The sequence below is a fragment of the Peribacillus sp. NPDC096447 genome (genome assembly GCF_044762725.1).
Classification (GTDB): Bacteria; Bacillota; Bacilli; order Bacillales; family DSM-1321; genus Peribacillus.
On sequence record NZ_JBIWEV010000007.1, the window covers coordinates 115,343 to 173,013 of the forward strand.

Sequence of the window (57,671 nt, forward strand, 5' to 3'; positions counted from 1 at the left end):
TAGAAGGCTGCTGATTGATTCTGTTGAATAACCTAAATCAAAGGCCATTTGTTTTTTGGTTATTTGATAGACTCCTATTTGAGTAGTGTTAGGATTGGTTAGTAAGTATAAATAAAAGTATTTATCCTCTGGGGTCATTTCTTCTAACACCTTTGGATCTTGCCAAAATTCAACATGAACGTGTCTGTATTTCGCCAATATATTCCACTTCCTTGCTATAAAACTTGTTCTTCATGATATAATAGTAGTAGAATTGTTTTTTATGGACCGATGTTGGTAGCATCGGTTTATTTTTGACTTCTCACAAAAGCCCGATAAATTTCCATGTACCGATCAACTTCCGCCATAGATAACCATTCCTTGGAGTTGATTTTCAACTCTTTCCACCTACCTTCATTCTTCCTGCTGTCAATGAGCTACCGCACAAACATCCACCTAAAAACACCAGTAAAGCGAACAAACCGTAAACCATGAATTCACCCAACTTATCCAACCTCCCTTTTACTATCCACCGTGATATTTCCGATCGTTAAATCTGAAAATTTCACCTCCTTTCCATATTTTCTAGAAAGGATACTTTCAATAATCGGCTTAAGTGTAAGAACCTGTTCCTTTGTTATTTTGAAATTCTCTAGCGTCATATAATTTCACCTCTCTACAGCATATGCTGTGAAAACAATAGGACAAATCTGCTTTTTTAATTACCCTTTGTTCCTATAAAGGAACGAAAACTTCAAAAAAAATAAACACTCGGAATACCTAATTTCTCAGACATTAACCTTGCTTCTTGTAACGAGAAGTCTCCTCCAGTTCCGTTAAGCTTTTGGTTTATTGCACTTTGGCTTTTCTCAAGTATTTCACCCAATTCCTTTTGCGAAATGTTGTTTTCGACTAAGAAAGCTTTAATTTTTCTATAGGGCTGATGTCGACGAGAGGTACTTTCGTTGATGCTGGCCATTATTTCACCTCACTTTACACCGTTCCTTTTGAGGAACAAACTTAGTATAGGTCATTAAAATTTAGATGTCAATAAATAATATTCCTATTAGGGAACGATTTTAGCAGATTATATTGCATTGCAGGAACGAATGATATACTATATTAGATATGAATAATATGGTAGAGGAGAAAAGCTCATGTATTCGTTTGGATCTATTCTAAAAAACTTACGTACCTCAAAAAATTTAAGTATTGATCAGTTAGCAAAACAAATTAATGCTAAGTATGAAACTAAAATTAGTAAAAGTATGATATCTAGGTACGAGAATAATTTAGCAGAACCCAAAATGGATGTAGTTCGTATTTTTGCTGATTTTTTTGATGCGTCGCCCGATTACATTATGGGATTAGAAGATGAGTCTTCTAAGGGTATCAAAAAGAATAGCAAAGCTATTGAAACTATCGCTGCACACCTCGATGAAAAAGAAATAACTGAAGATAAAATGAAAGACATCTTAAAATACATAGACTTTATATTCCAAGACGATAAATAACAGCTAGAGATAGAGAGAGAGGTGCAGCCGATGCACTATAATAAATTACTTGAGGATTATCGTGATGTAACCATTAAAGAAAAGGATCTTGAATTCGGATTTAAAGGATTGTACAGGAATGGAAATATCCTTTTAGAAAAGCGATTGTCAACTATTGAAAAAGGATGCATTCTCGCTGAGGAGTTAGGTCATCACTTCAAAACAGTAGGCAATATTTTAGATCAAGGTAAAGTTGCTAACGTCAAACAGGAAAAAATTGCAAGAAGTTGGGCACATAATAAGCTACTTCCACTTTCATGTTTTATTGAAGCATATCGTTATGGTTGCACTAATCGATACGAAGTAGCTGAATACTTAAATGTGACTGAAGAATTTTTGCAAGAAGCCTTAGATAGATATATCGAAAAATACGGCGATTTTTATTATCATGAGGAAATTATAATTCATTTAAACCCATTGAATATTATTAAAAGAGGTTTAGCGTAGATTACAAAAATGGAGGATATATTCTTATGAAATGTGTTATCTACGTCCGAGTGTCGACCGATGAACAAGCTAAACATGGATTTTCTATAGCATCCCAAATTGAAAAATTAGAAGCTTACTGTGTTTCACAAGGATGGGAAATCGTCGATATCCACATTGATGACGGCCATTCTGCGAAGGATTTGAATCGTCCTAAATTCACCTTGATGATGAATGAAATAAAAAAAGGTGGAATAGATGTCTTACTTGTATATCGATTAGACCGTCTAACTAGATCAGTACTTGACCTTTATGAAATACTAAAAGTATTAGATGAACACAATTGCATGTTTAAAAGCGCAACAGAAGTCTATGATACAACAAACGCTATGGGAAGGTTATTTATCACTCTTGTAGCTGCTATAGCTCAATGGGAAAGAGAAAACCTAGCTGAACGGGTTAGGCTGGGAATGGAAAAGAAAACGAAATTAGGTAAGTGGAAAGGCGGCATAACACCTTATGGCTATAAGGCTGTTAATAAGGAACTTGTAATAAATAAAGATGAAGAAATGATTGTTAAAACAATTTTTGAACTAAGCAAAAGTTCGGGATTTTATACAATAGCAAAAGTTCTTAGTGAACGTGGGTATAGTACAAGAAAAGGAAGCGATTGGCATGTTGATACCGTTCGAGATATCGCAAATAATCCAATCTATGCAGGATATCTCACTTTCAACGAGAACCTTAAACAATATAAGAAGCCTCCTAGAGAACAAATTCTTTACGAAGGTATTCATGAACGTATAATACCCAGAGATGATTTTTGGGCATTACAAGATATATTAGATAAAAGAAGAACTTATGGCGGGAAACGCGAAACAAGCAATTATTATTTTTCCTCCATCCTTAAATGCGGCCGATGTGGTCACTCAATGTCTGGTCATAAAAGCCCTAATGGTAAGACGTATAGATGCTCTGGGAAAAAGGCAGGGAAAAAGTGTACCAGCCACATTATCAAAGAAGAAAATTTAGTTAAAACAGTACTAAACAATCTTGATCATCTATTTCATAATATCAAGGGCAGTACCAAAATAACTGATGTCCCAGAAGCAAAGATTAGTCAGTTAGAAATAGAACTAAAGAATAATCAAAAGCTTTTAAAAAAACAAAAAGCAATGTTTGAAGCAGATGTTATTGATATAGATGAATTAATTCAGAAAACTGATTCCCTTAGAGAAATTGAAAAAAGGATTTTATCTGAACTAAAGATGTATAAAAAAACTGAGTCTACAAAAATTGATGAAATTCTTTATATTTCTGAAAACATTCATTCACTATGGGAATACGCTAATGATTTCGAAAGAAAACAAATGATGACTACCATGTTTTCACAGTTAATTATTGATACCAAAGATGAATATAAAATAGGAACTGGTAAGGCACGCGAGATTATCATTGTTTCAGCTAAATGATAAAATGTCTATCATTGGCGGAGGTACCCTGATTCCATGGGCACTGATACCAGCAGCTGCCATATGTAACGTCAGTCCCTTTGAACTCGCCCGCCGGAATCTGCTTCCTGTAACCATTGGTTTAGCAGTGACTACGGTAGTCGCGATGTTTCTCATTTAATCGATCTGCGCTGATTTAAGTGGACTTTGAAACACGGAACGGCGTCTCAATTTCCATTTTTATATTTAAAAAAGGACTGAATAAAAAAATCAGTCCTTTTTCATTTCAATCGTATAACTGTAGATTTCGCCGATATATTTTTATTTTCGGAGTTATAACTGTTGATTTCGTCGATATTTTTCCTTCATACCCAACTTATTCGTTATTGAATTTCTTTTTGGAAATCCAGATGCTCGTTACCAATATCGCTACTGCCGTCAACTCAAGTGCCGCTAATGCACCCCAAATCGCTTGTGAGTTGACTGTGCCTAAAATCAGTGCTTCCATCGCATGTTTACTCATGCTTGCTGGATTCACATTGTCTATTACGGGACTTAATCCAACTATGATTCTACACCCGAGGAGAAATACTATCGAAATTAATGCAATAATACCCTGACTATTAAAAATGGTACTGATCATCGTCGTGAATGAAACGATAAATAGGATCCACAGCAGATAGAACAGTAAAGCCACTATTAAATCCGCAAAATCAACACTCGTAAACAAAAAAACTGCATACAGATATGAAACCAAATACCCCAATGCTACACTGAAGGCAACAAACAGATAATTGGAAATGATCTTCCCGCTTATGTAAGATCCAACCGTCACGGGCCTTGTAAGAATGAAAGCCAGCATACCATTTGCTTTATCGGATTGTACGACTCCCATCATGGAAACGATGATGATCATGACCCCTAGCTGATCAAATTGAGACCCTAGGGTGCTAGCCAGAACTTCGCCGCCTTTTTGGGCTGCCATGCTTGGATCAATGGTGATCCCTTGGCTCCCGCCCAGTGCCTCTAAAATTGAAGGTAAATAATAACTTACGACTGGTTGGGTTATTCCTAAAAATATAAATACAAGCGGCAGCCAAATCACTTTATATTCACGTACCATCTGAACAAATTCCTTTTTAGCCAAAACGGCAAATTCACTCATTTCTCCACCACCAATTTTAAGAAAATCTCTTCCAATGTATCGTTATCTATTTCAAACCTTATAAGATCAACATTATGCTCCAGAGCATTCGCAAGTAACATATTCTTGTTTGAATCAATATTTTCCACTTCTATCTTCAATTTATTTCCCATTACATCTACACCTTTGACAAAGTTCAAGCTTTTAACTTGTTCAATCCATTTTTGACTTCTTGAGGTTATGTCGACATTGATTTTATTTCCGCTATTCCTGGTTAATAATTCAGACATTGTAGTGTCCTCAATTTTTTCACCACTTTTTATAATGACAAACCTCTCACATATCTCTTCTGCATCGCTTAATATATGCGTCGATAATAAAATGGTCGTATCTTTCTTTATCTCTTTTATGATATTTAACACTTCTCTCCGGCCGATCGGATCTAGTGCCGAAACCGGTTCATCCATGACAATCAAAGCTGGTTTATGTAACAGTGCCTGTGCAATTCCAAGCCTTTGTTTCATTCCGCCTGAAAAAGTCCGCACCTTTGAATTCTCTTCCCCGCTCAACCCTACTTTCGACAATATCTCTGGAATGCCGCTTAATAATTCTTCCTTTTTGATACCCGAGAGCTGCCCCATGAATGTAAGGGTTTCTTTGGCAGTCATCCATTGAAAGAAGTTAGGGTATTGTGGTAAGTAGCCTATTTCCTTTTTCATTTTTGAAATTTTCTTACCGTCAAGTAATACTTCTCCCATAGTTGGATCAATAATATCTGCAATGACTTTTATTAGTGTCGACTTACCTGCCCCATTTGGCCCTATCAATCCAACACATTCCCCAGATTGCAGTTCCATTGAAAAATTATTGACCGCTGTTTTTTCTTTGAATTTTTTTGTGACATTATTAATCTCTAATTTCATATTTTGTCACTGTCCTTTCTACCAATAACGAAGTACAGAATTGGACCGACTGTATTTGCAAAAATAATGATGAGTGTCCACAATAATACATTTTTCCGCGTCTTTCGATTTCTGTATAAATCAATTAATGCAATAAGGATTAAAATCATCCCAATAGCAATTACCGGTAAAATAATCGGCAGAATAGGCATGAAATCAATATCTTTCAATTCGTCCCATCCATAATGCAATTTCATATATACCACTCCTTAATAACAAAATTTTATTCTCATTATCAGTAATGATAACATTTAAATTGGGATTTTTCACCTATTTTTTTCTTGATAAAATATTGTTTGAGGTTTTATTGTTATTTATAATGATAATATTATCATTATAAATAACAATAAAAATATAGTCCTATTTATTAAGCTTTGTTGCATGAAGACATTAATTATTTACAATTGAAATTATTTAATTTCCAGTGTGAGGAGAATAAGATGATTAATAAAGCCGAAATTTTAATGCATCCTGTAAGAATGAAGATTACCCAAGCTTTAATGAGAAACAGGGAAAATGGTTTAACACCATTAGAAATGTTAAAAATCATTAAAGATGTACCCCAAGCAACATTATATAGACATATACAGGTTCTATTTGATTCAGGGGTCATCCGCATTGTAAAAGAGAAAAAAGTGAGATCCGTTTCCGAAAAATACTATGTTTTAAATGAAGAAGAAGCGCGACTTAGCGGGGAAGAATGGAAAAAATATTCTAATGAGAAAAAGGTGAACTACTTTTCTTATTATCAATTATCCCTTATGACTCAATATCAAAACTATCTTACTAAATTAGAAGAAAGAGATTGCGCTGAAGATGGTTCAACCTTTTCCCTTTTAGAACTAAAGCTTGATGATGAAAGTTTTATTAACTTCCAAAATGAATTGAACGATTTAATGGTAAAATACTACAACGCTACGAATCAGAGTGCTAAACAAGATTCTCCTATTCGAACAATCGGCGTTACAATCATTCCGGAATCATAAGTAAATGAAGAGGCTGTTCTCAAACCTTGGACTAAAAGAACCATGAATACTATAGATTCACCAACCAAAATGGTTGTAGTCTCCGTTTTGAAACAGCCCTTCATTATGGAAGAAACTCCAAGGTTAAAAAGGGATATGCCCGCTGTCAGCAGCTTCCCAATGCTTCCTTGATACTGCTGTATACTTCATCCCACAGGTGTTTTTCTTCAGCAAAAGCCGCAGTTATCTTCTTGATGACTGCTTTTTGCTCTGCCTCGAAACGTTCATCATCCTTGGCCGGCAGGTCTGACCTTAACTCCATTACATACTCTTGTACCTTTGGTGCACGCGGTCCCCAAACAGCTTTTTCTTCACCATTCTTATCAATGAATATAAAAATGGGAATCGAACGCGCTGTTCCATTCGTTAAGTATTGATCCATCAGTTCAAGATTTTGATCTCGTAAAACCATCCGAGTTTCAATTTTTGCCGCTTCAGCTATATTAAGCAGTATTGGAATGTTCATCATTGCGTCTCCACACCAGTCTTCAGTAATGACAATGGCTCGAAGTTCCTTCGTCTTTAATTCATCGAAAAAACCTTGGTCCTCTGCCGAAACGGAAAAACCCTCCTGAATCGATTGTAAGTTTTCTTTATGAACCTTCATCGAAGATACAAATTCTTTAGCGGGAATCCCCTTTTCAAACCATTCATTCAGTATCGTCATACTATTTCTCCTAACTGTTTTTTAAGTTAAAAGTACCATAAACCCCTTATTTTTTCATTGTTTCCACCCTGAAAAATAAAATTCCAAATTGGTAAATTAAAACCATGTTTTCTTTCCCGTGTAAAGGGAAAACTCTAAATACATTCAATAGCTTACTAACTAACTATTTTATAGTAATTAGAACATTGTTTTCTAGTTTAGGAGATGAAATTTGTGGAAGGTTTTCTCTTTGCGCTACTCCCTGCATTGACATGGGGCAGCTTAGTGCTTGTTTCCGAAAAGCTCGGAGGCAACTCTTATAATCAAACACTTGGCATTACAATCGGTTCATTACTGTTCGCCATCATGATGTCTTTCATCAATCCGCCGGAATGGAGCAGTACAGTGTGGATTGTCGGTATCATTTCCGGGATAGGCTGGGCATTCGGGCAGTTATTTCAATTCAACAGCGTCAAGGAAATAGGGGTATCGAAAACCGTTCCAATCTCAACAGGACTGCAAATACTAGGAAATACATTTTTTGCAGTTATCATTTTCAGGGAATGGAATGACAGGATTACAATCATCATCGGCATTGTTGCAATAATCTGTTTGATTACAGGTGTCTTGCTGACGAGCTACGGCGATGGTGATAACAAAAAAGCAGGTAGCATGAAAAAAGGGGTTTTATATCTTGCCATTTCAACGGTCGGTTATGTTACATATGTCATTGTCGTCAGATGGAATGAAGTTGACGGATGGTCGGCGATCCTGCCGCAAGCAATTGGCATGTTCCTGGCTGCCCTGCTCCTATCCATCAAACATAAACCGTTTAATAAATATGCCGGAAGAAATATTCTAACCGGAATGATGTGGGCAGTCGGTAATATCGGCCTCCTGCTCGCTAATCCAAAAGTGGGCGTTGCCATCGCATTCTCATTTTCCCAAATGGGGATCGTCATTTCCACTTTAGGCGGCATCTTTCTTTTAGGAGAGAAAAAATCCAAAAAGCAAATGGTCTTCGTCATCACCGGGTGTGTACTCGTAATTGCTGGCGGAATCATGATCGGCTTTACAAAAGAATAATCAAAGGAGCGATAAATGATGTATGACGATTTAGAGAAAAAAGTGGTAGTGATCACTGGGGCGGCAAAAGGGTTAGGAAAAGCCATGGCCGAAAGGTTCGGTAAAGAAAAAGCACATGTCGTTATAAATTATCACACTGAAAATGGCGACCATAATGAAATCATCAAAACGATTGAAGCGGCAGGCGGGAAAGCCGCAGCCATTCAAGGCGACGTTTCAAAGGAGGCGGATGTGAAGAAATTGCTTTCATTCGCTGTGGACACCTTTGGCACAATCGACATCATGATCAACAATGCTGGTATTGAAAATGAAGTGCCCAGCGAAAAATTGACTCATGAAGATTGGCAGAAAGTCATCGATGTAAATCTAACCGGGATGTTCCTGGCAAGCAGGGAAGCAATCAGTTATATGCTCGATCATGGCATTAAGGGGAATATCATTAACATGTCTTCCGTTCATGACCGGATCCCTTGGCCTCATTTTGTCCACTATGCAGCAAGTAAGGGCGGAGTCAAAATGATGACAGAAACCCTTGCACTTGAATATGCTCCTAAAGGGATTCGCATTAATAATATTTCACCCGGTGCGATCGACACACCCATCAATGCCGAAAAATTCAATGATCCAAAAGCTAAACAAGAAGTCATCGACCTTATACCGATGGGATACATCGGAAAACCGGAACAAATTGCGGCTTGTGCCGCTTGGCTAGCTTCCGCCGAATCGAGCTACGTAACGGGAATGACCTTATATGCTGATGGCGGAATGACCAAGTATCCAGGGTTCCAGGCAGGAAAAGGCTGAACTTAACTAATGAAAAGAACCATTTCAATGACTAAAACGAATAAAACCAATAAGAAAAAAGCATTGATGAAATGACGCGTTTGACCCAATAAAGGAAAAGGTTCTTACAACCAGAAAAAAGAGCAATCCTATAAAGGATGCTTTTTTTTCATATTCGCTTATTTCTATCTGGCAACAGTATCATTTCTGAAATTCCACTGATCACTTTTGGAATCTATCAAATTGAAACTTAGTTTATTATGGATTACTAATGACAGCTGTTAATGTAAAAAAGGGATGGATACCCAGCTAAGGATGAGGAAATGAATAATAGATTGTCCTTAGGTATTCTATTTTCGTTTTATTTCATTTTAGGATATTGTATTTTCACGGCCGCGAATAAAAATCGATCACAATTCAAGGACGAAATAAAGAAAGATGATCCCGTTTAATCTGAGATCATCTTTCTTTTACTGCTGGCTAAGTGTTAGCGAATGCCTTTCATGTAGCCTTGAATCTTTGGTGATAAGGCCATCAGGACAAGTCCAAGGACCATTGAAGCAACACCGATCACTCCAAAATAAGCCATTTCGGTTTGAGGTGTATAGAATCTGACGATTTGTGCGTTCAGTGCTTGTGCTGCTGCACTTGCCAGGAACCACAGGCTCATCGTTTGTGCCGAGAATGCGGCCGGAGCCAATTTTGTAGTAGCTGAAAGTCCTACAGGAGATAAACAAAGTTCTCCAAGTACTACAAGGAAATAGCTAAGTACAAGCCATAGCGGATTGACTAATGCGTCTGATCCACCGAAATAAACAGGAAGCAGGATCACCAGGAATGATAAACCGGCGAACAGTAAACCGATTGAGAATTTTTGAGGAATGGTCGGCTGACGCTTTCCTAGTTTAATCCATAACCATGCGAATACTGGTGCAAGGGTAATGATGAACAAAGGGTTCAAAGATTGGAACCATGCCGGGTTTATTTCTATTCCGGCAAAATTCAACTGTGTCCGTTTGTCTGCATAGCTTGCTAATATAGTTGCACCTTGCTCTTGAATCGCCCAGAACATGACGGCTGCTATAAACAAAGGAATATAGGCAATCAAGCGTGAACGTTCAACAGAAGTTGTTTTAGGGCTGCGATACATGAAAATGAAATAAAGGGTCGGAATAACGATTCCTAGGATACCTACAAGATTAATGAAGGTTTCAATCGTTAAGATGCCTGCAGAAGCCGTGATGCCGATGATGGCAGCTATGATTAGTGCAGCTATCCCCAATTTAGTGAATACTTTTTTCTTTTCATTCTGTGATAATGGGTTAGCAGGAAGAGTTCCAGCAAGGCCCAGGTTCTTTTTCTTTGTTGTAACAAAGACGATGAGTCCAATTAACATACCAATTGCCGCAAGTCCAAAACCAAGATGGAAGCTATAGTCCATTCCGACAGTACCGACAACAAACGGTGAAAGGAATGCACCCATGTTGATACCCATATAGAATATGCTGAAACCTGAATCCCTGCGTTCGTCATTTTCCGCGTAAATTTCACCGACAATGCTAGAAACATTCGGTTTTAATAAACCAGTACCCAGAACAATAAGTACCATGGAAACAAAGAACATGGAGAGACTGCCTGGTACAGCAAGGACAATATGCCCGAGCATGATCAAGATACCACCGTAAAATACGGCTTTTGAAGTCCCGAAAATCCTATCGGCGAGCCATCCGCCAATTATACCTGACATATATACTAAAGATCCGTATATGGATACAAGGGCAAGGGCTGTAGGTTCATCAAGACCTAGTCCCCCTTTAGAAACTTCGTAATACATATAGTAAACAAGAATGGCCTTCATGCCATAATAGGAGAAACGCTCCCAGAACTCAGTAAAGAAAAGGGTGAATAGTCCTTTAGGGTTTCCAAAAAAACCTTTTTGAGGTACACTATCCACAATTTTCTGTTTATTTATCGTTGCCATACCTAGCCCTCCTTTTATTATTGTATAATAACTTTTATTTTATCTGTTGTAAACAAATATTTATTATATTTAAATAATTGATTTCAAAATAAATAGGTGTGACTTTCCACCATACAAGCAAAATTTCGAATTTCGTAGTAAAAAACATTCTATATAGTCTAATAGGAAGCGGACATCAATGATATATTACCCTAACTTCATTAATAGTATTACTTTGGTTGCCATGCACATATTAACGAGAATCAAAATGGCAAATTTTGAAAGATCAAACCACAACCGTTATATACACCGTATAATAGATATAAAAACGAGGAGGCACCTTAATGTTCGGGATCATAACCGTCGTGATGATTTTTTCCATCCCTATACTCGGAATACTGACAACCCATTTCGAAAAACAGTCAAAAAACAAACACAAGATGCTGCAAGTTGAATTGGAACTTGAAAAACTTAAACATGAAAACTTCCTTATGGAGACGGAAAAAATGAGGCTGGAACTGGATCAGATGAAATTCGAACAAAAAAGAGACGAGCCAAGGTTACTGTAATCAAGTAACGTTGGTTCGTCTTTTTCGATGGGTATTGTGCCGTTTTAAAAACCTTCCGCCCGTCATAAGAATTACAATAGGCCATTTTAATGGATATATTGATCGCCAACAAGAAGGTCTGACAGCACCTTTGTCGGGATGATGAACTCGACGGCCCCCATATATCCCGGCGCAGCTTCGTAGCTGTTAAAGGCAATGACTAGCTTGCCATCTTCGTTAATATAAAAGTTTTGGTTTTCATCGATGCCTTTAAACGCAGTAAGGTCATCTTCTTCGACCCAATATATCTTTTCCGGATCTTCAGCCATCTGCCGCTTCATCTGTTCCTTGATGTTTTCGCTGATCACCTGAAGATAACGATCATCTTTAAATAAGCTATTTAGCGTTAATAGCACTTCGTTTTTTTTGTCGACTGTATCGAATTGACTTTCTATAGAACTTGAGGCCTGAATCGTATCCGTATAACGCTGTACGGATAATATCGATTCATTATCCGTCAATATCACATATCCGCTTTCCACCGAGATATTGCCCTTTTCCCCTTCCTTCAGTTTTGACATGGAGTCCGTGAATTCCTTATAAAGCTGCTTGCTTTCCGCTAAATATTTATCATTCAAGCTATCTTCGAGCTGTTTATTCTCCAGACCGGATATAGCAGGTGTTTTGATTACTGCCGAGGAATTATTCGCTTCTTCTTTCCATTCGACGAAGGTAATCACTTTGATGACCTTCTCGACTATCGGAATATCACTCATGGCTTTCGCCGCTGCCGGACTGATGTTTACGGAAGCTGTCACGATCAGAAGCGCCGCTGCCGCTGACACAAGGATATTCCTGCCAACCCTTGGCTTCTTCCTGGGCTTTTCATTTAAGGCTGCTTGGACGACATCATTCAATTCCTTTGGTATCGGTGTTTTAAGATATTCTTCCCGCAGATCTTTTAGTTTTTTTTCCATCTTTTTGTTTCCTCCCGTTCAGTCATGTTGATCCGCAATAGTTGCAGCGCTTTATATAATCTCGTTTTAACCGTGCTTACGTTCTCTTCCAGTACTTCCGCTATCTCATCCAGCTTCAGGTCCTCGAAGAAACGGAGAACGACTACCGTTTTGTACTTGACCGAAAGTCCTTCAAGGGCCTTTTGCAAATCCAGGTCAGGGTAGTGATCTTCCTCACCGCTGCGTAAGTATTCTATTGTTTCATCATCGGCGACGGTCAGTTTCTTTTTCTTCCGCAAAACATCCAATGCCGTTCGGACGATGATCTTATATAACCAGCTATCTATAGAAGCAGCGTCTTTGATTTTGCTGCTGGAGGCCAGTGCTTTCCTGATTGATTCCTGCACGATATCAAGCGCATCCTCTTGGTTTTTAACATAGTAAAAAGCAAGTCTGTACAAATTTTCTTGCCGTTCGGTTATCCGGGCCGCGATTAATTGATTCATATCTAGATTTTTCATTGCATGAAAGAGCTCCTTACATTTAAATTACGTATCCTGGGTACAAAGGATAGACGTTTGTGCAGCCATAAAAGTTTGAAAATGAACAAGGAAATATATAAATATTAAAAAAAGAAATTTTTTACAAACTTTCAAGACTTTTGACGCGTCTATATAGTAGAATGATTATCGAGGTGGAGTGCATCATGAGGAAATTAAATTATAAAAAAGTCTTTATTTTTCTATTTTGTCTAACAGCTGCTGTGGGAACATTGGGGTTAGCCATCAAAAGCCTTGCTTTTGATAAGAAAAGAACCGTTTCGGCCTATACAACCGATAAAAATTACCCAGAAGCCGATATTCAAACGTATGTGAAAGATAATACGAAAGGCGGATATTCAGCCAGCAGGCCCGTTCTGCATTTAGAAAATATCGACAAGCAGCTAGAAGCCTACATAAAGAAAGAAATTAAGGATTATGAAAAGAAATGGAAAGCATCCGACGGAAAAGCTTCCGAGCTTAACCTCACCTATACGATCCTCCATTTCAGCAAACAGACCATTACGATTTCCTTCGATAAATATGAGCAAGTGGAAGGAAAGAAGCAGTCTGGAACCCAGATCTTCACTTATGATATTCCATCTCAGCAAAAGCTCTCCATAGAAGACATCTTTGCCACGGATACTGATTATATATCCGTTTTATCCGATATTGTTTTTGAAGAGTTAACGGAGAAGGCAGAAGAAGGCATTTCAAACAGTGTCATTAAAAAGGAAAACAAACTGAAGGCAGCCAACTTCAATTCTTTTTCAATCTTGAAAAATACGCTTGTATTCTATGTTAAGACTGATGATTCAACTAAGACCCATACAATAGCCATCAAGAAGGAACTTTTTAAAGATAGTTTGCTAGATTCCTATCAAAGTCAAGATTTGAATGAGGATCGTGTAAAGGAATGGCAGCCGAAACATATCGTTGCCAAACTGCCCGTGCAAAATGAATGGATCGACCCTTCAAAAAAGGTCATTGCCTTGACGTTCGATGACGGGCCGCATCCAAGTCATACCATGTCCATTCTTGAAAACCTGAACAAGTATGACGGTCACGCGACGTTTTTCGTGCTTGGAAGCCGCGTTCAGCACTATCCGGAAGTTCTTCAAAAAATGCTGCAGCAAGGAAATGAGATCGGTAACCATTCATGGGATCATCCGCAGCTGACGCGCTTAAGCAAGAACAAAATCGAAGGGCAAATCGAAAAGACCCAAGACGCTGTAAAAAAAGCTACAGGTGTTGAGCCAAATCTCGTCCGTCCCCCATATGGAGCGATTAACAATAATGTGCGTGAATACATGGAGGATATGAAAGTCACACTTTGGGATGTCGATCCCGAAGATTGGAAAGTACGGAATGAAAAGAAAATCGTAAACAAAGTGATGAGCAAAGCCAAAGATGGCAGTATCATATTAATGCATGATATCTATCAAACTAGCGCCCTGGCTGCAGGAAAAATCATCAAACAACTGCATGACCAAGGTTATCAGCTTGTCACAATTTCGGAATTGGAAAAGGTACAGAAAGACCGTGAACTTTCCGGAATCACCATAAATGAATAATCAAAGGGAAAGAGCCTGTTTCGTGATTCGTAAACAGGCTCTTTCCCTTCAAATAAAATAAGCAGACCTTTGATTATATAGCAAAGGTCTGCTCATTTTATCATTCACCAAGATCTACATTATGATAAACTTGTTGAACATCTTCCAAATCTTCCAATGCATCAATCATTTTTTCGAATTGTGCTTGAGCATCTTCTGGAAGGGTTAGGTCATTTTGTGCAAGCATCGTTAGCTCGGCCACTGTAAAATCGCTGATTCCTGCATCTTTGAATGCTTGTTGTACAGCATGGAATTGTTCAGGTTCGGCATAAACGATGACACTTTCTTCTTCTTCAAGGATGTCACGTACATCAACATCCGCTTCCATTAACAGTTCAAGAACATCATCAGCCGTCTTACCTTCAATCCCGATGACTGCCGTTGCATCGAACATATAAGCAACAGATCCGCTGACACCCATATTCCCGCCATTTTTCCCAAATGCGGCACGTACATCAGATGCCGTCCGGTTCACGTTGTTTGTCAATGCATCCACGATGACCATTGAACCATTTGGACCGAACCCTTCATAACGAAGTTCGTCATAGTTTTCTTCCGAACCGCCTTTGGCTTTTTCGATCGCACGGTCAATGATCGCTCTTGGAACATTGTACGTTTTCGCACGCTCAAGTACGACCCTTAATGCCTGGTTGGATTCTGGATCTGGTTCACCTTGTTTTGCCACTACATATATTTCCCGTCCGAACTTAGCATAAATCCGACTAGTATTAGCATCTTTTGACGCTTTTTTTTCTTTAATGTTATTCCACTTACGACCCATTATATTCCACTCTCTTTCATCATTGATATATACGAATAGATTATTAAGATACGGCCCTATGAGAAAACCCCACAAGGGGAATTCCTATGAAGATAGGCTATACGTTTACTAGATTATATTATACATCAATTGTATAATTTTGAAAAAGTCCTGCACATCCCTCACTGGCATTTATCTGTGCTTGGCACTATTTTTTTTGAAATACTATGGAAAACATCAGCAGTGGTATAGTATGAAGTGATCGGAAAGGAGAGATGATCCATGAAGGACAACCAAATCATCATCGGGATACCCGGTAAATGGAAGGACCGGACAGAATTGGTTCAAACGGTCGCTTCCCAAAGCGAAGGGTATCTGTTAGCCGGGAATGTTTTTCATAACAGTGATAAAAACATTACTTTTCAGGCGGAGATCCATGATTATGAACCCACTTTAAAAGAGAGCTTTTCTTACGCCAGTAAAGACGCCTTTTCAGAGAATGCATTAGAGGAAATCAATGACCATACCTATACCGTTTATATAATAGCCGATGTATCCGATACCGGAACTGTTATCGATTTGATCGATGCCGGAGCAGCGATCCTAAGGGCAGGCGGAATGGCAGTGAAGATAGAAACCGCTGGAATTGCCCATTCAAAGGAAGATTGGCAGCATCTACATCATAGCCCGGATATTCTCTCGGTATATGCCCATTTTGTCACGATCATCGGAGAGGAAGACTATTATTGTTCATTCGGAATGAAAGCCTTTGGTCTTCCGGATGCCGTAACACTTAACACAATGAGTCCGAAAGAGGCGGCTGCTCTGCTTAACACATTTAATTATTACCATGTAGGTGAACGGCCTCTCTTTAAGAATGGCGAAACGTTTAGCATTCAGCAAGATGCACCCGACTTTATATTGACGGGCCTTCAGGACTTTAGATATGAAGAAGACCATCCCTTCTACAACCCGTTTGGATTATGGAATTTAGGGACAAGTAAATAGAGGAGCGATTCGCTCCCCCCAGACTGCAGGCAAATTCGAATAAATCGAGTTTGCCTGCAGTTTTTTATTTAAAAGACGTTCCAGTCGTTTTCAGAATCTGCTCCCTGTCTGCCAAGCCTCCTCGCAAATTTCTTCAAATCAGTTAGGGTTTCATAAAACAATAAAAGAAACATAAAGAGCGAGTTTGCCTACAGTTTTTTTCTTAAAAAACGTTCCGATTGATTTCAGAAATCCGCTCCCTTTCCGCCGACTGTCTGCCAAGCCTCCTCGACGCAAGCGCCTGCGGGGTCTCGGCTAGCCAGTTACTCGGCAGGAGTGTCGCAAATTTCTTCAATCCAATAAGGATTAGAGTAAAAAAACATAAAATATAATCTAGTCTTGTTTTAAAATCATGATCGGGATGAGATCGTTCCGAACTGCCATTTTTAGACAATAGCGATTCTATCCAAATATTACAACAAAGTTGATTGGAACGGTAGGTACGAGACTCCTGCGGGAAAAGAGCGCCGAGGGGGCTCCCGGACCGCCTGCGGAAAACGAGTGCCTCGAGTGGAAATCGACGTTCAAATTTTCAAACCCTCTAAAAAAAGTTCCAGTTGATTTCAGAAAATAATAAAAAACCATTGAGTATAACCTAGTCTTAATCATGTTTCGGGATGAGACACTACCGAACCCCCTTTGTCGACAAACTGAGAGGAGCGATTCGCTCCTCCATTTTTATTTTTTCAACCGAGTTTTTCACGCTTTTCTTCTTCATGTTCCTTTTTCACGAGGGACATGCCGCTCGCTTGGTATTTGAGGATCTTTTGAATGACCGTGCCAAGATGTGCCCCAGCTTCAACCGGGGGGATCCCTCCTTTATGGATGTTGGAAATGACCATCCTTTCTGCTTCAATGGTGCCCAAACGTGGTTTATAGCAAATATAAGCACTCAATGATTCAGCACTTACTAGACCAGGCCGTTCACCGATCAACAAGACAATGACCTCAGGTCCAAGGATTTCACCGATATCATCCATCACGGCAACCCGGCCCTTTTCAATATAAAAAGGTGTACCCGTATCCAGACCTGCCACCACCAAAGATTGTTTGAAAGATAAATAGACGTCCTCCACATTTTCTTCGATCGCCTTAGCACTTAAGCCATCGGAAATGATGATTTGAACCGTTGGGGCCTTTTTGCATTTGGCTTCTATCACCCGCTTTGCTTCATCCGAAAGCTTCCTGCCATAATCCGGACGCCGTAAATAGACTTCCTTATCATCGGCCTTCGTTTTCACCTTGAATAAATCCAAGCGTTTCAAAAGAATATCACTGACTTCACCATATACAGCATCGACTGCCGCCGCATGGTCAAAACGGAATTTCAGCCAAGAATCCGTTTTCGGCCGGGTCCCTGACCTGCCTACACCTATCCGCGCAGGGGTTTTCGCTATCAAGGCATCCAAATCTTCCTTATTATTCATACCCATATCATCCACTCCTAATGGTTAAATATAGTTGGATCACCGGCACGTTTCGTTAATTTTCCGTTCTCCATAATCTCCATCTTCTCCAGCCAAGCTTCATATAATGGGGCAGGCCGCTTATCCATCGTTTGCCTCAAAGTCGCTATATCGTGGTAACTCAAAGACTGATAGTTTAACATGCAGTCATCCCCCATCGGAGTTGCGATGATGAAATTCACACCAGCCGCCGTTAAAAGTACACCCAAGTCCTCGATATCATTTTGATCAGCCTTCATATGATTCGTATAGCAAATATCCACACCCATCGGCAGTCCATGCATTTTTCCCATGAAATGATCTTCTAATCCGGCTCGGATGACCTGCTTGCTGTTATATAGATATTCAGGTCCGATGAATCCGACGACCGTATTGACAATGTACGGATCAAAATAGCGGGCAAATCCATAGTTCCTGGCTTCAAGCGTCACCTGATCGATTCCGAAATGCGCTTCAGCCGATAACTCGGAGCCTTGCCCCGTTTCAAAATAAAGATGCTGCGGGCCTGTTCCGGTCCCATAGGCCTTCGCGATCTCATTAGCTTCTTCGAGCAATTGTACGTTAATTCCAAAAGAGCGATTGGCCGTTTCCGTTCCGGCTATGCTTTGAAAGATCATATCAGCAGGCGCACCTTGCTGTACGGCCTTCATTTGCGTGGTCACATGCGCAAGCACACAATTTTGGGTCGGAATGTTCCATTTCTGGATGACATCCTGTGTCGCATGAAGCAGCCGCTTTACGCTTTCGACCGAATCATCGACAGGGTTGATTCCAATGAGTGCATCCCCGATTCCATAGGAGAGGCCTTCTTTTAAAGAAGCCAGCATGCCATCCACATTGTCAGTCGGGTGGTTAGGCTGAAGGCGCGAAGCAAGCGTTCCTTTGTATCCGATCGTGCTATTATTCTTGGTGAGCACTTCGATTTTATTGGCTGCATGGATAAGGTCGAGGTTCGACATTAATTTGGCTGCCGCAGCAATCATTTCACTATTCAATCCCCTGCTTAATCGCTTTAAATCCTCGCCGGTCGTGTCGTCACTCAAAATATATTCTCGCAGCTCGGCAACGCTCCAATTCTTCACAGATTGATAGATGGTTCCATTGATGAGACCATCTATGATCCGCGACACCTCATCCTCTTCCGGGGAGAGCAGGGGATAGTTCCTGATGTCCGCCAAAGTCAATTCGCTAAGCACCGCTTTCGCCGCAATCCGTTCTTGAACAGAATCTGCTGCAATTCCCGCAAGCCTATCTCCTGATTTCTCTTCATTCGCTTTGGCCAATACTTCTTTCAACGATTTGAATTGATGGATTTCCCCAAAGTATTGAGTGGATAATTTCATCGTATAATCCTCCTTTTCCTAACTGTGAAAGGTTAGCGTTTTTACTACAACCGGAACGACCCCTGTCCGCAGCAGCCTTCCTATATCTAAATAATCACCATGTTCCACTTCTGTCTGATCAATGCAGATGACCGGCAGATCCGATTGGTTCGCTAGAATGGTTTGACCAAGTGCCTTCCCATAATCACAATCCATGACAATGATCAGAGGCTGCTGCCGAATCGGTTTTTGCTTCAGTGCCTCGGTAAAAGCGACTGCGAGCCGGTGAATGTCCCGAAATGATTGATAAGGTAAATTCGTTAAATAAAAGGCAAAATTCAGCCCCTCCTGCAAGGGATCGTATATTGTGATCGCATCCTGAACAGCTTGTGCCATTCTCGCGGTTACATCATCAAGCACGCCATGAAAATCGACCCGATAGACTGGGATATTACGAACTGGCAGATGAGAATCATTCACCTCGATGGTTGCTCCGCTGATTTCAGTTGTATGTGCTCCTGCTCCAAGTACAGTCGCCCGAACCGTTTCAACGGGCTGTTCCCACTCCCATGCAGCCAATTCTTCATTTTCCTTTATAGAGGCGGCAAGCATCATGCCGATATCCCGGAAGCTTTTGTCCTCCCGTTCTTCATGATAGATGCAATCACTGACACCACCCGAGAACATCAACACATCTATTCTTCCTGTCCAAGATGGCTCCTTCCCCACTAATAGAAGTTCATCTTCTTTTGTGAATGAACCAGCCAAAAACCTCGAAAGCACCTTCGCCATTTCATTTGCGATGATTGCCCCATCACCATTCAAAGGAGAGTGCCCTTTTGATTTCAGCCATTTTCCTATTGAAGGAGCAACCTTCACCTTCGCTCCGTCCCACTCCACCAAACGGCCTCCTATATGCAGTGTGCAAGTTCCGCAAAGCATGCCAGAACGGTATACGGCAATATTCGCCGTTCCCCCGCCAATGTCTATGTTCGCTACAGTCTTTCTTGTCTTGATGGAATGTTGATAGGCGCCAGATCCTTTGGCGGCAATGATTCCCTCCAAATCCGGACCGGCTGCCGCTACAAGGAATTCCCCCGCCGCTTTAGATAATCGGTATACCATTTCTTCTGCATTTTGTTTGGTTGCCGTTTCCCCCGTGATGATGACAGCCCCTGTTTGTATGTTTTCGATCGTGATTCCGGCTTTTTGGTATTCACTTTCCACCATTCTTTGAACAGCAGGTATATCTATTACCGTCTCGGATAAAAGCGGGGTCCTGAAAATGGGACTTCGATACAGAATTTCTTTATCGGTAATTTCGATTTTTGGCACCTGTCCGCCACCCGCCACATTCCTAAGCGAAAGCTCGCTGATCACAAGTTTCGTCGTACTGGTGCCAATATCAATTCCTGCACTGATGATTCGTTCCACCTGTTCATTCATTAAAATCACACCCCAGTTTTATACCACTTGGATTTCATTGCTGTCTTCTTCCTCATTTTTCGTTTTATATTCATTTATGCCGATAACTCCTGCTGCACGATCCTTTTCCTCTAATTCCAAAGCTTTCGGAACGGACAGCCAGTAAGCAAGAGCGATTCCAATCACTCCGGCAGATAGCTTTCCGACAATGATCGGTAATATTAAGGAAGGCTGAAAGTTAGCTGTGAATGATAAATGATCGCCTAATAGGAAGGCCGCACACACAGCGAAGGAAATGTTTATGACCTTATCCTTCGGCGGCATATCTTTAACAAGCTTGAACATTGCTAATATATTGGCTACCGTGGCTAATATCCCTGCACTCCCAGCTTTGCTCAACCCAATTTTCCCGCCCATCGCTTCCAAAGGCTTGCCTGCATATTTTTGAATCAGGTAAATCATTGGAAATGCACCTGCAAGCATTATGCCGATATACCCCGCCGTTTCCAGGGCACGGAACTGGTCTGCCTTATCGGCCATGATCGGATGGAAACCCCAAGCACCAAATACATTGGAAAACAGTCCGGTGAAAATTTCCACGATCGAAAACACGAGTACAAGTTTAATTGCGGCATCCAATATTTTTCCAAACCACATGAAACCTTTGATCATCAAATCCGGCAGGAAATAAAGACCTAACGCCAGCAATACCACAAAAATAAGAAGAGGGGAAAGATTCAGGGCAATTTTCAAATAGCTCAACGCGAATTCGTAAGTAGAATCCGCATTCGTGGAAATCACTTCGCGGATTTTCGAATTCGTTGCCACCACAAGCACGCTTGAGATAAAAGCGCCAATCGGAATCGTCAGGATTCCTGACATGACACCAAGTGCCATGTATTTATGATCACGCTTCTCCAGCATCGCAAGCCCCATTGGAATCGAGAATACAATCGTTGCCCCAGACATAAAGCCGACAATCATCGCCATGATCCAGCCTTCATATGATTCCTGCAGCTCGGCCGCTAATTGGTAACCCCCCATATCCGTTGCCAAAATCGTTGTTGCGGCGAGGGCGGGATCTGCACCGATCGCAGCAAAAATCGGGCCGCATACTGTATCGATGAACCATGATAAATAAGGGATCGATGCCATGATCCCAGCTGCCGGGATAAATATATGGCCAACGGTATGCAAACCTTCCATGAACTGTTTCCCCAAGCCTTGCTCACTGTCTTTAATCGATGCAATAGCACCGACAACGGCACACACCATAATGATATAAATAACGAATTTACCTACCATCTCCATACATATTCCCCCTGAATTCGGATTTGATTTGGCCTATCGACTTTAAAAAAAGGATATAAAAAAGACGCCTCTTATAGCCCAAACTTAGGTTTTTTGGCAGAAATGCCTGCCTACAACCAATTTGGTCCATCAAAGCGCCATTGCTTCATTTATTTACTTGTTTTTGATCATTTGCAATGATTCGTCGTGCCACCGTCTCCATGGAAAGCTGCTTATCCATGCTTAGCCTTCTCAGCTTATTGTAAGCGATTTCTTCTGTTACATTCTTCCTTTTCATGATGATTCCTTTTGCCTTTTCAATGACTTTACGATTTGTGAGCGTTTCATCCAATTGAGCATTTCGTTCCTGATACTTCTTTGTATTGGCTGCTTGCAGCAAAGCTATCTCCACTGCCGGAATCAAATTCGCCTCCGTAATTGGCTTTACAAGATAGCCGACGATATTCGCCCGCTTCGCCTCGTCGATATATTCACGCTGGCTGAATGCGGTTAAAAGCAGGACCGGAATTTGAAAGGTATTGGATATCACATCGCTAGCCTTAAGCCCATTCATTTTAGGCATTTTGATATCCATCAAAACAAGATCCGGCTGTAATGCATGTGCCAATTCAATCGCCTTCTCGCCATTACGGGCATGTCCAACCACATCGAAGCCTGCATCCTTGAGCATGATCGTTATATCAAGGAGAAGTATCGATTCATCCTCCACGACCAAAATCCTCTTGACCACTTCTCCCACCTACCTCTTGTATGGAAATCTTACAGAAGCCAGGGTACCTTCTTTAATCCGATGAATCAAAAACTCCCCATCCAAATCATTTTCCACCGTCATGCGGATGATATCCAGCCCCAAAGAAGGTTTCATTGCAGGTGAATATCCAATGCCATCATCTCTAACTTGAATTTCCAATTCAGAATCATCCTTTTGCAAGCATACGGTAATCTTCCCTTCCGACCCTTCCTTGAAAGCATGCTTCACACAATTATGGATGAGCTCATTCACCACCAGCGCGACAGATATGCCAATGTCGGAATCAATGGAATGAAACTCACCACCACCATATTCAATGCTTAGGCTTTGACGGGCATGATTCTCCGTATGAACAATCATATCGCCTATTTTCCTAATAAGCTCCAGCAGATCCACATGGTCGACCTCACTGCTTGCCAAAATGATTTCGTAAACCGACGAGATGCTTAACACCCGGTTCAGACTGACCAATAAATGGGGCTTGATTTCTTCAGGGGCCCCTATCCTCATTTGCAGCCGAAGTAAACTGGCCACTGTCTGCAAATTATTCTTCACCCTATGATGAATTTCACGAATGGCTACTGATTTGCTAATCAGCTCTCTCTCTTTATCCCGCAGTTCAGTCAGGTCCCGGATGATGATGAACGTTTCATTGGAATTCTTGTTGCCCAAATGGAATTTCTTTATTTGGAAATTCTTTTTACCAATGTTCATTTCCTTCATTAAAATGTCTTCTTTTGAAGCAAGAACATCGGCAAAGTCAGGAAAATATTCGAAAATGGATTCACCTAAGACACATTCCGTCATGCATATTTCCGATACTAAATTAATGGCAGAAGGATTCGTATAGACAAGTCGGTTTTGATTATTAATCAGGAAAATGGACTCCTCGATAAATTCAGGAACTAAGGAATTTTGTTGATCTTGCCTATCAAACTGATTTGAAGTTTCAGGTTTTTCATCTATCACCTTTTCCATGATCAAAACGGCTATGACCCGATTGCATTCCCCCTTGATTGGAACTACACTTTGCTGGACCATCGCTCCCTCTTGAGTCAATGCCCGATTCACAAACATGTCTTTTCCGGTACGCAATACATAAAATACGGCCGGTTCAAAAGCCTCATAGGCAAATTTCCCGACAACCGGATGATCATAAACCGAATTCACGGAATGTCCGCATGCCTCTGCCACGACAATGGCATGCTTCCCTTCACGCACCGGACAATCAATAAACACATTCGCTTTATTCAAATTGGCTATCAACGATAAATTCGTTGATAGGTTTTCAAGAATTTGAATATCACTGTCCAGTAAATGAGTATGCAACTCACATAAATCTCGGACAGTCATTGTCCGTTCCATAGGCAAAACCCCAATAAACGTTTATTCATGGATATTATTATTGATTATTATAGATACCGACCCTATTTTTGTCAATATTCAAAATATTCTAATGTAATGTATTCTAACATAGATAACGATAAAACGATTGATCCACATTCTTATCACTTGTGGAATAAAGTTACCATTTTAAGTCCATATATTACTACCTTTACTTTTTGCAAGGTAGTCAGATCCCTTGCTTACTCATGAATTCTACCTCTTCTGGTTATAGTAAAAAAGAAAATAACGAAGGAGGTACATTCCATGAAAAGTTCAAAGGAGTTTGTTGAAAGCATTCAAGAGCAGCAAAAAAAGGAAGAAGGCAATATGCGCCGTCAAGGCAATGGGAATCCCGCTCAGAAATTACCGAATAAAAAACATTAATGAAGCCCTTCTTCAAAAGATCCCAGCCTTAAATTTCAGGCTGGGATTCCTTTCACTCCGATGCACTTTTTTTCTTCTTCATCTCTTCGATTTCTTTAGAAAATGTTTCTTCTATCTCTTTTTTATTTCCATATAAAAAGAGGTTATCCCCTAATTTAATTTTATACTCATATAACTCTTTCCTGATCTTCACTTCTCCGCTTTCAATAAATAAAATATTGATGTCGGCTCTATCTGAAATGACATCAAATGCTTTGACATCGATGAATTGGGAATCCTCATAAATATCGATCTCCATGACCACGTCTTCCTCTTCTAAAAATAGGACCTCTTCTATCGGGTGTTCCCATAATTCATAATGATTGTACATTTCACTTTTCATCTTATTCGATAATCTATTATTCAGGAATGGAGCTTTCACTAAAACGATCAGTACCACCAGTATCCCTATAATGATGCTTAACTCCATCAAGCGTAAATCATCTGTAAGCAATGTACTAATCGATGAAATGATGACAGCAAGTGAGAATGCACCAAATAAAATTAAGAACATGCTTATTTTCCTTCGAACGGGATGATCAATAATCGATTTTGACTCGTCAGTTGTAAAACCAGTACCCGTCAGCATGGAGATAACCTGAAATCTTGCCACTGTACCTTTTAATCCAGTCAATTTCATCAAGGTAACCGATATTTCAATAACAAGAATAATGATTATAAGATAAAGCAACATAAAAAGTAAATTCATCAACATGATCACTTCCTCATTTATGGTTTACCCCAATCCCGCCAAAAGAAATCGCATTCGTTGTCTTTTCAAGTCTCCACCAATATATCCACTTAATGCAAATAACTGACACCAAAACAAAAAACACAGTAAGATCCCATTGAATCTTACTGTGTTATATTCCTTCATTCTAATCAGGATTCCTTTTTCCGTTCAAATCTTGATTTTCGTAGGAAACTTGATTTCTCAAATGGTCTTCAGCAGAAGTTTTTTTAACAACGGTGTAAATTGCTCTGGCAATTCCGCTACGCTTGGAATCATTAGGCGTTCTTTGCCATAAATGTTTTTCATCGTCATTTCTTCACTTTCTTCGATACCTCCATCGGCTAAAAACAGTCCGATGACTTCTATGCCTTTTTTCCTGGCTTCCGAAACAGCAAGATGTGTATCGACAATGCCATTCTGATCATAATCGGCAGCTGCCGGCTCACCATCGGAAAACACGAGCAAGAAACGGTTTTTTTCGCGTCTTTTTTCCAATTCCATTGCGGCAACCCTGATACTGTATCCGTCCCGGTTGTCTTCCTCAGGTTCAAGCTGCATGATTTTAGCTCCTGAGTTTAGATAAAGAGAATCAGAATGGGATTGGATCACATGGAAGTAGTTTGGCTGATATCCTTCTCTCACTTCATTTGCATCTTCCCAAAATCCCACGATCGAGTGGGGGATCCTTAATTTCTTCAGTACTTCATGAAACAGGACCACCCCTCGTTTCGTTTCATCCATCTTGTTATGCATGGACGCCGAGCAATCGATAAGCAATGTGAATACGGCATCCATTTCATTTGAATCCTGGTTCTTTTTATAAAAAACCCGAGGATTCTCTTCAAATACAAGCGGCAGTAATTTCTTTGATAAACGGCCAAAAACCAAATCTTTTCTTGGAGCGTTCTTTTTATTTTCCAGTGTTTTTTCAATTGTACTGGAGAGTTTTCTCTTAAACGGTTCGATATCCGCAACAAACTCACGGTAGCGCTTCTCTTCCGTTAGTGTTGGAATTTTTGCTTCCTTGATTACCTGAACGACGTCTTTATTTTCTTCACCAAATGGATGTTCACCGCTTTTGCCCATATTGGTTTGTTTCTTCTCCAGCGTTTCCTGCTGATTGTATTCCTTTTGTTGACTTTCCCCTGATGAACCTTGGATTGAAGCCAGAGCTTGGTCGGCATCTTCCGCTTCCCGGGCACCGCCGCCCATCAGACTTGTTTTCGTTCCCTGCTCCAATTCAAATTGAAGAAATGTCGAATTACTCTCGCCGTTCTTATTCTCCCGGTGCCAAGTCGAGAATTTTTCATCAATGAACTCACTTTCTTCGTCTGCATCTTCTGTATCATCGTTCAACAGTTCATCATTTCTAGTCAGTTCATCAAATAAGGTATTTGCCTTATACTTTTCCACATTTGCAATGGGGAAGATGAAATACTCATTCATCGTATCCTCGTATCCATCGTTCACACGGAAAACGATTTGCTCGCAAATCCTAGTTATATCACTGGTTTTAGTGGCTTCATAGACGGAATGGATGAACGGTTTGAGTTTCTCCAGCTCTTCAAGCTGCCTTACATTGGCTCTTGGAAAAATAGGATCCGGCCTGTCAGATTGAAGCAGTAAATATATGAGGCAGTATAATTCATCCAGTGCAAAACTTCTTGTGACATTCGTCGCCAATTGGCTTTCAAAATATTGTTTAAGGTAAGCTCCCCTTACCGAAAACCATTTTTTCGTGCCTGGCCTTTCTTTCTTCACCAATTCTTCCAATCTTAAATCTTCCAGTAAAGCGAATAATTGGGCTGCAAACTTCGGAAGTGAACTTTCCCCGATGCTATCCTGGTACTCCTTCATGCTCTGGATTGTGGTATGATGCAGCGTACCTATCGTTCTAAGGAGCACGTCCGTTTTCAGTCCCGCTTCCTTCACTTCCTTATTTCCATTTTCCCAAAAATGGCTGGCTGTGACCTTATTCTCAATCAAATCAATGAAGGAGCCATAATTGTATTCGAATTCCAGCTCAGGAATGCCGGATAAAACAGTCGAGAGATCCTGCAGCTGTAAAAAAAGAGCCGTATCTATTATTGAATCATTGAACCGAATATACTTCATGAGGCATTCTCCTAGTTAGAATAATGTGTCAGCCAAGTTCTTTACAAACTCACGCTCACGCTCCTCGTCCAACTTATCCACAATGGAACGAAGAATTGCCCGTTTCGGAGGGATCAACACACTCAGATCGCAAGCATCAAGCAAAGCCCTGATTGATGCCGCATCTTCAGCCACCTTCCCTTGATTCACGGCATTTATCAAATCACTCGACAGTTTAACGAACAAATTGATACTTCTTGGGTCCTTCAACTTTGTATTGGATTCTATCAATTGCTTTAGCTGATCCCCTTCGATATAAGGAACTTCAATTACGACAAACCTATTTTTTAGCGCTTCATTCAGCGGCACTGTACCGACATACCCTTCGTTGATTGCAGCAATCACATTAAAGCCTTCTTTTGCCGTTATGACTTCATTCGTGAACGGATTCGTTATCGTCCTTCTGTAATCAAGCACACCGTTGATAAGCGGCAGAGTTTCCGGTTTTGCCATGTTGATTTCATCTATATATAGGAAGTGACCGTGATTCATCGAATTGGTCACAGGTCCAGGTACGAATTCTATCACCTGTTTTTCCTCTTTGTAAGCCAACGTCTTGAAGCCCAGTAAGCTCTCGGCATCCAAGTCGACTGAGCAGTTGACACTGAACATCGGCTGGTTGAATAAATTCGATAATGTCTCGGCAAACTTTGTCTTTCCAGCCCCTGTCGGACCCTTCAAAAGGATATTCTTCCCCATGCTTAAGGCCGTGATGGCATCCACCATCAACTCCATCTCGGGAGGCAGATATCCGCCGCTCCTGATCAATTCCTCAAATTGAGCTGGATTCTTTTTGCTTGCTTGTAATATATTTGCGATTTCTATTGGTAATTCATTGTTCATTGTATTCCTACACCCCTTTCTGAACATTTTAAGGCTCTTTCCCATTAAAAACAAACACTAAGAAAAGGAGCTGTCGCCAAGACAGCTCCCAGCCTGTAGTAAACTTGAAGTAAAGCGAGTTTGCCTGCAGTTTTTTTATGCAAAAGACGTTCCAGTTGATTTCAGAAATCCGCTCCCTTTCCGCCAACTGTCTGCCAAGCCTCATGTCTCGGCTAGCCAGTTATTCGGCAGGAGTGTCGCAAATTTCTTCATTCCAATAAGGATTATAGTAAAAAAACATTAAAGACTATCCCGAACCCACTTTTGTAGATAAAATAAGGAGCTGTCATCAAGACAGCTCCTTTCAAGATTGATGTATAGTGAACGATATCCCTTAATAAGCTTCCTTAGGGTCGCCTTTCAATAGGTATATCATATAGCCCAATACACCGCCGATGATGGCAGGAATCACCCATCCCACTCCTACATTATATAGTGGAAGGTATTGAGTGAATAGAACCGAAACAGCTTCCATTTTAATGCCTGATGCCACTATTCCATCCATTATGCTGATGATGGCCGTTAATAATAAGCTTCCTAAATATACCTCCGATTTCCCTTTGAATAAGGAATGGAAGAACGTAAGAACAATCAAAACGATCGCCACGGGATAAAGCGCCGTTAACACAGGCACTGTAATGGAAATGAGCTTGGTCAAACCTACATTGGCAACAGCCGCACTGAAAACGGAGAAGATGACGACATATGATTTATACGATACGGCAGGCAGTATTTTATTGAAATACGTAGCACAAGCCGTTATCAAACCGATGCTTGTCGTCAGGCAAGCAGCGATCACAATCAACCCTAACAACACGGCACCAGCCGGTCCGAAAAAATGATTCGAGGCTTGGGCCAAAACATCTCCGCCATTACCCAGTTGACCGAGCTTTTCCACACTTGTTGCCCCGACATAAGTTATGGACGCGTAAACGATCACCAACAAGGTGGCAGCTATTAAGCCGGCTTTCATACAGAAGCCTAACACTTCTTTTCTTGATGTTATCCCTTTATCCTTGATCGCGTTGATGACTATGATCCCAAATGCAAATCCGGCCAGCGTATCCATGGTCAAATATCCTTCTTTAAATCCCTTGAAGAAAGAATTATCAGAATAATCTGCCGCTGGTGACTGGATTTCACCCATTGGGTTAATAATGGCCACCACAATGAGAATCCCGATGAAAATCAATAATAGCGGTGTTAATATTTTTCCGACGATATCCAGCATTTTTGATGGATTGATGGATAATAAACAGGCAATTCCAAAGTATATGATTGTGAAGATCAGCAATGGTAAAAAACCGACATCATTAGATAGAAAAGGTTTAATCCCTATTTCATAGGATACGCTCCCCGTTCTTGGAAGCGCGAAAAGCGGTCCCAAAGATAAATAAAGAACGACTGTGAAAATGATGCCGAATAACGGGTGTGCCCTGCTTGCAAGTGATTGAACATCATTTTTTCCCGAAAAACCAAATGCCAATATTGTAATGAATGGCAGTCCAACACCAGTAATGATGAATCCTAAACTGGCCGACCATAAATTGGTTCCCGCGGATTGACCGAGCATGGCAGGAAAAATTAAGTTTCCTGCACCAAAAAATAAAGCAAAAAGCATTAATCCTGTTACAATGACAAAAGACAGCGGTGCTTTCTGTGACATATAGAGCCCTCCATTGTTTTGTAATTATCTTAACGAAGAAAAGAGTTGTCCATCAATTTCCGGTAAAAAAAGTGACATGAACTTCGAACCATTCTACTTATCTGTTAAAATGGGCCTTCATGAAACTATGAATCATCCATAACTCTTCTTACTATAAAATCCGGCGGAACGTTTGTCAAAGCTATTTCATTAATTATTCGGAAAAATCTTTCTTTTCTTACTTCTTTTCATGAAAACGAGAGAGGCATTTAGATTCAACAGAAAAGTTGAGTAAAAAGTACTGCAATTTATTTTGCAGGAAAAACATTTTAATATTTAACCAAACTATAAAAACCAAGAATATAGGAGGTAAACATGAATACTGAAAAAGAAAAGATGGTGAGCGGGAAACCTTACATGGCCGCTGATCCGGAATTAATCAGAGATAGGGAAAATGCCAGAAAGTTGACCCGGTTATACAATCAGACAACGGAAAGTGAAGGGGACGAACGAACTGCACTGCTGAAACGGCTTTTAGGTTCCACTGGGCTAAATGTATATATTGAACCCACTTTCCGTTGTGACTATGGATACAACATATCTGTCGGGGAAAACTTTTATTCTAATTTTGATTGTGTCATTTTGGATGTTTGTGAAGTGAAAATTGGCAGGGACTGCATGTTGGCTCCCGGAGTGCATATCTATACAGCCACACATCCGCTGGATCCCTTTGAACGCAGTTCTGGAGTGGAATACGGAAAACCGGTTACGATAGGGGATCATGTATGGATTGGCGGAGGGGCCATCATCAATCCGGGTGTAACTATCGGGAATCATTCCGTCGTAGCTTCAGGGGCCGTCGTAACAAAGGATGTTCCTGAAGGCGTTGTTGTCGGTGGAAACCCAGCGAAGGTCATCAAGCATATTGAAGGAATTAAATAAGCAGAGCCCACTCCCCCTGAGTGGCTCTGCCTCCTTTTTTTCGTTAAATTCTCCTCAATGCTTCCGCGATTGCAGTATCACCAGATATTAAATCAAATGAGCGCTTATAGGTATTTTCTTCGGTCAATGACGCAAGAATCGTTCGAGCCACATCTTCACGGGCAATCGAACCTCTCTCCAATTCTATGGCGGCGTTCACTTTGCCCGTCCCCGGTTCGTTCACCAGACCGCCAGGCCTAATGATCGTATAAGTTAAATCGCTTTGTAACAATGCCCTATCCGCATAGTGCTTGGCCACATAATACGGTTTGATTGCTTCACTCCAGTTTTCGCGATTATTGGCCTGAAAAGCACTCACCATGATGAATCGGTTGATTCCCAAGTTTTCTGCCGCTTCAATCGTTTTAACAGCACCATCCAGATCAATCAATAGCGTTTGATCAGCGCCGGTGCTTCCTCCGGACCCTGCTGTAAACACGATGGCATCACAGCCTTTTGCCGCATTCATAATCTCTTCCACTGATCCAGTTAAACTGACGACGACAGATTCAATTCCATTTTTCTCTAAATACTTACTTTGTTCTTCTTTACGAACCATTGCCCGTACACTATGATCCGGGCTATCTTTTAATAAATCTACAAGATGTTTACCGATCTGCCCATTTGCCCCAACTACGAATACTTTCATAAAGTCAGCTCCCATAATGGTTAGTTTGGTTTCCATTCAAATTATTTCATGGACTCAGAACATTATCAAACAATCAGCCCGTCTATTCATCTTTAACATTGGAAAAAGTTTGGCAACCACACTTATATATTTTATAATAATGACAATACGTGTTCTTCAGAAACACAAAGGGGAGGTGTAAAGATGGCAATAAGAATGTTAATGCCACCTTCTGCAGCGTCTCATGCAAAGCCTAGTATTGGAGGCGATACTTTGCATGGGGTTGAATTAAGCTAAACTTAATCGCCCGCCTTATCATTTCTAATATTCGGCTTTGCACCTTATTTCATTCTAAAATAAGAATAAGGGGCTGGCAGAAATGAAATATGTAAAAGCGACGGCCGTTTTGCCTGAAAAGCTGATCGTTGAAATTCAAAAATATGTGCAAGGTGAAACCATATATATTCCTAAACCTGAAAAGGCCCATCACAAATGGGGAACCCGTTCGGGATCAAGGGAATTGATCGATGACCGAAATGCCTCTATAAAATATGCATTCAAAGACGGTCATACCATCCACCAATTAGCCGAGGAACATTTTCTCTCCGCGGAAACCATCAAGAAAATCGTTTATTCTAAATAGAATTGCAGGATTAGCACTGATAATGATATCAGTGCTATTCGTATGCCGAGTATGTTTCTTAGTCGTTTTCCCCCTTTTAAAGCAGATGCGATTTCTGTAAAGTAAAGAGAAACGGTATCATGTGACAAGTAACGAGCAACAGAAACAGGAGTGAAGAAAATGGAACCTTTTATCAGGAGCGAGCAGTATAACTTTATAAAATCCCAAACACAGATTCTCATAAATGGACACGCGACTGCCAACGATAAGGATGTGATCAACACCCTGAAAACAGTCGCCAAAGAACGAGTATTAAGCTTATTCAGTGACTTGTGCGAAGAGCAAAAACAACTGCTGGATCCAGTAGATACCATTAAAGATCCCGCACAAGCCGAAGTTTTTCTCTCACAGGTAAAGCCATTTGTGATCCCATTTAAAGAAGTAACCGAAAAAACGATAAAAAAATTATTTCCTAAAGCAAAGAAATTAAAAACCCCTTTGTTGGAAAATATCGATTTGAGAGAGATTTCATACTTGGGTTGGGATGATGTCGGATCCGGAAAGAAATTCATCATTGCACCCCATCATAATAAACTCACCGGATTGCATGGAACCATTAAACCTGCCAACAAAAAAGGGATCTGTGCCATATGCAGCCGCTTTGAAGAAGTAGGGATGTTCATGTCTGAAACAAAAGGAACCGTCCAAGGGACATTCATAAAAAAAGGGAATTATATTTGTCTGGACAGTATGAAATGCAACCAGAACATAACCACTTTGGATAAAATGACCGATCTGATCGAGCGGCTGAAATAACACGAAAAAACAATCCTTCAATGGCGAAGGATTGCTTTTTGTTTATTGTTAAGCACCGAAGCCTTAAGTTAATAATTTCTCATTTTGCCCTGCTTATAGAATTCAAGTATAATTGAAGCGATACATGAAAGAAGGAATGATAGATTGAAAAGCAAAATGAATCAATTGTTTGAAGACCAAAAAAATGTTCATGTGCTATATTCCTATAACGAAATGGAAAATTACATTAAACAAGTTTTAAGTTATATCCAAGATGGCATCGCGGCGGGAGATTATGTCATACTTGTTGAAAATGACCGTATTTACCCCATTATCCATAAAGAACTAAGCACTCGGTTAACGAACGATCAAATGGAGCTCCTTCACTTTGTGAACAACTTCGATTTCTATTGCTCAAGCGGCAGTTATCATCCTCCTGCAATCGAAGAATACTTCAATAAAATGGTACAGCCCTATGTGGAAAATAAAATCTCTTTCCGATCATGGGCACATGTGGAATGGGCAACCCTGGAAGAGCCGCTGCACATCATAGAAGAATTTGAGAGAACAGTAGATGAAGCTGTAAATCAGCTTTCTTTCCCATTAATTTGTGCGTACAAAAGTGAGAGAATGCCAGACTATCTCAAAACCATATTGTTGGAAACACATCCTTATATCCTAAAAGACGATGATATCATCATCTGTGAACAATACTTGCCACCTAGTTTGAAATAATAATAAACAACACGCTTAGGAATCTCCTAAGCGTGTTGTTTTCCGTTGCATTATTGAAAGTTTTTGGGTTAGTTACTCTTTGAGTTTCGGCGTTTTACTCGTGAGTTTCCACCATTTACTCGTGAATTTTGTCGTTTTACTCGTGAATTCGGATCATTTACTCGTGAGTACCACATTCCTCACTACAAAAAAAGAAGCACCATAATGGCACTTCCTTTTTTTGCAATTAAGGCAATACCGATGCGCCCATCAAGTAGCGGTCCACTTCTCGCGCTACTTCACGGCCTTCATTGATTGCCCAAACGATGAGGCTTTGCCCTCTCCTTGCATCTCCGGCAGCGAAAACTCCTTCGACATTGGTTCTGTAATCGCCATAAACGGCATCAATTTTTTGATTTACTGTCTCTACGCCAAATTGAGCTAATAGCGGCATTTCCGTTCCTTCAAATCCGATTGCGATGAAAACGAATTGTGCAGGCCATACTTTTTCAGTTCCTGGAACTTCCCTGAAAATGTACATTCCGTCATCGCCTTTGATTTTTTCCATTGAGATTGTGTGCAATTCTTTAACGTTGCCATTTTCATCGGCTACAATCTTCTTTGTTTGGATTGAGTATTGACGCGGATCTGCACCGAATTTCGCTTCCGCTTCTTCATATGCATAATCAAGGGAAAACACATTCGGGTAGGCTGGCCACATATTATCAGATGTACGGGCCGTCGGAAGGATTGGATGCTTCCCGAATTGTACGACGCTCTTACATTCCTGACGAAGGGCAGTTGCGACACAGTCAGCTCCTGTATCCCCGCCGCCGATGACGATGACGTCCTTCCCCTTTGTGTCTATGAACTTGCCGTCTTCAAAATTGGAGTCCAACAGGCTTTTAGTCGAAGTCGTCAAGTAATCCATTGCAAGGTGAATGCCTTCTGCCCCGCGGCCTTCAATTACCAGGTCACGCTGCTTTTGGGCACCTGTGCAAAGGATGACTGCATCATATTGATCTTGCAGTTCTTCGGCTGTTATATCTTTGCCCACTTCTGTATTGGTAATGAAATCGATGCCTTCCTGGGTCAATAATTTGATTCGGCGTGCAACGACATCTTTTTCAAGTTTCATGTTCGGGATACCGTATGTCAACAGCCCGCCTGCACGGTCTGAGCGCTCATAAACCGTGACCGAATGACCCGCTTGATTCAACTGGTCTGCACTCGCCAATCCTGCCGGGCCTGAACCGATGATAGCAATTTTCTTGCCGGTCCTGCTTTCAGGGATGCGAGGCGTTATCCAGCCATTTTCAAATCCTTTATCGATGATGGTCCGTTCAATGTTTTTGATGGTAACGGCAGGATCGCTTATCGCCACCGTACAAGACCCTTCACAAGGAGCCGGGCAGACACGCCCGGTGAATTCAGGGAAATTATTCGTTTTCGATAAACGGTCCAATGCTTCTTTCCATCTGCCGCGGTACACCAAATCATTCCACTCCGGAATCAGATTATGAATCGGACAGCCCGTTGTGACTCGGTTCAATTCCATGCCCATATGGCAGAAAGGGGTGGCGCAGTCCATACACCGCGCTCCCTGTGTACTTAACTTTTCATCAGAGAAAGGAGCTGTATACTCTCTCCAGTCGTTTAAACGAGTGAGAGGATTCCGGTCTTTTGGTTTTTCTCGCGGATAATCCATAAATCCTGTTGCTTTTCCCATCTTTCTCTCCCCTTCCTTACTGCATCACAGCTTGTTTAGTGATTTTTTTATCTTGAACGGCATTTGCTTGAAATGCACTCATGATCGCTTCTTCATCCGTCAGCCCTGCACGCTTCTGCTCATTGATGCTTTTGATCATCCGTTTGTAATCTTTCGGAATGACTTTTACAAATTTCTTAGCGAAATCCTCCCAGTTCTCCAGTACATACGATGCTTTGGCACTTTCTGTATAATGAAGGTGGCTGTAAAGCATTTCTTTTACCTCGTTTGCATCATCCATATTATCAAGCGTCTCGAATTCTATCATTTCACCATTGCATAATGCCTTGAATTCTTCCGCATCATCAGCAAGTACATAAGCGATGCCGCCTGACATGCCTGCCGCAAAGTTTTTGCCGACGTCGCCCAGAATGACCACGCGTCCGCCTGTCATATACTCACAGCCATGGTCTCCAATTCCTTCAACGACGACATTGACTCCACTGTTCCGTACAGCAAATCGTTCTCCCGCACGGCCATTAATGTAGGCCTCGCCGCTTGTTGCACCGTATAAGGCGATATTTCCGGCAATTACATTGTCCCCGGCCTCGATTTGATTGTCAGAAGGTGCCATGACAATGATTTTTCCGCCAGATAAGCCTTTCCCAACATAGTCATTGACATCACCTGTCAAATACATCGACATCCCTTTTGGAATGAACGCACCGAAGCTCTGGCCCGCCGATCCTGTAAAACGAAGTGTGATCGTATCTTCAGGCAACCCTTCTTCACCATAGCGTTTGGATACTTCACTGCCGACAATCGTTCCGACCACACGGTTCACGTTTGTAATCGGGAAGCTGATATCCACCTGGGTTTGATCATTTAAAGCAGGCTCCACAACAGGTAAAATCTCACGGATATCCAAGGATTCTTCTATTTTATGGTTTTGAGGAAGTTGATACGTACGTATCCCCTCCGGTTGGAAAAGTAGTGTCGTCAAGTCCAGATGTTTCGCTTTCCAATGGTTTTGTGCCCGCTCGCTCACTTGTAAAACGTCAGTGCGGCCGACCATTTCTTCCAGTGTTCTAAAACCAAGCTCAGCCATCGTTTCCCGAACTTCCTCAGCGATGAAGCGCATGAAATTCACGACATGATCCGGATCTCCAGTGAATTTGCTGCGAAGCTCAGGGTTTTGAGTAGCTACCCCGACAGGACATGTATCCAAATGGCAAGCACGCATCATCACACAGCCAAGGACCACAAGCGGTGCTGTAGCAAAGCCGAATTCTTCCGCTCCAAGGATAGCTGCCATGACCACATCGCGTCCCGTCATTAATTTTCCATCCGTTTCAAGGACTACACGGCTGCGCAGGCCATTCAGCATCAATGTTTGGTGTGCTTCGGCAAGTCCCAGCTCCCAAGGAAGACCAGTATGTTTGATACTCGTTTTTGGTGATGCACCCGTACCGCCATCATACCCGCTGATAACGATGACATCTGCGGCTCCTTTGGCCACACCGGCTGCAATCGTGCCTACGCCCGCTTTTGACACAAGCTTGACGCTGATTCTGGCATCACGGTTCGCATTTTTCAAATCATGGATCAGCTGTGCCAGATCTTCAATCGAATAGATATCATGATGCGGAGGCGGTGAAATCAGGCCGACACCCGGTGTGGAACCACGGACCTCTGCGACCCAAGGGTATACTTTGTTTCCAGGCAGCTGGCCGCCTTCACCCGGCTTTGCACCTTGCGCCATTTTGATTTGAAGTTCATCGGCATTAACAAGGTAATGGCTTTTCACTCCAAAACGACCGGACGCAATTTGTTTAATTCCGCTGCGGCGGTCATCGCCGTTTTCATCCAGTTGGTAACGGCTAGGGTGCTCCCCGCCTTCACCGCTATTGCTTTTTCCCCCTAAACGGTTCATCGCAATCGCTAATGTTTCATGTGCTTCCTGACTCAAAGAACCGAATGACATCGCACCGGTTTTGAATCGGCTGACGATGGATTCCACGGATTCCACTTCATCTATTGAAATGCTTTGGCGTTTTTGATCGAACGAGAATAAATTACGTAAAAACCCGAGTCTCTCTTCATTCGCCAAGTTGGAATATTGCTTAAATAAATTATAATCGCCTTTCCGGCAGGCCCATTGCAGTATATGGATCGTTTTCGGATTGAAAGCATGATGTTCCCCTGTTTTTCTCCATTGAAAATCACTTCCGCTTTCAAGAGTTTGGTCAAGTGAATCTGCAGCAGCTTTTCTATGGCGAATCAACGCTTCATCTGCTATTGTTTTCAAATCGATCCCACTAAGCTGCGATGCCGTACCGCTGAAATAGCGTTCAATCACATCAGCACCGATTCCGACCGCTTCGAAAATTTGCGCTCCGCGATAACTTTGAATCGTTGAAATCCCCATTTTCGACATCACTTTCACGATGCCTTCCGTCAACGAGCGTACATATTTCCTCACCGTTTCTTCGTAGCTGATGGCCAAACTGCCTTCCAATACCGCCTGCTTATATGTTTCATAAGCAAGGTACGGGTAAATCGCATCCACTCCATACCCGATCAGGGACGCATAATGATGGACTTCCCTTGCTTCCCCCGATTCAACGATAATGCTCACTTTCGTACGGTTCCCATGACGAATCAGCTCTTGATGAAGGGCGCTCGCAGCCAGCAGGGAAGGAATCGCAGCCTTTTCCTTGCTCATATCCTTGTCAGATAAAATCAAAAGGCTGATACCATCAGCGATTGCTTGTTCCGCTTCACGGCAGATGCGATCAAGTCCGCTCTCTAAATCTTCTGAAAATAAAGTGTGAATGACTTTGCTCCTGAATTCAGGATAGGCGTTTTCTTTCAACTGCTGCATTTGACCTGGCGTCAAAACAGGTGAATCCAATTGAATGCGGCGGCTGTTCGTTTCATCCGGTTTCAGCAAATCTCCTTCCGCACCGAGGAATGTCATCGTTGACGTGACGATCTGTTCACGAAGCGAATCGATTGGCGGGTTGGTTACCTGTGCAAAGGATTGCTTGAAATAGTTGAATAGCGATTGCGGGCGATCTGATAAGACCGCTAACGGAATGTCATTCCCCATGCTGCCCAGTGGATCTTTTCCTTCGTTAATGACCGGCAGTAAATACTTTTGGACATCTTCATACGTGTATCCAAACGCTTTTTGCCTGAATAACAAATCACTCAATGGCTCCCCTTCGAGCACAGGTTCTTCGTCACTTAATTGTACAAGCTGTTCGTCCAGCCATTGCTGGTATGGATTTTCCTGAGCCATTTCCGACTTGATCTCTTCATCGGAAACAATACGGCCTTCCTCTAAATCTATTAAAAGCATTCTGCCTGGGCTTAAACGATCTTTATATAATACATTCTCCGGCTCCACATCGATCACGCCGACTTCAGAGGAGAAAATGATGTAATCATCTTTTGTCACATAATACCTTGCCGGCCTTAAACCATTTCGATCCAGGATGGCACCGATTTGCTTGCCATTCGTAAAGGATATGGCCGTCGGACCATCCCATGGCTCCATGAGCATGCTATGATATTCGTAAAATGCCTTCTTTTCCTTCGTCATATGCGGATTTTCCGTCCACGGTTCGGGGATGAGCATCATCGCCGCATGTGCCGGTTTACGCCCGGCAAGCACGAAGAATTCAAGTGCATTATCAAGAATCGAGGAATCACTGCCGTCTATATCCAGAATAGGCAGTACCTTTTGCAGGTCATCCCCGAATGCTTCCGAAACAAACTGCTGCTCACGCGCTTTCATCCAATTCACATTACCTCTAAGCGTATTGATTTCTCCATTATGGATCAGGTAACGGTTTGGATGTGCCCGTTCCCAACTAGGAAAAGTATTCGTGCTGAAGCGGGAATGCACTAAAGCGAATGCCGAAACGAAGGACTCCTGTTGAAGGTCAAGATAAAAAGCATCCACCTGCTCAGGCGTCAACAATCCTTTGTAAACGATCGTAGCACTTGAAAGGCTGGCAAAATAAAAACGGTTGCCGCGTTCACGAGCCCAGTTTTCAGCTTGTTTTCTGATAATGAACAATTTACGCTCAAAAGCTAAATCATCAGTCATCCCTTCGCTTGCCCCGATGAATACTTGGCGAATCGTCGGACATGTCTCCTTGCCGACCTCCCCGATTTTCGTTGCATCAACAGGAACCGTTCTCCAGCCTAATAACGTTTGGCCTTCTTGTTCGATAAATGCATTCAAACGAGCTTCGATTTCATTCCGTTCATCATCATTGTTAGAGAAAAAGAGCATGCCTACACCATAGCGTCCTTTTGCCGGCAAGTTCATTTCCGGGCATGCCAGCCTGAAATATTCATCAGGAATCTGTACCATTAATCCTGCGCCATCTCCTGTAAGGGGATCGCTGCCTTGTCCGCCGCGATGATCTAACTGGCACAGCATATTCAGTCCTTGTTTGACGATGTCATGTGTAGCAAGCCCTTTTAAATGAGCGTATAAACCGATCCCACATGCATCATGTTCAAATTCAGGATGGTAGAGCCCTTGTGCTTTTGGTATTTGATTGTATGTCATATTAATCGCCCCCATCGTATTCTTACACCGTTATGTCACTTACATTTATTCTAGGTTTTCAAATCGATATAAACAATATATAATTCTAGTAGAATCCATCTCAATTTGAGATGAATGGCAGGAGGATGAATAAATGGAACTACGACAATTACGTTATTTTGTTGAAGTCGCCGAGAGAGAACACGTCTCAGAAGCCGCAGAGCACCTGCATATCGCACAATCAGCAATCAGCCGGCAAATATCCAGATTGGAAGATGAACTTGGCGTTCTTTTATTCGAGAAAATCGGCCGGAATATCCAATTAACTCCAATTGGTAAAATTTTCTTAATTCATGCCAAAACCGCGATACAGGCGATTGAATATGCCAAATATCAAATTGAGGAGTTTTTGGACCCTGAACACGGAAGCATTAAAATCGGGTTCCCGACCAGCCTTTCCACCCATTTACTGCCTACCGTCATTTCCGCTTTTAAAGATGAGCAGCCAAATATCGGCTTCCACTTAAGACAGGGATCTTATTCCTCTTTAAAGGAAGCTGTCAAAAATCGCGAAATCGGATTAGCCTTCCTTGGACCGATTCCGACAAACGATCCAGATATCGAAGGTCATATCCTGTTCACGGAAAACATATCCGCTTTACTGCCAATAACTCACCCATTGGCTGAAAGAAAGAGTCTGCGCCTAAGTGATTTACGAAATGATCCCTTCGTCTTGTTTCCCAAAGGATACATCTTTCACACTATCGCACTCGAAGCGTGCAAAGCAGCCGGTTTCGCACCGAATATCGCCTCGGAAGGTGAAGACATGGATTCAATAAAAGGGCTCGTTTCTGCCGGAATCGGAGTCAGTCTGCTCCCTGACAGTACTTTTTATGAAGTCATTCCAAGACTGACTGTCAAGATCCCGATCGATACACCCGAAGTCAAACGGACTGTCGGCATCATCACTCCTAAAAACAGGGACTTGGCTCCATCAGAAAAACTTTTTTACCAATTTGCCAAAAAGTTCTTCTCTGTTCTCGAGCAATATCAATAAAACATGGCCTTCTAAAAATGTTAATGTGAATCGTAGATGGGACAGCTCTTCCCATAAGTATTTCACTAGACAACTTGCCTATAGCCCACTGAACGAATAATGTATCAAGATTATTCGTTCAGGAGGAATTTAATTGCAACCCACCCATTCACATCTTGCTTGGCATGAAACACTCGAGCTTCATGAGTTGGTCGCCGCCCAGTCCAATGCCCTTATGAAATTTAAAAAAGCTTATCCAAAAATAAAAGACCCAATTCTAAAAACGATTTATAAACAAACGATCGATACCCTTACCCAAAACATCATGGAGCTGCTGCAATTTTACCCATTGACGCCTAAAACGCACCGGGATGACGATGTATCAAGGGATGACGCATCGGCAGCTGCTGCCGGGGAATTGCTGGGCTTTGCCAAATTATCGATCAAAAATTACGCACTGGCGATTACGGAAACAGCCACCCCTTCCCTTCGAAAAGTATTTAAGAAACATTTAAATGGAGCCATAGATACCCATACCAAGATTTTCAACTACCTTTATGAAAGAAACCTCTATCCTGCTTACGACTTGAACCAATTGCTGCAAAATGACGTCGATGTTGCCAATAAGGCACTTTCCCAGCCATTCTAGATGCAAAAAAAGGCAAGCATACCGATTGCTTGCCTTTTTGCCTCGTTCCGATTCCGTTTTTTTATTATAATGTTATAATATATAAGAATTGGTTTAAATTAGGTGAAGATTATTCAAGAGGTGAAATTCATGAAAAAGATCTTTTTATCCATCATCCTTTCCCTGCTCTCATTTTCTTTAGTTGCCTGTAAGGCTGATGATTCAAAATCCGAGAATAACCTTTCAGTTCCTGAGCTGACAGCAAGGGAAAAGGCCATCCTCGAGAATTCAAGTGAACATTCCTTTCTTATCGATTTCAATGTTGATGATACATACAAGGAGATGTCCGTCTGGGTCGAAAAATATGAATTTGGTAAACTTGTCGAATCTGAAATGGGACGAATGACAACTGGGGTTGAAAAGAATGGGACGATCATCTTCACCACATCCAAAACGGATGATGATCAAAAACAATCGATGTTCAACATCAGCATTCAAAATGATAATGGTACGGATACAGTTACTTATCCTGAAACCATTGATGAAATGGATTCCAGCGTATGGGGCAGTGCTGGCAAACTCAAAATAAACAGCACAAACAAGCTTGCATTGGCGAGTATATGTTACTCAAGCGGAAATGAAGGCATACGTTCACTTTCCACTGATTTTTATGGTGATAGTGATGGCCATATGGACGAGTTGAAGGAATACGATGTTGTCTACCTCCTGAGAAGTGAATTCACTAAATGAGCTGACAAATGCAGAGGCAGGTTTGTTTTAGCACGATACTATGCAAAAATGAATCGTTCAACTCTATGACTTCGAGAAAATAAATGAGGCATTTGAAGAATCAAAAAATGGTATGTCATTCTAATGGGTGAAGGTGAAAAAGCCCATTAGATGACTGATTTTGCTCATTCGATAGATGGGTATGGAAGGTTTTAATAAAGTAAATTTTTCTACATCTTAAAAAGGGGTTGAAGGAAGAGGAATTTAGGTGTAATCTTTAAAAATAAAAAAACCGAAAGAAGATCATTAATTTGAAGAAAATCATCCTCCTCTTTGCAGCAGTAGTCATCGCGAGCTCTCTCGGACATCAAATAACCGGCGGATATATGGACCCTCGAAAATCCCGCCCTAGGTATATACATTTGAAATAAGGAAGTCAATAAGTATTATCATTTTTTAAGAAACGATCATCGAATTTGAATCTGTGCATAAAGACAATATTGGTTGATAGACTATCAAACTTATCACTCAATTAAGCTAGAATTAAATCCCCTTAAATTACTCACTATCCTCATTATTTCTCTCCAATACCAGATCACCAAAGGTCGCTGCCGTCGCTATGATTGAATTGGAATAATCAAAAATGAAATAATAAAGCAGGCCAATCGAGAAATAAATACACGTTAATAGTGCTAGATTAAGAAGAGATAAGTTCCAATAATTTGATGATATAAAGTGAAATCTATCGAATAAGAAAACAGCTGCGAAATTAATCAATAAAATGCTGAGCGCAAAAATAAACGAACTTATAAAAACTTGGATGGTGCGTCTCCGAAACATGTCGATTCTTGATTTTAAGCGAACGATAATGTGTGGATGCTCATCTTCAATAAAAAAGCGATAAAATAGTAACAAAGGAATAATATATGTGATCAGTAAATTTTTAATGGAGAGATAGCCATCTACACTCGCACTTACATCAATAATCAATGGATACGATGGGTCTAGTTGCTTTATTTTTAAATAATGAATATTATAGGTCATCCATAAACATCCAAATAAAAGAAAAAGCAGCAGTGATACATACACTTTTTTTTGATTAGACTTCATCACTTTTCACCTTATAAATGAACCCGACAATGATGATCGCTAAAAAAAGGATGGTAGATTTAAAAAAAATCAAAATGAAAGCTTCTAAGGTCACTTCGTTAAAAGGTTGAAAAATTAGCGCTACTGAATAATTCAATCCTAAAATTTGCGAAAACCAAATAACAAAGCTTAACGGATACGTATACTTTATATCCGGGAAACACCAACTAAGGACGGTAGCCATCCCTGCGCATAAACTAGTGAAAAATCCAAAAATGATGATATAAATCACATTACTGACAGCAGGCATTTTGTTGGCGAGTGTATATAAAAGATTTTCCGGGGATAAATCTGGTGTCAACCCAGTATCAAATTCACCATTCATGAATACAAAATATGTAATAATCATGTTTAATAGCAAGCAACCAACCATCACTAAAAAGGAAAATGACATATTTCCGATTAACATGGTCTTATAATAAGAGATTCTCCCTTTTTTGGTCGCTACGATATATCGATAGCCTGTTTTATAGTCTTGGATATAGCTGTCAGCGCACAAGATCAATAGAAAAATGGGCAAAAACCAGATTAGTAGTATTTGCATCATATGACCTAATGAACTTGCCGCTAAAAAAGTGGCTAGATGGGGCATGATCCATGAAGATGAAACATTGCCAATCAAGATAAATATGTCAATGATAACAATCGCCACAATACACAACACGATGGCCTTTGTTTTTCTATTTTTTGTTAATCTATAGTAATAACCATTCATATTATCTCCCTTTAGAAAGCCACCATGAATAGAGAATCATCCAAGGTGGCGTCACCATATTCCATCATTTTTTATTTATTATATTCTGCCGTTAATCGTACCTCGGTGGCATTGGCACCTGCATTGCCTTTAACATAATGATTGCGCCCACTATTTAAACCGCCGCTACCGGCTTTCACTTTCGCTGAAGGAGATACATTCGTGCCATTGCTTTTTTCCAATCAATAAGTCGTATAAGTATTCGTACCTTCTTGTGAATGATACATTCTCACTTTCCATGTATTCCGTTCCGTAGTCGTTTGGCGATACTTTGTACCTGTATATTCGTTGCCTTGCTCTTTCTTAATCTTAAAGGAATATCCCGAATTCTCATTCCCAGCCTCAACCGAAAGCGTCCCTAACCCAATGGAGCAAGCTAAAATAGTACCTAATGCCATTACTCTTCCTTTTTTCATCATTATAGTTCCTCCTTAAATTTGGTATTTCATCTTCTCTACATGGGGTAAAGGTCTCTAATTGTAAATTTCACCTATAATCAGCCCCAACTTTAAGCAAAGTTATGTAATTATGTAAAGCAAACGCAAAAATCAGAACTTACCAGAACACACCATTGTTATCACTGTAAGAATCGCTGCCATTGTTTTTTCTTGCATTTTCATTCTCTCCTCTCCTTTTCTCTAATAAAGATTTATAGTACAAGAAAAAAGAGTAAGTTCTATTTCAGAATTAAAACGCGAAACACCAGATCTGAAATCATGCAATGACAACGCACAAGCAAAAGACACGCTCATGGCAAAAACACCGCGCATCATCGAGCGGTGTTTTCATTCGTTTCTCACAAAAAAGGCCGTTTAACATGTAGTTAAACGACCTTCACCTCTAATTACTATTTAGATTTTTTAACGGTTACTTTTGTTGCTTTTCCTGTATTGCCCGCTTTGTCTTTTGCTGAGACGTATAATGCGGAGCCTGCTTTTTTCTTGCTGATTTTGATGGAGAAGTTACCCTTACCATCAGCTTTTGCCGTTCCGATGTTTTTATTGCTGTACTTCACGGTAACGGTTGAACCGATTTCCGCTTTACCTGTTACTTTTGTTGCTTTATCGTTTACTTCATTCACTTTCGGTGCACCTGGAGCCGTTTTATCTTTAACCGTTACTTTTGCTGTTTTTCCTGTATTGCCCGCTTTGTCTTTTGCTGAGACGTATAATGCGGACCCTGCTTTTTTCTTGCTGATTTTGATGGAGAAGTTACCCTTACTATCAGCTTTTGCCGTTCCGATGTTTTTATTGCTGTACTTCACGGTAACGGTTGAACCGATTTCCGCTTTACCTGTTACTGAAGTAGCTTTGTCGCTTACTTCATTCACTTTCGGTGCATCCGGAGCGGTTTTATCGAGAACAGTCACGGTTGCCGCCTTGCTTTCACGTTTTGCTAAGTCTGTAGCTGTGACAGAAAGTTTAGTGCCGGCCTTTTGCTTGCTGATTTTCACTTTGAAATTCCCTTTGCTGTCCGTGTTACCTGAACCAATCACTTTTTTTACGCTATTTTTGATCGTGATTTTCATGTCTGCTTGCGATTGACCCGTTACATACGTATCTTTGTCACTTAAAGCTTTAACAGTTGGCTTGTTAGGGGTTGCACCCTTATTCACGAATACTTTGATTGAAGATACTGCTAGTTTTGAAGAATCAGAGATATTCACAGTAAGCTGCTGCGCAGCTTTTTGAACCGGAATAGTAACGGTGAACGTTCCGTTAGCTGCCGCCGTTCCTTTACCGAGCGTTTTGTTTCCGCTTTTCACTTCGATTACTGAACCTTTTTTAGCTGAACCAGTAAGTTTTGTTTGCGTATCCATCACAAGATTGACTTTAGCTTGTAAATCCACTGCACTAAGTGCACTGTACGCATTCAATCTTCCGTATCCTGATACTAAATCTTTTCCGACAGGAAGTTCTTCTTCCGGTATGATGATTTCTCCATCCTCCGGTTCATAGTCCTCATAAGGGTCTACATTATCTTCTTCTTCAAAAGTGACATATTCCGATGTCTCATGAAGGATTTCCCTTACTTCATTCACTTTCAACCCAGGGTTTCCGGATAATAATAAAGCTGTAGCCGCCGCAACATGGGGAGCTGCCATTGATGTACCATCCATGTAAGTAACATTCCCATTAGGCACAAGGCTCGGGATGGCTGTTCCTGGAGCGACCATGTCTAACTTCGATCCATAATTGGAATAATCGGATACTAAATCAAGGGCATTGGTTGCACCGACTGATATGGCGTATTTTGATGATGCAGGATAAGAAAGACCTTCCATCCCATCATTACCGCTTGCTACGACAACCATTACATTCTTGGCAGCGGCATGTTTCAAGGCATATTCAATCGTCCTGCTATATTCTCCGCCCAAGCTAAGGTTTATGACCTTTGCACCATGATCCACTGCATATTTAATGCCTAGTGCAATTTTCTCATTGTCTCCATATCCTGAAGAATCCAAGACCTTCACAGGCATGATTTTAGCTACTGGATTGATTCCTTGCATGGAATAACCATTATCGGCTTTGGCAGCAATGATTCCGGATACATGTGTACCATGGCCATTGTCATCGATTGCTTTTTCTTTCTTATCGATGAAATTCTTACCTGACTCCATTTCAACGACACTCTGTAGATCCGCCAGTGAATCATCGACACCTGTGTCGATAACCGCTACCAACGTATCCTTTAAATTACGTTTCTTAATAAGGTTCTGCAGTTTTTCGTTATCGATGTCCGCTCCCTTAATGCCTTCTTCCCCGCCGGCGTTATCTAAAGACCATTGATATGGTGATTGAATGTCGGCAGAAAGTGCTTTGTACGTTTTTACCGCTTCGATATATTCCACTTCCGGAAGTTTTTCGATACCGGATAGAGCTGCTGTGCTCATTTTACCTTGGTTCTTTAACTCTACAACATACATATCATCATACAGAACCTCTTGTTGCTTAGGTGCCGATAATGTTCCATATCCTTTTCCGCTTATCTTGGATTGGACAGAGCTTAATGACTTCCCAGGTTTAAGTTTGACGATATATTTGTTCTTTACATTTTTCGAAGCAGGAAGTTCGATTCCCGCTTTGCTTGCGATATCGACGATTCTCTCACCTGCAAGCTTATCAAGATTGATTTTCTTTGCAATGGCGTCCATATCCTTTTTCAATCCGGCCGGAGCGACGTCTGCCGACTTATTGAATAAGGCCTTAATCGCCTCTTGCTGCTTGTTGCTAATGACTGCCGTACTGCTTGCTCCATTTTCATTAAGATCCTCAATAAGGGGCTTAATCTCGACTAAGTGATTATAAACGGCTTCCCTTGCCGTTTTATTACCAGCAAGATGAAGAGCCAGGAATGGCGAAGCTTTATAGTATAAAGAGGAAAGGGTGCGTCCCTCAGACGACTTCGTGAGAACTTCATCTCTAAACACCCGGAGTGTTTTCAACATGGATTCTCCCGTTTCCTTATCTTTTACACTCAGTTCAACCGGGCAAGATTCAAGCTCATCCCCTTCGTCCCCGGCAGATGGCGGCAATGTCACTGAATGAGCATTGATGGAGTATTCAGCTACATTTTCCGCATCCGGGATGGGATTTCCTTCATCATCCGTATCGCCGAAATATTCAACTTTAACATAATATGTTCCTTCCCAAGCATATGGGAAATCGACTACAGCTTTTTCATCAGGATAAGAAGAGACAATATAATTGCTCTCATCCTTTTCTGCTTTTTCTTTATCTTGATATACGGAGATATTCAAGATCTTGTCCGAATTGACTTCGAACTCAATATGGGAGAACTTTTGTACTTCTTCTGTTGTGGGACTGATTTGGTACCATTGGACATCCGGTTTTTCAAACTTTCCGTCCAGAGTGTCCCCATTTTTAATCGTTTTTAAATTTTCAATAGGCGTTGCAGCTGCAGCTTGAGAATTTAGCGGAACCATCAAGCTGAATATCAGTGCAAAAATAAGTGCACACGCCGTAATTCGACTCACATTCTTAAATTTCACGGTTTTCCCTCCAATAATTGGTTAAAAAATAACAGTACTATACCAAACTATCACACTGTAAAATTTTATCAACCAATTTTTTCCCTTTTTTATGTCAAATGCTTGATTTATTTGGCCATAGAGCTGAAAAATGATTCTCATGAACCAATTAAGCAAGATATTTTCGTTCCGATGGTCCTCTCATGACGATAGTAACCTAATTGGTAGATTGATCGCTAATAGATTTAAATCGGTGAGAATCCTAACATGACCTAATCCCTATGTTCTGCCTGCCCACGAAAAAAAGCTGCCCCAGCAGTAAAAATATGCGGGACAGCTTCCAATCGATTTATTTAGTTTGCGACGATATTGACTAATTTGCCTGGTACGGCAATCACTTTACGAATGGTTTTTCCATCAATTTGTTCTTTGATGGAATCATCACCCATCGCGATTTCTTCCAGTTTTTCTCTCGTAGTGTCAGTCGGCACCATTAATTTCGCTTTGACTTTTCCGTTGATTTGGATGACGATTTCGACTTCGTTATCCACTAACTTAGCTTCGTCGAACGCCGGCCATGTACCGTACGTGATGCTCTCGGAATGGCCCAGTTTAGACCAAAGTTCCTCAGCAATGTGAGGCGCAACTGGTGCAAGCAGCTTTACGAAGCCTTCGATATATACTTTAGGAAGCGAATCCGCTTTATAAGCATCATTAATGAATACCATCAATTGTGATATCGCCGTATTGAATTTCAATTCCTCATAGTTCTCGGTCACTTTTTTAACCGTTTGATGATAGACTTTTTCAAGCTTGCCCGTGTCATCCGTTTCGGTCATCTTATCTGTGATCGTACCGTCATCGTTGACTAATAAACGCCAGATACGGTCAAGGAATCGGCGGGAACCGTCCAATCCGTTTGTGGACCAGGCAATCGAAGCATCCAATGGCCCCATGAACATTTCGTACATACGAAGTGTATCGGCACCATGGCTTTCAACGATATCATCCGGGTTCACGACATTCCCTTTTGATTTACTCATTTTTTCATTATTCTCGCCAAGGATCATTCCTTGGTTAAATAGGTTTTGGAATGGCTCCTTCGTTGGCACGACACCGATATCGTACAGGAATTTATGCCAGAAACGAGCGTAAAGCAAGTGAAGCACCGCATGCTCAGCGCCGCCAATATAAATGTCGACCGGCATCCATTCTTTTAATTTTTCAGGATCTGCAAGTGCTTCCTTGTTGTCCGGATCGATATAACGAAGGAAGTACCAGCTGCTGCCTGCCCACTGTGGCATCGTGTTTGTCTCACGGCGCCCTTTTCGTCCATTTTCATCCGTTACATTCACCCATTCCGATATGTTTGCAAGTGGTGATTCGCCTGTACCTGAAGGCTTGATGTCCGTAGCTTTCGGTAAAATCAATGGAAGATCTTCTTCCTTCACTGCAGACATCGTGCCGTCTTCCCAATGAATGATTGGAATCGGTTCACCCCAGTAACGCTGACGGCTGAATAACCAGTCGCGAAGACGGTATGTTATTTTCTTCGTACCGATTTCTTTTTCTTCCAGCCATTTGATCATGGTTGAAATGCCTTCTTCTTTATTCAATCCATCAAGGAATTCCGAATTCACATGAAGACCATCGCCTGTATACGCTTCACTTGTCACATCTCCGCCAGCTACCACTTCCTTGATCGGCAAGTTGAACTTGACTGCAAATTCATAATCGCGCTCATCATGGGCAGGAACGGCCATGATCGCACCTGTTCCATAGCTGATCAACACGTAATCGGCAATCCAGATCGGCATTTTTTCGCCATTTACCGGGTTAATGGCATAAGCCCCCGTGAACACGCCTGATTTATCCTTGGCCAAGTCTGTTCTTTCCAAATCACTTTTATGTTTCACTTCATCTAAATATGCTTCAACCGCCGCTCTTTGATCAGCCGACGTAATCTTATCGACAAACTGATGTTCAGGTGCCAATACTGCATATGTTGCACCGAATAACGTATCCGGACGAGTCGTGAACACCGTGAATGTTTCATTAAAGCCATCGATATTGAATGTAACCTCCGCTCCCTCGGAACGGCCAATCCAGTTACGCTGCATATCCTTGATGTTTTCCGGCCAATCCACATCGTTCAAATCGTCGATCAAGCGGTCTGCATACGCCGTGATACGAAGCATCCACTGTTTCATCGGTCGGCGCTCAACCGGATGGCCACCACGCTCACTTTTACCATCAATGACTTCTTCATTAGCCAATACCGTGCCAAGTGCCGGACACCAGTTAACGGCAACTTCATCAATATATGCAAGGCCCTTTTCATATAATTTCAAGAAGATCCACTGCGTCCATTTGTAATAGTCGGGATCTGTCGTGTTTATTTCGCGATCCCAGTCATAAGAAAAACCTAGGGCTTTGATTTGGCGGCGGAACGTGTTGATGTTGTGCTCCGTGAATTCTGCTGGATCATTGCCCGTATCGATCGCATATTGCTCTGCCGGAAGTCCAAAAGCGTCCCAGCCGATCGGATGCAATACATTATACCCCTGCGCCCGTTTCATCCGTGCCAGGATATCGCTTGCCGTATAACCTTCCGGGTGCCCCACATGAAGACCTGCCCCTGAAGGATATGGGAACATATCCAGCGCGTAGAATTTGCGTTTGCCGCTTTCTTCACCCGTCTTGAATGTCTTATTGCCTTCCCAATACTTTTGCCATTTCGTTTCTATGCTCCTATGGTCAAAACTCATATGATTTCCTCCTAATTTCCGTATAAAAAAACAATAAAAAACCCCTCATCCCAAAATAGGGACGAGAGGATTATGTATATCTTCCCGCGGTACCACCCACATTGGCGATAGCTAAAATCCGCCCAGCTTAAAATATCCGTAACATGGATTAAAACGCCAGGCATTACTTTTCACCTTCACACCTGGGACTCCAAGGCGAGTTCACGACCATCCCAGGTTGACTTGCACCACCCGTCAACTCTCTTTACTGGTTTAAACCGCTACTATTCCTTTATCATAGTCTTTATGAGAATATTGGATTTTATTACATTCTAGTCAATTTCAACGATAATTGCAATAGCCGTACATAAACATTATCGACAGGTTTTTCATTATATATGCGAATTCAAGAAAAATCGTGCAAAAAAGGGAGCTATTCATTCATAGCTCCCTTGCTTCCATTTAATGTCGCAGTAAAGTCATTTCATTCCTCAATTGATTCAACTGCTGCTTCATCCGCGAAAGCATTTCCCGTTGCTGGTCATTCGAACTGGCATACAATCGTTCCATATCCGTCAAAGCCTCTTCGATATACCTTTGCGAATTTTGAAATTGCTCATCATCATAATGCTCCTGCCGTGAGGCCTCGTTATATTCAAACTCTGCAAAATGGAGAGCACCTTCACATTGCTCTAAAAAATGATCGACGGATTGTCTGGTTGCCATTTCAAACCCTCTCCTTCGCGTCTCATTTGGATGATTCGGAATCATCTTGTCTAGTTTGAGCAAATAACGGGTGGATTATCATTTTTTTTGAGCCAATCAACCTTTATCCCAAAACTTCTCACCTTGATGGGAAATGAATTGCTCGATCCATTCGGCAAAACCCATGTGGAGTTTCTCGCCTTCTTCAAAATCATCGATATGGCCTTTTACCATTAAATACTCCTTATCACCTTTAGCGACGGCTTCCCCATCAATGACGATATTATCTTGATAAATGCAGGCCACTTTATAGCATCCCTCGTAGGAATTTTCATATGTGTAATTAATGATATCATCCAGGCTGTATAAATCATTTTCCCCACCCGATTCCACATTATCGAACAGACGGCATCCATTGGTTATTTTTAAAAACTCCTTATAATCCTCGGGCAGAAGCAGTCCGGTTTTCTTTTCAAAGGAATGAATTTGTTCATCCGAAGCAGGTGAATTGAAGGTGCAAGTGGCTTTGTATATGAATCCATCTTCATTTACTTCGATCACCTGATTATTTTCGGCTAATTTCTTTTTCATTTGATTAATCGCTTCTTCAACTTGACCGGTCATGTCCATCAGCTCCCGATTGGATATAGTCATTCAAAGATATACTGGAAATAGCAGCAAAATGTTTAGCCCTCAAGTATACAGTATACGCTTATTTTTCAAAAAAAGACCTAGCTGCGAGAATGTTGTATAATATATGTTGCGATTTAATTTATTTAGGAGGTTGCTGATTTGAATCAGGCAAACCCGTTTATATATGCAACGGATAACAAACGATATCATACATGGAATTACCACCTGAGGGAACATTTTGGACATAAGGTTTTTAAAGTTGCCCTGGATGGCGGTTTTGACTGCCCGAACCGTGATGGCACCGTCGCACATGGCGGCTGTACCTTCTGCAGTGCCTCAGGCTCTGGTGACTTTGCGGGCAGCAGGGTTGAACCCCTCGACGTTCAGTTTAAGAAAATCAGCGAACGGATGCATCATAAATGGAAAGATGGAAAATATATGGCCTATTTCCAAGCGTTCACGAATACGCATGCCCCAGTGGAAGAACTTCGCGAGAAATTTGAAAGTGTATTGACCCAGGAGGGTGTCGTCGGGCTCTCCATTGCGACACGTCCGGATTGCCTCCCAGATGATGTAGTCGAGTATTTAGCGGAATTGAACGAACGGACCTACCTTTGGGTGGAGTTGGGTCTCCAGACGGTTCATGAAAAGACCGCAACGATGATCAACCGTGCCCATGACTTCGATTGCTACAAAGAAGGCGTCGATAAACTGCGGAAACACGGCATCCGCATATGCTCCCATATCATCAATGGCCTTCCTCAGGAAGATTACGGTATGATGCTGGAAACAGCCCGGGAAGTTGCCAAACTCGATGTACAGGGGATAAAGATCCATTTACTTCATTTACTAAAAGGGACACCGATGGTCAAACAATACGAAAAAGGCCTGCTCGAGTTTCTTGACCGTGACGATTATGTCAGCCTGGTATGCGACCAGCTGGAAATAATCCCTCCAGAAATGATCGTTCACCGCATTACGGGCGACGGTCCCATCGATTTGATGATCGGTCCAATGTGGAGCGTCAATAAATGGGATGTCTTGAATGCCATTGATGCCGAATTGAAACGCCGTAACAGCTGGCAAGGAAAAAATCATCATACGGAGGTACAATCATGAAGCTTGACCGAATTTTGCCATTCGCCAGGATTCTGCTGGAAAAAGCGGTCCATCCCGGGGATATAACCATTGATTGCACGATGGGCAACGGTTTTGATACGGTATTTCTTGCAGGACTTACAGGTGAAAACGGGCATGTCTATAGTTTTGATATTCAGAAAGAAGCGATCCAAACCACAGCGGCGAAACTAAAGGCCGAGAATTTACAAGAGTGCTGCACCCTCATTCACGATGGGCATCAACATTTGAGCAAATACATCAGGAAAGAGCATTCCGGAAAGGTCACGGGTGCCATATTCAACCTGGGCTACCTTCCTGGCGGTGACAAATCAATCATCACCCAAGCCGATACGACGATATCAGCCATTGAACAGCTATTCGAACTGCTGGCACCTGAAGGCATCATCATCCTCGTCATTTACCATGGTCATCCAGGGGGATCGGCAGAACGGGATGCATTGATGGATTATGTACAGAACTTCCCTCAACAGAAAGCCCATATCCTGAAATACGGGTTCATCAACCAATCAAACAATCCGCCATTCATTGTCGCGATTGAAAAGAGATGATGACTTTTGACACCGTTCGATACGAACGGTGTTTTTTCAATCCCAACTCGCAGAAGCAGAATTACCAATCACAACATTTTGAATTTTTCGTCTATAATGATTATAATGATAGAAAATAGATAAGAGGGTGCAGAAAAAATGGAACATTTGCCTACTTCATTACTGACGGATATATTGACTGAAAAAATCAAAAGGGATTCAAGTGAACAATACGGGGAGTTTGTCTGCTCGCTTAACTCGTTGACAGAAAACCAAAAAAACATGGAGGACCTCAAACAATTCGATCACCATTTTGATAGGTTCCTGCCACAGCTCGATTTAATGATTTCCACTCAAAACCATGAAGCGATCATGAATATGAAAGCGACGCTTTTGGACCTATTCGCCAATGACTTAACCTTCAAATCCATTTATCTTCTATCCACCGCATTATCCAATAAAAAAGAACTTACACATTTGAACCAATTTATGTACCCGGTTACTTTCTGGGCACCGGTGATCAAGTCAAACAAGTTGCTTAAAAACGCAGGCTGATTCAAATTAAAAAACTGCCGAAGGTCTAACCTCGGCAGTTTTTTATTTATCCTGAAGTATGTACTGATCAAACGACATACCCTAATATTTTTAAACGGTTTTCAACAAAACTCAGCGCATATTGAAATACATCATCACGTTCTGGTTCATTGAAGATTTCATGATATAGCTTCGGCCATTCCTTATATTGCTTTTCACTGGCCAAGTTATAATTAAACCACTCGCGAACCGCCTTCTTGTTCACGACTCGGTCATCTCCGCCCTGCATGACCAAAAGCGGCACATCCTGAAATTCAGGAATCTCTTCAAAAGCATCCTTCATAGCCTGTGCAAGCTCGCGATACCAGCGAACCGAAACCTTTGTGATATATAATGTATCGTTTCTATCGGATTCACGGATTTCCGCACTTCTCGTCGCCATTTCAGGTGTCAATCCAGATTCAACCCTGAACTTAGGCATCACGATGTTCAAACCATGCGAGATGGTTGTCAGGAACTTCCGCGGCTTCGTCACGAGGCCCAAGCATGGAGAAGAAAGAATCACCCCTGCAATGTCCCATTCCTCTTCCTGAAGAAGGCGTATCGAAATCAAACCGCCCATGCTGTGTCCAAGTAAAAAGACCGGCAACGAATATTCGTAAGCCTCTTCTATCCAGCTTTTCACTTCGTCCAAATACTCATCAAAGGAATCGATATGTCCCCGGTAGGCGCGAGTTGTCATACCCTGCCCAGGAAGGTCGCCCATGACGACATGGTATCCAGCTGAAAGCCACATTTGTGTTAACCACTTATAACGTCCGTGATGTTCCATTGCCCCATGAATGATGACAATGACGCCCTTTGCGTCTCCTTCTGTCTCCCATTTCCACATTCGAAATCCCCCTTTCACTTTTCACTTGTTGTGTACGATCCATGATAGTTAAATAATATATATAAATTATAACCATTTTCGTGATTTTCGACAAAAAAGAAATCTAACAAGTTGTACATTGCTATTATAAATAGCCAAGTGTATTTGCATACGGTATATTAAAATAATACATAAAAACATTCACTTCGGAAAGGAAATGATTGAAAATGATTATTTATCCGTATAAAGGCAAAGAACCTGAAATTGCCGAAAGCGCTTATATTGCTGAGAATGCTGTCGTGACAGGTGATGTCAAAATTGGCGACGAAACATCAATTTGGTTCAATTCCGTCATTCGCGGTGATGTATCCCCAACCATCATCGGGAAAAAAGTCAGTATACAGGATAACAGCGTCCTGCACCAAAGCCCAAATAATCCATTGATCATCGAGGATGAAGTAACCATTGGCCATCAGGTCATTTTACATAGCTGTAAAATCCGTAAAGGAGCTCTGATCGGCATGGGATCGATTGTACTTGATGAAGCCGAAATCGGCGAAGGAGCCTTCATCGGTGCCGGCAGTCTCGTTCCCCAAGGTAAAGTCATTCCACCGAACATGCTGGCATTCGGACGCCCAGCTAAAGTCATTCGCGAAATCAACGAAGAAGATCGACAGGATATGGAACGCATCGTTCGCGAATATGCCGAAAAAGGACAATACTATAAAACGGCGGAACGAATAAAGTGAATTGATTGAAAGTTACGAGTATTGTACTCAACTCACGAGTATTTGTTACAAATTCACGAGTAAACGTTCTAAACTCACGAGTATTTGCTACAAATTCACGAGTAAACGCTCTAAATTCATGAGTAAAAGCTCTAAACTCTCGAGTAAACGTTCGAAATTCACGAGTAACGCTTCAACCTCACGAGTAGATGATCCAAACAAACTTGTAAACGACCTTAACTCACGAGTTTTGCACATATTTTATATTTCTTTGGGATTCTTGAATTATTCCCGCTGACGGCAAAATTAATCCACAAAAAAAGGTGCCCCGCAAATTGCGGGACACCTTTTTTATATGATTTACGCTTGTGCTTTTAATGTTTCTGCTTTGTCCGTGCGTTCCCATGGAAGATCGACATCTGTACGGCCAAAGTGTCCGTAGGCAGCTGTTTGTTTGTAGATCGGGCGACGAAGGTCAAGCATTTTGATGATGCCAGCTGGACGAAGGTCGAAGTTGGCGCGAACTAGGTCAACAAGGACTTCTTCGCTAACTGTACCAGTTCCGAACGTATCAATTGAAATCGATACAGGCTCTGCCACACCAATTGCGTATGCCAATTGAACTTCCGCTTTGTCGGCAAGGCCTGCTGCCACGATGTTTTTCGCAACGTAACGAGCAGCGTATGCAGCAGAACGGTCAACTTTAGTAGCATCCTTACCAGAGAATGCACCGCCGCCATGACGAGCGTATCCGCCGTAAGTATCAACGATGATTTTACGTCCAGTAAGACCAGCATCCCCTTGAGGTCCGCCAATTACGAAACGGCCAGTAGGGTTGATGAAGTATTTAGTTTGAGCATCGATCAATTCAGCTGGAACGACTGCTTTGATCACATGTTCTTTTAGATCGGCTTGAATTTGTTCAAGCGTAATTTCTGCATCATGCTGTGTAGAGATAACGATCGTATCTACACGTACAGGACGGTTATTCTCATCATATTCAACAGTTACCTGTGTTTTACCATCAGGGCGTAGGTAAGCAAGAGTTTCATCTTTACGAACTTGAGCCAGGCGGAATGAAAGTTTATGCGCCAATGAAATCGGAAGCGGCATAAGCTCTTCTGTTTCATTACAAGCAAATCCGAACATAAGACCTTGGTCCCCTGCACCGATTGCATCGATTTCTTCCTCTGACATGTTTCCTTCACGAGCTTCCAATGCTTTATCGACTCCAGCTGCGATATCGGCAGACTGCTCATCAATGGAACTCAACACTGCACAAGTTTCAGCATCGAAACCGTATTTCGCACGTGTGTAGCCAATTCCTTTAATCGTATCACGAACGATACGCGGAATATCCACGTAAGCGGACGTTGTAATTTCACCAGCAACAAGTACAAGACCTGTTGTTACGCTAGTTTCACACGCAACACGTGCATTTGCATCCTTAGCAAGGATAGCATCTAAAATGGAATCTGAAATCTGGTCACAAATTTTGTCCGGAT

General features: G+C 41.5%; 55 protein-coding genes, 1 pseudogene and 1 other annotated feature (2 of these 57 running past the window's edge). Of the genes and pseudogenes, 22 read left to right on the forward strand and 34 right to left on the reverse strand.

Features of this window, described 5'->3' with window-relative positions:
* The 3 genes from ACIQZD_RS22190 to ACIQZD_RS22200 form a co-directional block, all read right to left on the reverse strand.
* Positions 1-150, reverse strand: partial view of a DnaD domain-containing protein gene (locus tag ACIQZD_RS22190; protein WP_402906476.1) — the 5' portion only. Its footprint begins 582 nt before the window's first position; the window shows 150 of its 732 coding nt (coding positions 1-150); it begins with the start codon at positions 148-150; its stop codon lies beyond the left edge, outside the window.
* A gap of 335 nt (positions 151-485) precedes the next feature.
* Complete coding sequence (locus ACIQZD_RS22195) at positions 486-641, reverse strand: hypothetical protein (RefSeq protein ID WP_402906478.1); 156 nt, start codon at positions 639-641, stop codon at positions 486-488.
* A 92-nt stretch (positions 642-733) separates the two neighbouring features.
* Entirely contained in the window at positions 734-958 is a 225-nt protein-coding gene (locus ACIQZD_RS22200; protein WP_342615043.1) for a helix-turn-helix domain-containing protein, read from the reverse strand.
* A 178-nt stretch (positions 959-1,136) separates the two neighbouring features.
* On the opposite strand from ACIQZD_RS22200, the gene ACIQZD_RS22205 reads away from it, so the two are divergent.
* Genes ACIQZD_RS22205 through ACIQZD_RS22220 form a run of 4 tightly spaced genes read left to right on the forward strand, consistent with a single transcriptional unit; the run spans position 1,137 to position 3,590 of the window.
* The gene (locus ACIQZD_RS22205; RefSeq protein WP_342615042.1) at positions 1,137-1,493 is read left to right on the forward strand and encodes a helix-turn-helix domain-containing protein; all 357 of its coding nucleotides are present in this window, start codon (positions 1,137-1,139) and stop codon (positions 1,491-1,493) included.
* Positions 1,494-1,523: 30 nt separating this feature from the next.
* Positions 1,524-1,979, forward strand: a complete 456-nt coding sequence (locus ACIQZD_RS22210) for an ImmA/IrrE family metallo-endopeptidase (protein ID WP_402906482.1) — start codon at positions 1,524-1,526, stop codon at positions 1,977-1,979.
* Positions 1,980-2,005: 26 nt separating this feature from the next.
* Complete coding sequence (locus ACIQZD_RS22215; protein WP_402906484.1) at positions 2,006-3,430, forward strand: recombinase family protein; 1,425 nt, start codon at positions 2,006-2,008, stop codon at positions 3,428-3,430.
* Entirely contained in the window at positions 3,414-3,590 is a 177-nt protein-coding gene (locus ACIQZD_RS22220) for a hypothetical protein (RefSeq protein WP_402906633.1), read from the forward strand. The genes ACIQZD_RS22215 and ACIQZD_RS22220 overlap by 17 nt, the downstream gene beginning before the upstream one ends.
* A 195-nt stretch (positions 3,591-3,785) precedes the next feature.
* Here the strand turns inward: ACIQZD_RS22220 and ACIQZD_RS22225 are convergent, their stop codons facing one another.
* The 3 genes from ACIQZD_RS22225 to ACIQZD_RS22235 are packed head-to-tail and all read right to left on the reverse strand — an operon-like array spanning position 3,786 to position 5,712.
* Entirely contained in the window at positions 3,786-4,574 is a 789-nt protein-coding gene (locus ACIQZD_RS22225) for an ABC transporter permease (protein WP_402906486.1), read from the reverse strand.
* Positions 4,571-5,476 carry an ABC transporter ATP-binding protein gene (locus ACIQZD_RS22230; RefSeq protein ID WP_402906489.1) on the reverse strand — a complete coding sequence of 302 codons (906 nt, stop codon included), beginning with the start codon at positions 5,474-5,476 and terminating at the stop codon, positions 4,571-4,573. The genes ACIQZD_RS22225 and ACIQZD_RS22230 overlap by 4 nt, the downstream gene beginning before the upstream one ends.
* Entirely contained in the window at positions 5,473-5,712 is a 240-nt protein-coding gene (locus tag ACIQZD_RS22235) for a PLDc N-terminal domain-containing protein (protein ID WP_402906491.1), read from the reverse strand. Before ACIQZD_RS22235 ends, ACIQZD_RS22230 begins: the two co-directional genes overlap by 4 nt.
* A gap of 243 nt (positions 5,713-5,955) precedes the next feature.
* Between ACIQZD_RS22235 and ACIQZD_RS22240 the strand changes: the two genes are divergently transcribed.
* The gene (locus ACIQZD_RS22240; RefSeq protein ID WP_101225521.1) at positions 5,956-6,501 is read left to right on the forward strand and encodes a helix-turn-helix domain-containing protein; all 546 of its coding nucleotides are present in this window, start codon (positions 5,956-5,958) and stop codon (positions 6,499-6,501) included.
* 145 nt (positions 6,502-6,646) lie between these two features.
* Here the strand turns inward: ACIQZD_RS22240 and ACIQZD_RS22245 are convergent, their stop codons facing one another.
* Positions 6,647-7,207 carry a thioredoxin family protein gene (locus ACIQZD_RS22245; protein ID WP_402906493.1) on the reverse strand — a complete coding sequence of 187 codons (561 nt, stop codon included), beginning with the start codon at positions 7,205-7,207 and terminating at the stop codon, positions 6,647-6,649.
* A gap of 204 nt (positions 7,208-7,411) precedes the next feature.
* On the opposite strand from ACIQZD_RS22245, the gene ACIQZD_RS22250 reads away from it, so the two are divergent.
* Positions 7,412-8,272, forward strand: coding sequence for a GRP family sugar transporter (locus ACIQZD_RS22250; protein WP_402906495.1), 861 nt, complete (start codon positions 7,412-7,414; stop codon positions 8,270-8,272).
* A gap of 18 nt (positions 8,273-8,290) precedes the next feature.
* Positions 8,291-9,076 carry a glucose-1-dehydrogenase gene (locus ACIQZD_RS22255; RefSeq protein ID WP_402906626.1) on the forward strand — a complete coding sequence of 262 codons (786 nt, stop codon included), beginning with the start codon at positions 8,291-8,293 and terminating at the stop codon, positions 9,074-9,076.
* A 466-nt stretch (positions 9,077-9,542) separates the two neighbouring features.
* On the opposite strand, the gene ACIQZD_RS22260 is transcribed toward ACIQZD_RS22255, so the two are convergent.
* On the reverse strand, positions 9,543-11,036 hold the full coding sequence (locus tag ACIQZD_RS22260) for a peptide MFS transporter (RefSeq protein WP_101225525.1): 1,494 nt from the start codon (positions 11,034-11,036) through the stop codon (positions 9,543-9,545).
* A gap of 323 nt (positions 11,037-11,359) precedes the next feature.
* On the opposite strand from ACIQZD_RS22260, the gene ACIQZD_RS22265 reads away from it, so the two are divergent.
* Complete coding sequence (locus tag ACIQZD_RS22265; RefSeq protein ID WP_402906498.1) at positions 11,360-11,584, forward strand: hypothetical protein; 225 nt, start codon at positions 11,360-11,362, stop codon at positions 11,582-11,584.
* 86 nt (positions 11,585-11,670) lie between these two features.
* Here ACIQZD_RS22265 and rsiV read toward each other — a convergent pair whose 3' ends face one another.
* Both rsiV and ACIQZD_RS22275 read right to left on the reverse strand, forming a co-directional pair.
* A complete protein-coding gene (gene rsiV / locus ACIQZD_RS22270) occupies positions 11,671-12,540 on the reverse strand; it encodes an anti-sigma-V factor RsiV (RefSeq protein WP_402906500.1) in 870 nt (289 codons plus the stop codon).
* Positions 12,525-13,040 carry an RNA polymerase sigma factor SigV gene (locus tag ACIQZD_RS22275; RefSeq protein ID WP_402906502.1) on the reverse strand — a complete coding sequence of 172 codons (516 nt, stop codon included), beginning with the start codon at positions 13,038-13,040 and terminating at the stop codon, positions 12,525-12,527. Before ACIQZD_RS22275 ends, rsiV begins: the two co-directional genes overlap by 16 nt.
* Positions 13,041-13,225: 185 nt before the next feature.
* Here ACIQZD_RS22275 and ACIQZD_RS22280 point away from each other — a divergent pair, with 185 nt between their 5' ends.
* Complete coding sequence (locus ACIQZD_RS22280; RefSeq protein ID WP_402906504.1) at positions 13,226-14,632, forward strand: polysaccharide deacetylase family protein; 1,407 nt, start codon at positions 13,226-13,228, stop codon at positions 14,630-14,632.
* 100 nt (positions 14,633-14,732) lie between these two features.
* Here the strand turns inward: ACIQZD_RS22280 and ACIQZD_RS22285 are convergent, their stop codons facing one another.
* A complete protein-coding gene (locus ACIQZD_RS22285; protein ID WP_402906506.1) occupies positions 14,733-15,452 on the reverse strand; it encodes a YebC/PmpR family DNA-binding transcriptional regulator in 720 nt (239 codons plus the stop codon).
* A 261-nt stretch (positions 15,453-15,713) separates the two neighbouring features.
* Here ACIQZD_RS22285 and ACIQZD_RS22290 point away from each other — a divergent pair, with 261 nt between their 5' ends.
* Positions 15,714-16,439 (forward strand): DUF4261 domain-containing protein, encoded by a 726-nt coding sequence (locus tag ACIQZD_RS22290; RefSeq protein ID WP_402906508.1) that lies wholly within the window; start codon positions 15,714-15,716, stop codon positions 16,437-16,439.
* Between the two features lie 725 nt (positions 16,440-17,164).
* On the opposite strand, the pseudogene eutC reads toward ACIQZD_RS22290, so the two are convergent.
* The 6 genes and pseudogenes from eutC to ACIQZD_RS22320 all read right to left on the reverse strand — a co-directional run.
* Positions 17,165-17,890, reverse strand: a pseudogene (gene eutC, locus ACIQZD_RS22295) (ethanolamine ammonia-lyase subunit EutC); the annotation flags it as partial.
* A 32-nt stretch (positions 17,891-17,922) separates the two neighbouring features.
* Complete coding sequence (locus ACIQZD_RS22300; protein ID WP_101225534.1) at positions 17,923-19,287, reverse strand: ethanolamine ammonia-lyase subunit EutB; 1,365 nt, start codon at positions 19,285-19,287, stop codon at positions 17,923-17,925.
* Positions 19,288-19,305: 18 nt separating this feature from the next.
* A complete protein-coding gene (locus tag ACIQZD_RS22305) occupies positions 19,306-20,712 on the reverse strand; it encodes an ethanolamine ammonia-lyase reactivating factor EutA (RefSeq protein ID WP_402906511.1) in 1,407 nt (468 codons plus the stop codon).
* An 18-nt stretch (positions 20,713-20,730) separates the two neighbouring features.
* On the reverse strand, positions 20,731-22,002 hold the full coding sequence (eutH, locus tag ACIQZD_RS22310; RefSeq protein WP_402906513.1) for an ethanolamine utilization protein EutH: 1,272 nt from the start codon (positions 22,000-22,002) through the stop codon (positions 20,731-20,733).
* A gap of 145 nt (positions 22,003-22,147) precedes the next feature.
* Positions 22,148-22,732: an ANTAR domain-containing response regulator gene (locus ACIQZD_RS22315; protein WP_402906515.1), complete on the reverse strand. Its 585-nt coding sequence runs from the start codon at positions 22,730-22,732 to the stop codon at positions 22,148-22,150.
* A 9-nt stretch (positions 22,733-22,741) separates the two neighbouring features.
* Positions 22,742-24,118 carry a sensor histidine kinase gene (locus ACIQZD_RS22320; RefSeq protein ID WP_402906517.1) on the reverse strand — a complete coding sequence of 459 codons (1,377 nt, stop codon included), beginning with the start codon at positions 24,116-24,118 and terminating at the stop codon, positions 22,742-22,744.
* Between the two features lie 285 nt (positions 24,119-24,403).
* Here ACIQZD_RS22320 and ACIQZD_RS22325 point away from each other — a divergent pair, with 285 nt between their 5' ends.
* The gene (locus ACIQZD_RS22325) at positions 24,404-24,523 is read left to right on the forward strand and encodes a DUF4023 family protein (RefSeq protein ID WP_048686276.1); all 120 of its coding nucleotides are present in this window, start codon (positions 24,404-24,406) and stop codon (positions 24,521-24,523) included.
* Positions 24,524-24,575: 52 nt separating this feature from the next.
* Here the strand turns inward: ACIQZD_RS22325 and ACIQZD_RS22330 are convergent, their stop codons facing one another.
* From ACIQZD_RS22330 to brnQ, 4 genes are all read right to left on the reverse strand, one after another.
* Complete coding sequence (locus tag ACIQZD_RS22330; RefSeq protein WP_402906519.1) at positions 24,576-25,277, reverse strand: hypothetical protein; 702 nt, start codon at positions 25,275-25,277, stop codon at positions 24,576-24,578.
* A gap of 219 nt (positions 25,278-25,496) precedes the next feature.
* Positions 25,497-27,410 carry a vWA domain-containing protein gene (locus ACIQZD_RS22335; protein ID WP_402906521.1) on the reverse strand — a complete coding sequence of 638 codons (1,914 nt, stop codon included), beginning with the start codon at positions 27,408-27,410 and terminating at the stop codon, positions 25,497-25,499.
* 15 nt (positions 27,411-27,425) lie between these two features.
* Positions 27,426-28,292 carry an ATP-binding protein gene (locus ACIQZD_RS22340; protein WP_402906523.1) on the reverse strand — a complete coding sequence of 289 codons (867 nt, stop codon included), beginning with the start codon at positions 28,290-28,292 and terminating at the stop codon, positions 27,426-27,428.
* A gap of 373 nt (positions 28,293-28,665) precedes the next feature.
* A complete protein-coding gene (brnQ, locus tag ACIQZD_RS22345; RefSeq protein WP_402906525.1) occupies positions 28,666-29,997 on the reverse strand; it encodes a branched-chain amino acid transport system II carrier protein in 1,332 nt (443 codons plus the stop codon).
* Between the two features lie 354 nt (positions 29,998-30,351).
* Between brnQ and ACIQZD_RS22350 the strand changes: the two genes are divergently transcribed.
* The gene (locus ACIQZD_RS22350; protein WP_402906527.1) at positions 30,352-30,918 is read left to right on the forward strand and encodes a sugar O-acetyltransferase; all 567 of its coding nucleotides are present in this window, start codon (positions 30,352-30,354) and stop codon (positions 30,916-30,918) included.
* A 43-nt stretch (positions 30,919-30,961) separates the two neighbouring features.
* On the opposite strand, the gene ACIQZD_RS22355 is transcribed toward ACIQZD_RS22350, so the two are convergent.
* Complete coding sequence (locus ACIQZD_RS22355; RefSeq protein WP_402906529.1) at positions 30,962-31,606, reverse strand: SDR family oxidoreductase; 645 nt, start codon at positions 31,604-31,606, stop codon at positions 30,962-30,964.
* 358 nt (positions 31,607-31,964) lie between these two features.
* On the opposite strand from ACIQZD_RS22355, the gene ACIQZD_RS22360 reads away from it, so the two are divergent.
* The 3 genes from ACIQZD_RS22360 (at position 31,965) to ACIQZD_RS22370 (ending at position 33,737) form a co-directional block, all read left to right on the forward strand.
* Positions 31,965-32,228, forward strand: coding sequence for a CD3324 family protein (locus ACIQZD_RS22360; RefSeq protein WP_101225543.1), 264 nt, complete (start codon positions 31,965-31,967; stop codon positions 32,226-32,228).
* A gap of 159 nt (positions 32,229-32,387) precedes the next feature.
* On the forward strand, positions 32,388-33,023 hold the full coding sequence (locus tag ACIQZD_RS22365) for a FusB/FusC family EF-G-binding protein (protein ID WP_402906532.1): 636 nt from the start codon (positions 32,388-32,390) through the stop codon (positions 33,021-33,023).
* A 144-nt stretch (positions 33,024-33,167) separates the two neighbouring features.
* A complete protein-coding gene (locus ACIQZD_RS22370; RefSeq protein ID WP_402906534.1) occupies positions 33,168-33,737 on the forward strand; it encodes an MEDS domain-containing protein in 570 nt (189 codons plus the stop codon).
* Positions 33,738-33,963: 226 nt separating this feature from the next.
* On the opposite strand, the gene gltD is transcribed toward ACIQZD_RS22370, so the two are convergent.
* Both gltD and gltB read right to left on the reverse strand, forming a co-directional pair.
* Positions 33,964-35,445, reverse strand: a complete 1,482-nt coding sequence (gene gltD, locus ACIQZD_RS22375) for a glutamate synthase small subunit (RefSeq protein ID WP_402906536.1) — start codon at positions 35,443-35,445, stop codon at positions 33,964-33,966.
* 16 nt (positions 35,446-35,461) lie between these two features.
* Positions 35,462-40,012, reverse strand: coding sequence for a glutamate synthase large subunit (gltB, locus tag ACIQZD_RS22380; protein WP_402906538.1), 4,551 nt, complete (start codon positions 40,010-40,012; stop codon positions 35,462-35,464).
* Positions 40,013-40,145: 133 nt separating this feature from the next.
* Between gltB and gltC the strand changes: the two genes are divergently transcribed.
* The 3 genes from gltC (at position 40,146) to ACIQZD_RS22395 (ending at position 42,405) form a co-directional block, all read left to right on the forward strand.
* On the forward strand, positions 40,146-41,048 hold the full coding sequence (gltC, locus tag ACIQZD_RS22385) for a glutamate biosynthesis transcriptional regulator GltC (protein WP_076370054.1): 903 nt from the start codon (positions 40,146-40,148) through the stop codon (positions 41,046-41,048).
* Between the two features lie 133 nt (positions 41,049-41,181).
* Positions 41,182-41,676, forward strand: a complete 495-nt coding sequence (locus ACIQZD_RS22390) for a spore coat protein (protein ID WP_402906541.1) — start codon at positions 41,182-41,184, stop codon at positions 41,674-41,676.
* A 129-nt stretch (positions 41,677-41,805) separates the two neighbouring features.
* Positions 41,806-42,405, forward strand: coding sequence for a hypothetical protein (locus ACIQZD_RS22395; RefSeq protein ID WP_402906543.1), 600 nt, complete (start codon positions 41,806-41,808; stop codon positions 42,403-42,405).
* A gap of 537 nt (positions 42,406-42,942) precedes the next feature.
* On the opposite strand, the gene ACIQZD_RS22400 is transcribed toward ACIQZD_RS22395, so the two are convergent.
* The 8 genes from ACIQZD_RS22400 to ACIQZD_RS22435 all read right to left on the reverse strand — a co-directional run bounded on the left by ACIQZD_RS22400 (position 42,943) and on the right by ACIQZD_RS22435 (position 52,357).
* Positions 42,943-43,494, reverse strand: coding sequence for a WxPxxD family membrane protein (locus ACIQZD_RS22400; protein WP_402906545.1), 552 nt, complete (start codon positions 43,492-43,494; stop codon positions 42,943-42,945).
* The gene (locus ACIQZD_RS22405) at positions 43,484-44,248 is read right to left on the reverse strand and encodes a hypothetical protein (protein ID WP_402906547.1); all 765 of its coding nucleotides are present in this window, start codon (positions 44,246-44,248) and stop codon (positions 43,484-43,486) included. Before ACIQZD_RS22405 ends, ACIQZD_RS22400 begins: the two co-directional genes overlap by 11 nt.
* A gap of 71 nt (positions 44,249-44,319) precedes the next feature.
* Positions 44,320-44,469 (reverse strand): hypothetical protein, encoded by a 150-nt coding sequence (locus ACIQZD_RS22410; RefSeq protein WP_402906549.1) that lies wholly within the window; start codon positions 44,467-44,469, stop codon positions 44,320-44,322.
* Complete coding sequence (locus ACIQZD_RS22415) at positions 44,470-44,706, reverse strand: DUF2712 domain-containing protein (RefSeq protein WP_402906551.1); 237 nt, start codon at positions 44,704-44,706, stop codon at positions 44,470-44,472.
* A gap of 428 nt (positions 44,707-45,134) precedes the next feature.
* Positions 45,135-48,302: an Ig-like domain-containing protein gene (locus ACIQZD_RS22420; protein ID WP_402906553.1), complete on the reverse strand. Its 3,168-nt coding sequence runs from the start codon at positions 48,300-48,302 to the stop codon at positions 45,135-45,137.
* Positions 48,303-48,634: 332 nt separating this feature from the next.
* Positions 48,635-51,049 carry a leucine--tRNA ligase gene (leuS, locus tag ACIQZD_RS22425; protein WP_402906555.1) on the reverse strand — a complete coding sequence of 805 codons (2,415 nt, stop codon included), beginning with the start codon at positions 51,047-51,049 and terminating at the stop codon, positions 48,635-48,637.
* 54 nt (positions 51,050-51,103) lie between these two features.
* Positions 51,104-51,336: a binding site (T-box leader), on the reverse strand.
* A gap of 154 nt (positions 51,337-51,490) precedes the next feature.
* Complete coding sequence (locus ACIQZD_RS22430; protein ID WP_402906557.1) at positions 51,491-51,754, reverse strand: DUF2524 family protein; 264 nt, start codon at positions 51,752-51,754, stop codon at positions 51,491-51,493.
* A 96-nt stretch (positions 51,755-51,850) separates the two neighbouring features.
* Complete coding sequence (locus ACIQZD_RS22435) at positions 51,851-52,357, reverse strand: SMI1/KNR4 family protein (RefSeq protein WP_063234889.1); 507 nt, start codon at positions 52,355-52,357, stop codon at positions 51,851-51,853.
* A 168-nt stretch (positions 52,358-52,525) separates the two neighbouring features.
* On the opposite strand from ACIQZD_RS22435, the gene mnmL reads away from it, so the two are divergent.
* The 3 genes from mnmL to ACIQZD_RS22450 all read left to right on the forward strand — a co-directional run bounded on the left by mnmL (position 52,526) and on the right by ACIQZD_RS22450 (position 54,588).
* Entirely contained in the window at positions 52,526-53,485 is a 960-nt protein-coding gene (mnmL, locus tag ACIQZD_RS22440; protein ID WP_402906559.1) for a tRNA modification radical SAM protein MnmL/YtqA, read from the forward strand.
* The gene (gene mnmM, locus ACIQZD_RS22445) at positions 53,482-54,054 is read left to right on the forward strand and encodes a tRNA 5-(aminomethyl)-2-thiouridylate-methyltransferase MnmM (RefSeq protein WP_260359137.1); all 573 of its coding nucleotides are present in this window, start codon (positions 53,482-53,484) and stop codon (positions 54,052-54,054) included. Before mnmL ends, mnmM begins: the two co-directional genes overlap by 4 nt.
* A 138-nt stretch (positions 54,055-54,192) precedes the next feature.
* Positions 54,193-54,588, forward strand: a complete 396-nt coding sequence (locus ACIQZD_RS22450; protein WP_402906562.1) for a hypothetical protein — start codon at positions 54,193-54,195, stop codon at positions 54,586-54,588.
* Positions 54,589-54,655: 67 nt separating this feature from the next.
* Here the strand turns inward: ACIQZD_RS22450 and ACIQZD_RS22455 are convergent, their stop codons facing one another.
* Positions 54,656-55,459: an alpha/beta hydrolase gene (locus tag ACIQZD_RS22455; protein WP_402906564.1), complete on the reverse strand. Its 804-nt coding sequence runs from the start codon at positions 55,457-55,459 to the stop codon at positions 54,656-54,658.
* A gap of 209 nt (positions 55,460-55,668) precedes the next feature.
* Between ACIQZD_RS22455 and ACIQZD_RS22460 the strand changes: the two genes are divergently transcribed.
* Complete coding sequence (locus ACIQZD_RS22460) at positions 55,669-56,187, forward strand: gamma carbonic anhydrase (RefSeq protein ID WP_063234974.1); 519 nt, start codon at positions 55,669-55,671, stop codon at positions 56,185-56,187.
* 339 nt (positions 56,188-56,526) lie between these two features.
* Here the strand turns inward: ACIQZD_RS22460 and metK are convergent, their stop codons facing one another.
* Positions 56,527-57,671: the 3' portion of a methionine adenosyltransferase gene (gene metK, locus ACIQZD_RS22465; RefSeq protein ID WP_241594195.1), read on the reverse strand. The gene runs 49 nt beyond the window's last position; the window shows 1,145 of its 1,194 coding nt (coding positions 50-1,194); its start codon lies off the right edge, out of view — the gene reads right to left on this strand; its stop codon occupies positions 56,527-56,529.

Excerpts from the sequence above, each read along its gene's own strand:
- ACIQZD_RS22275 (WP_402906502.1), bottom strand. The coding sequence starts at position 13,040 with ATGAAAAATCTAGATATGAATCAATTAATCGCGGCCCGGATAACCGAA.
- ACIQZD_RS22435 (WP_063234889.1), bottom strand. The coding sequence starts at position 52,357 with ATGACCGGTCAAGTTGAAGAAGCGATTAATCAAATGAAAAAGAAATTA.
- ACIQZD_RS22225 (WP_402906486.1), bottom strand. The coding sequence starts at position 4,574 with ATGAGTGAATTTGCCGTTTTGGCTAAAAAGGAATTTGTTCAGATGGTA.
- ACIQZD_RS22450 (WP_402906562.1), top strand. The coding sequence starts at position 54,193 with ATGGAACATTTGCCTACTTCATTACTGACGGATATATTGACTGAAAAA.
- ACIQZD_RS22290 (WP_402906508.1), top strand. The coding sequence starts at position 15,714 with ATGAAGGACAACCAAATCATCATCGGGATACCCGGTAAATGGAAGGAC.
- ACIQZD_RS22355 (WP_402906529.1), bottom strand. The coding sequence starts at position 31,606 with ATGAAAGTATTCGTAGTTGGGGCAAATGGGCAGATCGGTAAACATCTT.
- ACIQZD_RS22335 (WP_402906521.1), bottom strand. The coding sequence starts at position 27,410 with ATGAAGTATATTCGGTTCAATGATTCAATAATAGATACGGCTCTTTTT.
- ACIQZD_RS22365 (WP_402906532.1), top strand. The coding sequence starts at position 32,388 with ATGGAACCTTTTATCAGGAGCGAGCAGTATAACTTTATAAAATCCCAA.
- mnmM (WP_260359137.1), top strand. The coding sequence starts at position 53,482 with ATGAAGCTTGACCGAATTTTGCCATTCGCCAGGATTCTGCTGGAAAAA.
- ACIQZD_RS22430 (WP_402906557.1), bottom strand. The coding sequence starts at position 51,754 with ATGGCAACCAGACAATCCGTCGATCATTTTTTAGAGCAATGTGAAGGT.
- ACIQZD_RS22260 (WP_101225525.1), bottom strand. The coding sequence starts at position 11,036 with ATGGCAACGATAAATAAACAGAAAATTGTGGATAGTGTACCTCAAAAA.
- ACIQZD_RS22265 (WP_402906498.1), top strand. The coding sequence starts at position 11,360 with ATGTTCGGGATCATAACCGTCGTGATGATTTTTTCCATCCCTATACTC.
- ACIQZD_RS22395 (WP_402906543.1), top strand. The coding sequence starts at position 41,806 with ATGAAAAAGATCTTTTTATCCATCATCCTTTCCCTGCTCTCATTTTCT.
- ACIQZD_RS22320 (WP_402906517.1), bottom strand. The coding sequence starts at position 24,118 with ATGGAACGGACAATGACTGTCCGAGATTTATGTGAGTTGCATACTCAT.
- ACIQZD_RS22300 (WP_101225534.1), bottom strand. The coding sequence starts at position 19,287 with ATGAAATTATCCACTCAATACTTTGGGGAAATCCATCAATTCAAATCG.
- ACIQZD_RS22415 (WP_402906551.1), bottom strand. The coding sequence starts at position 44,706 with ATGATGAAAAAAGGAAGAGTAATGGCATTAGGTACTATTTTAGCTTGC.
- ACIQZD_RS22340 (WP_402906523.1), bottom strand. The coding sequence starts at position 28,292 with ATGAACAATGAATTACCAATAGAAATCGCAAATATATTACAAGCAAGC.
- ACIQZD_RS22285 (WP_402906506.1), bottom strand. The coding sequence starts at position 15,452 with ATGGGTCGTAAGTGGAATAACATTAAAGAAAAAAAAGCGTCAAAAGAT.
- ACIQZD_RS22360 (WP_101225543.1), top strand. The coding sequence starts at position 31,965 with ATGAAATATGTAAAAGCGACGGCCGTTTTGCCTGAAAAGCTGATCGTT.
- ACIQZD_RS22325 (WP_048686276.1), top strand. The coding sequence starts at position 24,404 with ATGAAAAGTTCAAAGGAGTTTGTTGAAAGCATTCAAGAGCAGCAAAAA.
- ACIQZD_RS22255 (WP_402906626.1), top strand. The coding sequence starts at position 8,291 with ATGTATGACGATTTAGAGAAAAAAGTGGTAGTGATCACTGGGGCGGCA.
- ACIQZD_RS22210 (WP_402906482.1), top strand. The coding sequence starts at position 1,524 with ATGCACTATAATAAATTACTTGAGGATTATCGTGATGTAACCATTAAA.
- ACIQZD_RS22235 (WP_402906491.1), bottom strand. The coding sequence starts at position 5,712 with ATGAAATTGCATTATGGATGGGACGAATTGAAAGATATTGATTTCATG.
- ACIQZD_RS22305 (WP_402906511.1), bottom strand. The coding sequence starts at position 20,712 with ATGAATGAACAGGTGGAACGAATCATCAGTGCAGGAATTGATATTGGC.
- brnQ (WP_402906525.1), bottom strand. The coding sequence starts at position 29,997 with ATGTCACAGAAAGCACCGCTGTCTTTTGTCATTGTAACAGGATTAATG.
- ACIQZD_RS22400 (WP_402906545.1), bottom strand. The coding sequence starts at position 43,494 with ATGAAGTCTAATCAAAAAAAAGTGTATGTATCACTGCTGCTTTTTCTT.
- ACIQZD_RS22350 (WP_402906527.1), top strand. The coding sequence starts at position 30,352 with ATGAATACTGAAAAAGAAAAGATGGTGAGCGGGAAACCTTACATGGCC.
- gltC (WP_076370054.1), top strand. The coding sequence starts at position 40,146 with ATGGAACTACGACAATTACGTTATTTTGTTGAAGTCGCCGAGAGAGAA.
- ACIQZD_RS22245 (WP_402906493.1), bottom strand. The coding sequence starts at position 7,207 with ATGACGATACTGAATGAATGGTTTGAAAAGGGGATTCCCGCTAAAGAA.
- ACIQZD_RS22280 (WP_402906504.1), top strand. The coding sequence starts at position 13,226 with ATGAGGAAATTAAATTATAAAAAAGTCTTTATTTTTCTATTTTGTCTA.
- ACIQZD_RS22230 (WP_402906489.1), bottom strand. The coding sequence starts at position 5,476 with ATGAAATTAGAGATTAATAATGTCACAAAAAAATTCAAAGAAAAAACA.
- ACIQZD_RS22240 (WP_101225521.1), top strand. The coding sequence starts at position 5,956 with ATGATTAATAAAGCCGAAATTTTAATGCATCCTGTAAGAATGAAGATT.
- ACIQZD_RS22205 (WP_342615042.1), top strand. The coding sequence starts at position 1,137 with ATGTATTCGTTTGGATCTATTCTAAAAAACTTACGTACCTCAAAAAAT.
- leuS (WP_402906555.1), bottom strand. The coding sequence starts at position 51,049 with ATGAGTTTTGACCATAGGAGCATAGAAACGAAATGGCAAAAGTATTGG.
- ACIQZD_RS22330 (WP_402906519.1), bottom strand. The coding sequence starts at position 25,277 with ATGTTGATGAATTTACTTTTTATGTTGCTTTATCTTATAATCATTATT.
- gltB (WP_402906538.1), bottom strand. The coding sequence starts at position 40,012 with ATGACATACAATCAAATACCAAAAGCACAAGGGCTCTACCATCCTGAA.
- ACIQZD_RS22250 (WP_402906495.1), top strand. The coding sequence starts at position 7,412 with ATGAAATTTGTGGAAGGTTTTCTCTTTGCGCTACTCCCTGCATTGACA.
- eutH (WP_402906513.1), bottom strand. The coding sequence starts at position 22,002 with ATGGAGATGGTAGGTAAATTCGTTATTTATATCATTATGGTGTGTGCC.
- ACIQZD_RS22200 (WP_342615043.1), bottom strand. The coding sequence starts at position 958 with ATGGCCAGCATCAACGAAAGTACCTCTCGTCGACATCAGCCCTATAGA.
- rsiV (WP_402906500.1), bottom strand. The coding sequence starts at position 12,540 with ATGGAAAAAAAACTAAAAGATCTGCGGGAAGAATATCTTAAAACACCG.
- gltD (WP_402906536.1), bottom strand. The coding sequence starts at position 35,445 with ATGGGAAAAGCAACAGGATTTATGGATTATCCGCGAGAAAAACCAAAA.
- ACIQZD_RS22455 (WP_402906564.1), bottom strand. The coding sequence starts at position 55,459 with ATGTGGAAATGGGAGACAGAAGGAGACGCAAAGGGCGTCATTGTCATC.
- ACIQZD_RS22405 (WP_402906547.1), bottom strand. The coding sequence starts at position 44,248 with ATGAATGGTTATTACTATAGATTAACAAAAAATAGAAAAACAAAGGCC.
- ACIQZD_RS22215 (WP_402906484.1), top strand. The coding sequence starts at position 2,006 with ATGAAATGTGTTATCTACGTCCGAGTGTCGACCGATGAACAAGCTAAA.
- ACIQZD_RS22195 (WP_402906478.1), bottom strand. The coding sequence starts at position 641 with ATGACGCTAGAGAATTTCAAAATAACAAAGGAACAGGTTCTTACACTT.